Annotated in this window: 55 protein-coding genes (1 of these 55 running past the window's edge); 18 read left to right on the forward strand and 37 right to left on the reverse strand. The window is 54.3% G+C overall.

Annotation, left to right across the window (positions count from 1 at the left end; genetic code table 11):
• Positions 1-418 precede the first annotated feature (418 nt).
• The 3 genes from NYR02_RS13905 to NYR02_RS13915 form a co-directional block, all read right to left on the reverse strand.
• Positions 419-1,084, reverse strand: a complete 666-nt coding sequence (locus tag NYR02_RS13905) for a carbonic anhydrase (RefSeq protein ID WP_260976954.1) — start codon at positions 1,082-1,084, stop codon at positions 419-421.
• A 109-nt stretch (positions 1,085-1,193) separates the two neighbouring features.
• Complete coding sequence (oadA, locus tag NYR02_RS13910; RefSeq protein ID WP_260977089.1) at positions 1,194-2,999, reverse strand: sodium-extruding oxaloacetate decarboxylase subunit alpha; 1,806 nt, start codon at positions 2,997-2,999, stop codon at positions 1,194-1,196.
• Between the two features lie 19 nt (positions 3,000-3,018).
• On the reverse strand, positions 3,019-4,434 hold the full coding sequence (locus tag NYR02_RS13915) for an acetyl-CoA carboxylase biotin carboxylase subunit (protein ID WP_260976955.1): 1,416 nt from the start codon (positions 4,432-4,434) through the stop codon (positions 3,019-3,021).
• A 136-nt stretch (positions 4,435-4,570) separates the two neighbouring features.
• On the opposite strand from NYR02_RS13915, the gene NYR02_RS13920 reads away from it, so the two are divergent.
• Positions 4,571-5,527: a LysR family transcriptional regulator gene (locus NYR02_RS13920; RefSeq protein WP_260976956.1), complete on the forward strand. Its 957-nt coding sequence runs from the start codon at positions 4,571-4,573 to the stop codon at positions 5,525-5,527.
• 62 nt (positions 5,528-5,589) lie between these two features.
• On the opposite strand, the gene NYR02_RS13925 is transcribed toward NYR02_RS13920, so the two are convergent.
• The 3 genes from NYR02_RS13925 to NYR02_RS13935 form a co-directional block, all read right to left on the reverse strand.
• Positions 5,590-5,715, reverse strand: a complete 126-nt coding sequence (locus NYR02_RS13925; RefSeq protein WP_260976957.1) for a hypothetical protein — start codon at positions 5,713-5,715, stop codon at positions 5,590-5,592.
• Between the two features lie 42 nt (positions 5,716-5,757).
• Positions 5,758-5,967 (reverse strand): hypothetical protein, encoded by a 210-nt coding sequence (locus NYR02_RS13930; RefSeq protein WP_260976958.1) that lies wholly within the window; start codon positions 5,965-5,967, stop codon positions 5,758-5,760.
• A 74-nt stretch (positions 5,968-6,041) separates the two neighbouring features.
• Positions 6,042-7,022, reverse strand: coding sequence for a GlxA family transcriptional regulator (locus tag NYR02_RS13935; protein ID WP_260976959.1), 981 nt, complete (start codon positions 7,020-7,022; stop codon positions 6,042-6,044).
• A 107-nt stretch (positions 7,023-7,129) separates the two neighbouring features.
• Here NYR02_RS13935 and NYR02_RS13940 point away from each other — a divergent pair, with 107 nt between their 5' ends.
• On the forward strand, positions 7,130-7,672 hold the full coding sequence (locus NYR02_RS13940; RefSeq protein ID WP_260976960.1) for a thioesterase family protein: 543 nt from the start codon (positions 7,130-7,132) through the stop codon (positions 7,670-7,672).
• 163 nt (positions 7,673-7,835) lie between these two features.
• Here the strand turns inward: NYR02_RS13940 and ahpF are convergent, their stop codons facing one another.
• The 6 genes from ahpF to NYR02_RS13970 all read right to left on the reverse strand — a co-directional run bounded on the left by ahpF (position 7,836) and on the right by NYR02_RS13970 (position 15,420).
• Positions 7,836-9,389, reverse strand: coding sequence for an alkyl hydroperoxide reductase subunit F (gene ahpF, locus NYR02_RS13945; protein ID WP_260976961.1), 1,554 nt, complete (start codon positions 9,387-9,389; stop codon positions 7,836-7,838).
• Between the two features lie 276 nt (positions 9,390-9,665).
• Entirely contained in the window at positions 9,666-10,223 is a 558-nt protein-coding gene (ahpC, locus tag NYR02_RS13950) for an alkyl hydroperoxide reductase subunit C (protein WP_260976962.1), read from the reverse strand.
• 215 nt (positions 10,224-10,438) lie between these two features.
• The gene (locus tag NYR02_RS13955) at positions 10,439-11,521 is read right to left on the reverse strand and encodes a mechanosensitive ion channel family protein (RefSeq protein ID WP_260976963.1); all 1,083 of its coding nucleotides are present in this window, start codon (positions 11,519-11,521) and stop codon (positions 10,439-10,441) included.
• An 89-nt stretch (positions 11,522-11,610) separates the two neighbouring features.
• Positions 11,611-12,354 (reverse strand): 23S rRNA (guanosine(2251)-2'-O)-methyltransferase RlmB, encoded by a 744-nt coding sequence (rlmB, locus tag NYR02_RS13960; RefSeq protein WP_260976964.1) that lies wholly within the window; start codon positions 12,352-12,354, stop codon positions 11,611-11,613.
• A gap of 7 nt (positions 12,355-12,361) precedes the next feature.
• Positions 12,362-14,998 carry a ribonuclease R gene (rnr, locus tag NYR02_RS13965; RefSeq protein ID WP_260976965.1) on the reverse strand — a complete coding sequence of 879 codons (2,637 nt, stop codon included), beginning with the start codon at positions 14,996-14,998 and terminating at the stop codon, positions 12,362-12,364.
• Positions 14,999-15,048: 50 nt separating this feature from the next.
• Positions 15,049-15,420 carry a gamma-butyrobetaine hydroxylase family protein gene (locus NYR02_RS13970; RefSeq protein WP_260976966.1) on the reverse strand — a complete coding sequence of 124 codons (372 nt, stop codon included), beginning with the start codon at positions 15,418-15,420 and terminating at the stop codon, positions 15,049-15,051.
• A gap of 142 nt (positions 15,421-15,562) precedes the next feature.
• Between NYR02_RS13970 and NYR02_RS13975 the strand changes: the two genes are divergently transcribed.
• Positions 15,563-17,197 (forward strand): methyl-accepting chemotaxis protein, encoded by a 1,635-nt coding sequence (locus NYR02_RS13975; protein WP_260976967.1) that lies wholly within the window; start codon positions 15,563-15,565, stop codon positions 17,195-17,197.
• A gap of 145 nt (positions 17,198-17,342) precedes the next feature.
• On the opposite strand, the gene hslU is transcribed toward NYR02_RS13975, so the two are convergent.
• On the reverse strand, positions 17,343-18,692 hold the full coding sequence (hslU, locus tag NYR02_RS13980; protein WP_260976968.1) for an ATP-dependent protease ATPase subunit HslU: 1,350 nt from the start codon (positions 18,690-18,692) through the stop codon (positions 17,343-17,345).
• The gene (gene hslV / locus NYR02_RS13985) at positions 18,689-19,225 is read right to left on the reverse strand and encodes an ATP-dependent protease subunit HslV (RefSeq protein WP_260976969.1); all 537 of its coding nucleotides are present in this window, start codon (positions 19,223-19,225) and stop codon (positions 18,689-18,691) included. Before hslV ends, hslU begins: the two co-directional genes overlap by 4 nt.
• A 157-nt stretch (positions 19,226-19,382) precedes the next feature.
• Between hslV and NYR02_RS13990 the strand changes: the two genes are divergently transcribed.
• Positions 19,383-19,874, forward strand: coding sequence for an FKBP-type peptidyl-prolyl cis-trans isomerase (locus NYR02_RS13990; RefSeq protein WP_260976970.1), 492 nt, complete (start codon positions 19,383-19,385; stop codon positions 19,872-19,874).
• Between the two features lie 91 nt (positions 19,875-19,965).
• Here the strand turns inward: NYR02_RS13990 and NYR02_RS13995 are convergent, their stop codons facing one another.
• On the reverse strand, positions 19,966-20,364 hold the full coding sequence (locus NYR02_RS13995; RefSeq protein WP_260976971.1) for a hypothetical protein: 399 nt from the start codon (positions 20,362-20,364) through the stop codon (positions 19,966-19,968).
• Between the two features lie 116 nt (positions 20,365-20,480).
• On the opposite strand from NYR02_RS13995, the gene NYR02_RS14000 reads away from it, so the two are divergent.
• The 3 genes from NYR02_RS14000 (at position 20,481) to NYR02_RS14010 (ending at position 23,433) form a co-directional block, all read left to right on the forward strand.
• A complete protein-coding gene (locus NYR02_RS14000; RefSeq protein ID WP_260976972.1) occupies positions 20,481-21,059 on the forward strand; it encodes an LPP20 family lipoprotein in 579 nt (192 codons plus the stop codon).
• A gap of 70 nt (positions 21,060-21,129) precedes the next feature.
• Positions 21,130-22,686, forward strand: a complete 1,557-nt coding sequence (locus tag NYR02_RS14005) for a hypothetical protein (RefSeq protein ID WP_260976973.1) — start codon at positions 21,130-21,132, stop codon at positions 22,684-22,686.
• 99 nt (positions 22,687-22,785) lie between these two features.
• Entirely contained in the window at positions 22,786-23,433 is a 648-nt protein-coding gene (locus NYR02_RS14010; protein WP_260976974.1) for an MBL fold metallo-hydrolase, read from the forward strand.
• Positions 23,434-23,532: 99 nt separating this feature from the next.
• Here the strand turns inward: NYR02_RS14010 and NYR02_RS14015 are convergent, their stop codons facing one another.
• A complete protein-coding gene (locus tag NYR02_RS14015; protein WP_260976975.1) occupies positions 23,533-24,093 on the reverse strand; it encodes a hypothetical protein in 561 nt (186 codons plus the stop codon).
• Positions 24,094-24,356: 263 nt separating this feature from the next.
• Here NYR02_RS14015 and NYR02_RS14020 point away from each other — a divergent pair, with 263 nt between their 5' ends.
• Complete coding sequence (locus tag NYR02_RS14020) at positions 24,357-25,193, forward strand: hypothetical protein (protein WP_260976976.1); 837 nt, start codon at positions 24,357-24,359, stop codon at positions 25,191-25,193.
• A gap of 235 nt (positions 25,194-25,428) precedes the next feature.
• Here NYR02_RS14020 and rpmE read toward each other — a convergent pair whose 3' ends face one another.
• Complete coding sequence (gene rpmE, locus NYR02_RS14025; RefSeq protein WP_260976977.1) at positions 25,429-25,638, reverse strand: 50S ribosomal protein L31; 210 nt, start codon at positions 25,636-25,638, stop codon at positions 25,429-25,431.
• A 142-nt stretch (positions 25,639-25,780) separates the two neighbouring features.
• Between rpmE and NYR02_RS14030 the strand changes: the two genes are divergently transcribed.
• From NYR02_RS14030 to NYR02_RS14045, 4 genes are all read left to right on the forward strand, one after another.
• Positions 25,781-27,991 (forward strand): primosomal protein N', encoded by a 2,211-nt coding sequence (locus NYR02_RS14030; protein WP_260976978.1) that lies wholly within the window; start codon positions 25,781-25,783, stop codon positions 27,989-27,991.
• A 117-nt stretch (positions 27,992-28,108) separates the two neighbouring features.
• Positions 28,109-28,924 (forward strand): CZB domain-containing protein, encoded by an 816-nt coding sequence (locus NYR02_RS14035; protein WP_260976979.1) that lies wholly within the window; start codon positions 28,109-28,111, stop codon positions 28,922-28,924.
• Between the two features lie 22 nt (positions 28,925-28,946).
• Positions 28,947-29,459 carry a phosphatidylglycerophosphatase A family protein gene (locus NYR02_RS14040; RefSeq protein WP_260976980.1) on the forward strand — a complete coding sequence of 171 codons (513 nt, stop codon included), beginning with the start codon at positions 28,947-28,949 and terminating at the stop codon, positions 29,457-29,459.
• Positions 29,460-29,632: 173 nt separating this feature from the next.
• Complete coding sequence (locus NYR02_RS14045) at positions 29,633-30,007, forward strand: VOC family protein (RefSeq protein WP_260976981.1); 375 nt, start codon at positions 29,633-29,635, stop codon at positions 30,005-30,007.
• Between the two features lie 115 nt (positions 30,008-30,122).
• Here NYR02_RS14045 and NYR02_RS14050 read toward each other — a convergent pair whose 3' ends face one another.
• The 8 genes from NYR02_RS14050 to NYR02_RS14085 form a co-directional block, all read right to left on the reverse strand.
• The gene (locus NYR02_RS14050; RefSeq protein WP_260976982.1) at positions 30,123-31,286 is read right to left on the reverse strand and encodes a VWA domain-containing protein; all 1,164 of its coding nucleotides are present in this window, start codon (positions 31,284-31,286) and stop codon (positions 30,123-30,125) included.
• A complete protein-coding gene (locus NYR02_RS14055) occupies positions 31,274-33,595 on the reverse strand; it encodes a DUF5682 family protein (protein ID WP_260976983.1) in 2,322 nt (773 codons plus the stop codon). Before NYR02_RS14055 ends, NYR02_RS14050 begins: the two co-directional genes overlap by 13 nt.
• A gap of 21 nt (positions 33,596-33,616) precedes the next feature.
• On the reverse strand, positions 33,617-34,696 hold the full coding sequence (locus NYR02_RS14060) for an ATP-binding protein (protein ID WP_260976984.1): 1,080 nt from the start codon (positions 34,694-34,696) through the stop codon (positions 33,617-33,619).
• Positions 34,689-36,161 (reverse strand): DUF5691 domain-containing protein, encoded by a 1,473-nt coding sequence (locus NYR02_RS14065; protein ID WP_260976985.1) that lies wholly within the window; start codon positions 36,159-36,161, stop codon positions 34,689-34,691. The genes NYR02_RS14060 and NYR02_RS14065 overlap by 8 nt, the downstream gene beginning before the upstream one ends.
• Positions 36,155-37,540: an SWIM zinc finger family protein gene (locus NYR02_RS14070; protein WP_260976986.1), complete on the reverse strand. Its 1,386-nt coding sequence runs from the start codon at positions 37,538-37,540 to the stop codon at positions 36,155-36,157. Before NYR02_RS14070 ends, NYR02_RS14065 begins: the two co-directional genes overlap by 7 nt.
• A 194-nt stretch (positions 37,541-37,734) precedes the next feature.
• Positions 37,735-38,559, reverse strand: coding sequence for an NAD(+) diphosphatase (gene nudC, locus NYR02_RS14075; RefSeq protein WP_260976987.1), 825 nt, complete (start codon positions 38,557-38,559; stop codon positions 37,735-37,737).
• Positions 38,560-38,587: 28 nt separating this feature from the next.
• Positions 38,588-39,355: a hypothetical protein gene (locus NYR02_RS14080; RefSeq protein WP_260976988.1), complete on the reverse strand. Its 768-nt coding sequence runs from the start codon at positions 39,353-39,355 to the stop codon at positions 38,588-38,590.
• Between the two features lie 177 nt (positions 39,356-39,532).
• Positions 39,533-40,210 carry a zinc metallopeptidase gene (locus NYR02_RS14085; protein ID WP_260976989.1) on the reverse strand — a complete coding sequence of 226 codons (678 nt, stop codon included), beginning with the start codon at positions 40,208-40,210 and terminating at the stop codon, positions 39,533-39,535.
• 300 nt (positions 40,211-40,510) lie between these two features.
• Between NYR02_RS14085 and ribA the strand changes: the two genes are divergently transcribed.
• On the forward strand, positions 40,511-41,164 hold the full coding sequence (gene ribA / locus NYR02_RS14090) for a GTP cyclohydrolase II (RefSeq protein ID WP_260976990.1): 654 nt from the start codon (positions 40,511-40,513) through the stop codon (positions 41,162-41,164).
• 7 nt (positions 41,165-41,171) lie between these two features.
• Here ribA and nosR read toward each other — a convergent pair whose 3' ends face one another.
• The 5 genes from nosR to NYR02_RS14115 form a co-directional block, all read right to left on the reverse strand.
• Positions 41,172-42,512: a response regulator c-di-GMP phosphodiesterase, NosR family gene (gene nosR, locus NYR02_RS14095; protein ID WP_260976991.1), complete on the reverse strand. Its 1,341-nt coding sequence runs from the start codon at positions 42,510-42,512 to the stop codon at positions 41,172-41,174.
• A complete protein-coding gene (locus NYR02_RS14100; protein ID WP_260976992.1) occupies positions 42,502-44,178 on the reverse strand; it encodes a sensor histidine kinase in 1,677 nt (558 codons plus the stop codon). The genes nosR and NYR02_RS14100 overlap by 11 nt, the downstream gene beginning before the upstream one ends.
• A gap of 79 nt (positions 44,179-44,257) precedes the next feature.
• On the reverse strand, positions 44,258-46,138 hold the full coding sequence (gene dxs / locus NYR02_RS14105) for a 1-deoxy-D-xylulose-5-phosphate synthase (RefSeq protein ID WP_260976993.1): 1,881 nt from the start codon (positions 46,136-46,138) through the stop codon (positions 44,258-44,260).
• Between the two features lie 206 nt (positions 46,139-46,344).
• A complete protein-coding gene (ispA, locus tag NYR02_RS14110; RefSeq protein WP_260976994.1) occupies positions 46,345-47,238 on the reverse strand; it encodes a (2E,6E)-farnesyl diphosphate synthase in 894 nt (297 codons plus the stop codon).
• 2 nt (positions 47,239-47,240) lie between these two features.
• Positions 47,241-47,480, reverse strand: coding sequence for an exodeoxyribonuclease VII small subunit (locus NYR02_RS14115; RefSeq protein ID WP_260976995.1), 240 nt, complete (start codon positions 47,478-47,480; stop codon positions 47,241-47,243).
• A 195-nt stretch (positions 47,481-47,675) separates the two neighbouring features.
• On the opposite strand from NYR02_RS14115, the gene pomA reads away from it, so the two are divergent.
• From pomA to NYR02_RS14135, 4 genes are all read left to right on the forward strand, one after another.
• Positions 47,676-48,434: a flagellar motor protein PomA gene (pomA, locus tag NYR02_RS14120; protein WP_260976996.1), complete on the forward strand. Its 759-nt coding sequence runs from the start codon at positions 47,676-47,678 to the stop codon at positions 48,432-48,434.
• 5 nt (positions 48,435-48,439) lie between these two features.
• Complete coding sequence (locus NYR02_RS14125; RefSeq protein ID WP_260976997.1) at positions 48,440-49,420, forward strand: flagellar motor protein MotB; 981 nt, start codon at positions 48,440-48,442, stop codon at positions 49,418-49,420.
• A gap of 17 nt (positions 49,421-49,437) precedes the next feature.
• On the forward strand, positions 49,438-49,992 hold the full coding sequence (locus NYR02_RS14130; protein WP_260976998.1) for a PilZ domain-containing protein: 555 nt from the start codon (positions 49,438-49,440) through the stop codon (positions 49,990-49,992).
• A gap of 126 nt (positions 49,993-50,118) precedes the next feature.
• Positions 50,119-50,847: a 16S rRNA (uracil(1498)-N(3))-methyltransferase gene (locus tag NYR02_RS14135; protein ID WP_260976999.1), complete on the forward strand. Its 729-nt coding sequence runs from the start codon at positions 50,119-50,121 to the stop codon at positions 50,845-50,847.
• Between the two features lie 27 nt (positions 50,848-50,874).
• On the opposite strand, the gene NYR02_RS14140 is transcribed toward NYR02_RS14135, so the two are convergent.
• From NYR02_RS14140 to NYR02_RS14160, 5 genes are all read right to left on the reverse strand, one after another.
• Positions 50,875-51,108, reverse strand: a complete 234-nt coding sequence (locus NYR02_RS14140) for a TIGR02647 family protein (RefSeq protein ID WP_260977000.1) — start codon at positions 51,106-51,108, stop codon at positions 50,875-50,877.
• Positions 51,109-51,210: 102 nt separating this feature from the next.
• Positions 51,211-51,879, reverse strand: a complete 669-nt coding sequence (locus NYR02_RS14145) for a Frag1/DRAM/Sfk1 family protein (RefSeq protein ID WP_260977001.1) — start codon at positions 51,877-51,879, stop codon at positions 51,211-51,213.
• A complete protein-coding gene (locus tag NYR02_RS14150; protein WP_260977002.1) occupies positions 51,876-52,610 on the reverse strand; it encodes a hypothetical protein in 735 nt (244 codons plus the stop codon). Before NYR02_RS14150 ends, NYR02_RS14145 begins: the two co-directional genes overlap by 4 nt.
• A gap of 31 nt (positions 52,611-52,641) precedes the next feature.
• Positions 52,642-53,295 carry a Frag1/DRAM/Sfk1 family protein gene (locus NYR02_RS14155; RefSeq protein WP_260977003.1) on the reverse strand — a complete coding sequence of 218 codons (654 nt, stop codon included), beginning with the start codon at positions 53,293-53,295 and terminating at the stop codon, positions 52,642-52,644.
• Between the two features lie 62 nt (positions 53,296-53,357).
• Positions 53,358-54,629 (reverse strand): bifunctional O-acetylhomoserine aminocarboxypropyltransferase/cysteine synthase, encoded by a 1,272-nt coding sequence (locus NYR02_RS14160; protein WP_260977004.1) that lies wholly within the window; start codon positions 54,627-54,629, stop codon positions 53,358-53,360.
• Between the two features lie 179 nt (positions 54,630-54,808).
• Between NYR02_RS14160 and radA the strand changes: the two genes are divergently transcribed.
• A complete protein-coding gene (gene radA / locus NYR02_RS14165) occupies positions 54,809-56,179 on the forward strand; it encodes a DNA repair protein RadA (RefSeq protein WP_260977005.1) in 1,371 nt (456 codons plus the stop codon).
• A gap of 39 nt (positions 56,180-56,218) precedes the next feature.
• Here radA and NYR02_RS14170 read toward each other — a convergent pair whose 3' ends face one another.
• Together NYR02_RS14170 and NYR02_RS14175 are read right to left on the reverse strand one after the other, a co-directional pair.
• Positions 56,219-57,154, reverse strand: a complete 936-nt coding sequence (locus NYR02_RS14170; RefSeq protein WP_260977006.1) for a chemotaxis protein — start codon at positions 57,152-57,154, stop codon at positions 56,219-56,221.
• A 180-nt stretch (positions 57,155-57,334) separates the two neighbouring features.
• Positions 57,335-57,671: the 3' portion of a Na+/H+ antiporter subunit G gene (locus NYR02_RS14175; protein ID WP_260977007.1), read on the reverse strand. It continues 23 nt past the right edge of the window; 337 of the gene's 360 nt are visible here — the last part of the coding sequence; its start codon lies beyond the right edge, outside the window — the gene reads right to left on this strand; its stop codon occupies positions 57,335-57,337.

Consider the following 57,671-nt stretch of genomic DNA (forward strand, 5'->3'; position numbering starts at 1 on the left):
AACGAGACCGACGAGACCAAAGTCGAAGTATGAACTGTGTTTAAATAAAAACCGGTCACCCTGAGCGCGCAGCAGTCGAAGGGTTTAACAAACAGATTTGGCGTAGCCCTTCTACATATTATCTTGAGCCTGCCCTTCGACACGCTCGTCCCTCGCTGCTCAGGGCGAACGGAGTGATAAGTTTCCTTCGTGGCTTCCTTCGACAAGCTCAGTACCGACGAGACCGACGAGATCAAAGTCGAAGTATGAACTGTGTTTAAATAAAAACCGGTCACCCTATCCGTTCACCCTGAGCGCGCCATTCGACAGGCTCAGGACGAACGGGATCAAGTCGAAGGGTCGACAAGCTCAGCACCGACGAGACGAACGGAAAAATGCGAAGTATGAACGGTGTTTAAATAAAATCCGTTCGTGCTGATCAGTCAGAAACCTGTTCAATAATGTCCGCATAGTGCGCAGAGAAGTCATTAAAGGTATCGCTGTTATGACTGCAGCAGCGGATTCCGCCGCTTTTAATATCGTATACCCAACCATGAATGCTGACTTTTTTCGTTGCTAGCTTGGCGGCAACGACCGGATGTGTACGCAGATGCTGTACCTGCTGTAATACGTTTTCTTCGATGGCTTCGTTCAGGTGTTCGCTTTCAAGGCACTGATCGGATGGAATGCCGTTACGTTCACGCACAATTTCCATTGCTGAACGGCAATGACCCAACCACTCTTTAACGTGCGGCAGACCTTTAAGCTTGGTCATATCCAATGCGCCCTTGATCGCGCCGCAGTCGGTATGGCCGCAAACGATAATATGGCGCACACCCAGTACGGCAACGGCGTATTCAATAGAGGCCGTCATACCACCGGTTTCGTTGGAATGCGGAGGAATAATATTACCGGCATTGCGACAGATAAACAGATCACCGGGGGCTGAGCCGGTAACCATATTCGGGTCTATACGGGAGTCCGAGCAGGTAATAAACAGTACATCCGGATTCTGGCCATCGTCGGCCAGCGCACCAAACAGGTCTTTCTGTTGCGGATACACATTCTGCTTAAAATTCAGTACGCCACGTATCAATTTTTCCACTGCAATTCCCCTTATCAACGGCGCTAAGAATACGGTATTCCCTCCGCAAGAAACATGATTTTCTCAGCGGACTGTTGTGCCGCTTACGACACAACAATCCGCTTTGGTATCAGCCGATTTCAATCAGCACTTCTCCCGGTGTTACCCGGTCGCCTTTGCTGACATGCACCGCCTGCACTGTACCGGCGATATTGGCATGAACCTCGGTTTCCATTTTCATTGCTTCGGCAATTAATACCGACTGCCCGGCTTCCACGCTGTCACCTTCTTTCACCAGCACTTCGACGATATTGCCCGGCATGGCGGCACTGACGTGGCCCGGCTGCGTCGCACGCTTACGGCCGCTGCTACCTTCGGCGACGTATTCGTTGAGTGATTCAAAAATCACTTCTTCCGGCATACCATCCAGCGACAGATACAGCTTGCGCTTACCGGCACCGGAATCACCGACCCCGGTAATAGCCACTTCGTAGCTTTCGCCGTGTACATCAATGCGGAATTCGGTCGCCATCGATTCAGCCATGCGACCTTTGCCCTTCTGATCAAGCGGCAGCAGCTCTTCCGGCTTCAGGGTGCCATCGGCACGTTGCTGCAGGAATTCACGACCCAGATCCGGGAACATGGCAAAGGTCAGTACATCTTCTTCGCTTTGCGCCAGAGTGCCGATATCGTCACGCAGTTTGTTCATTTCCGGGCTTAATAAATCCGCCGGACGGCCATCGTTAACGCTTTCGTTGCCAATGGCTTTTTTCTGCAGCTCGGCATTAACTGCAGCCGGTGCGGCACCGTAACCACCCTGCAGGTAACGCTTAACTTCGTTGGTGATGGTTTTATAGCGCTGACCTGCCAGCACGTTGTACACCGCCTGGGTGCCAACAATTTGTGAGGTGGGCGTTACCAGCGGCGGAAAACCCAGGTCTTCCCGTACGCGTGGAATTTCGGCAAATACCTCACGGATTTTATCCAGCGCGTTCTGCTCTTTCAGCTGATTGGCCAGGTTGGACATCATGCCGCCCGGCACCTGATTGATCTGCACGGAGACATCTTCGCGGGTAAATTCACTTTCAAACTGGTGATATTTTTTACGCACTTCACGGAAGTAATCGGCAATTTCACCCAGTAATTCCAGATCCAGACCGGTGTCGTATTCGGTGCCTTTTAATGCCGCGACCTGCGACTCAGTCGCCGGATGACTGGTGCCTGAAGCAAACGAAGAAATCGCGGTGTCGATACGGTCGGCACCGGCCTCAATCGCTTTTAACTGACACAGCGGCGCCAGACCGGCGGTGGAGTGGCTGTGAATAACCAGTGGCACATCAATGGCGGCTTTAATGGCTTTGACCAATTCATAGGTGCCGTACGGGGTGAGCAGGCCGGCCATATCTTTAATGACAATCGAATCGGCGCCCATGGCCTGCATGGCTTTGGCCTGCTCTACAAATAAGGCCGGCGTGTGTACCGGACTGGTGGTATAGCAGATGGTGCCCTGCGCATGTTTGCCGGCTTTTTTGACGGCTTTCATCGCGGTTTCAATGTTACGCAGATCGTTCAGTGCATCGAATACACGGAATACATCAATGCCGTTATCCGCCGCTTTTTGCACAAAGGCTTCCACCACGTCATCGGCGTAATGGCGATAACCGAGCAAGTTCTGTCCGCGCAGTAACATTTGCAGGCGGGTATTGGGCAGTGCTTTTTTCAGCTGGCGCAGACGCTCCCACGGATCTTCTTTAAGAAAACGAACACAGGCATCAAAGGTGGCACCACCCCAGACTTCCAGTGACCAGTAGCCGACTTTATCCAGCTTGTCGCAGATCGGCAGCATGTCTTCGGTACGCATACGGGTAGCGATCAGCGACTGGTGCGCATCGCGCAGAACCACATCGGTGACTTCAATTTTTTTCACGTTACTCATCATTCATTCCTCCTGCGGATTACCAGCCGGCGTGTGCGGCAATGGCTGCGGCAATGGCCAGCGCAACTTCGCTGGGGTGACGTTTTTCTGAATAATTCAATAATTCCGGATGGGTCGGCACAAAGCTGGTGTCGAATTCCGCCCGTTTAAAATCGGCGTTACTGAGAATTTGCTGGTAATAATTGGCGGTGGTTTTAATGCCATGCAGGCGCATGTCATCCAATGCACGCTGACCACGGGCAATCACCTCTTCCCAGGTCAGTGCCCAAACCACCAGTTTTAAACACATGGAGTCGTAATAGGGCGGAATTTCATAGCCGGTATAAATGGCGGTATCGACCCGGACTCCCGGCCCACCCGGCGCGTAGTAGTGAGAAATACGGCCAAAACTTGGCAGAAAATCGTTTTTCGGATCTTCGGCGTTAATACGGAACTGCAGGGCAAAACCGCGATAGGCAATATCTTCCTGGCGATAACTGAGCGGCAGGCCTGCGGCAATGCGCAGCTGCTCACGCACGATATCCACCCCGGTAATCTGCTCGGTAATGGTGTGCTCGACCTGCACGCGGGTATTCATTTCCATGAAATACACTTCGTTGCCGGTCAGCAGGAATTCAACCGTTCCGGCATTTTCGTAGCCGACGGCGGCGGCGGCTTTTACTGCCAGACCACCAATATACTGGCGCTGCTCCGGCGTTAACTGTGGGCTTGGCGCTATCTCGATCAGCTTCTGGTTACGGCGCTGAATAGAGCAGTCACGTTCGTACAGATGCACCACGTTGCCGTGGCTGTCAGCCAGAATCTGTACCTCAATATGACGCGGGTTAACGATGCACTTTTCCATAAACACATCGGCGGAACCGAAGGCTTTGGTGGCTTCGGAAATAACCCGCGGGTATTGGGCTTTTAAATCATCGGCAGAATCACAGCGGCGGATACCACGACCGCCGCCACCGGAAGTGGCTTTCAGCATCACCGGATAACCGATTTCAGCGGCCAGTTTAAGAGCTTCGTCGAGATCGGCCAGGTTGCCATCGGACCCCGGAGTAATCGGCACGCCAGCGGTACGCATGGAATCACGCGCCTGGGTCTTATCACCCATTTTGTGGATAACGTCCGATTTGGGGCCAATAAAGGTGACGCCTTTCTGCTCACACAAGCGGGCGAACTCAGCATTCTCTGACAGGAAGCCGTAGCCCGGATGAATGGCATCGCAGCCGGTTTCCAATGCCAGATTCACAATGCGCAGCGGATCGAGATAACCCGCCAATGGATCTTCACCCAGCATATAAGCTTCGTCCGCGCGCTTAACATGCAGAGCGTAGCGATCCGGTTCGGTATAGATAGCCACCGAGCGGATGCCCATTTCGGCGCAGGCGCGCACGATACGGACGGCAATCTCGCCGCGGTTAGCAATAAGAACTTTCTTCAGCATGGGGAACTCCTCGTTCGTAGTCCCGGAGTGAAAGGGTGAATCCAGCTTAGACAACTCAAGATCAAAGCAAAAATTGATATTTCTTTCCCAACCTATAAGGTATTACTTATAGATAACAACCCAAGAGCAAACTAACATGCCGCTCAGCGTGCAAAAATTAGCCAGCCGACTGACTTTTCGCCAATTGCAGGTGTTCGACGCAGTATACGAGCTGAAAAGTTACAGTAAGGCGGGCGAGATGCTGGGCCTGACTCAACCGGCCGTCAGCAGCCAGATGCGGCAACTGGAGCAGGCGCTCGGTATGCCACTGTTTGAATACGTGGGCCGCCGTTTGTTTACCACTGCGGCAGCGGAAAAGCTGGCTCAGAGCGTGAACGGCATTTTCGGCGAATTGCGCAAGCTTCAGACCGAACTGGCCGAACTGGACGGTAAAGTGGCTGGTGAGCTGAAACTGGTGGCGGTGAATACCGCGCAATATGTGGTGCCGTATCTGCTGCGGGCGTTTCTCAATCTGTATCCGCAGATCAACGTCAGCGTACGCGTGGTCAACCGTGCCGCCGCCATCCAGCGCCTGAACGATAACAGCGATGATCTGGTGATTATGGGGATGGTGCCGACCGAAAAGCCGCTGGCCTCGCTGCCGTTTCTGAATAACGAGCTGGTGCCGGTTGTACCGGCAGAGCATCCGCTGTTGCAGCAGCACAACGTAACAGCACAGGAGTTTCTCGACAGTCATCTGCTGATGCGGGAAGCCGGTTCCGGCAGCCGTCTGGCGCTGGAAGTGCATTGTCAGCAGCAGCGCCTGCGGCTGAAGCCCAGCATGGAAATCGGCTCCAACGATGCCGTTAAACATGCAGTGATTGCCGGCCTTGGTGTGGCCGTACTGCCCAAACTCAGCATTCTGCCGGAACTGGAACTCGGCACGTTAAAGGTGCTGGATGTTGCCGGTTTTCCACTGCGCCGCAGCTGGTGCGTGGTATATCCTCAGGCCAAGCATCCAACCCCCGCCATGAAAGCGTTTATTGATTATATTCAGCAGAACATTAAACAATTTGAGCAGGTTTTTCTGCGCAACTCGCAGCTAAGATCCTGACTCGTGGCGCATAAAAAAAGCGACATCAATGATGCCGCTTTTTTGTTTAAAGCCGGGAGATATTAAGCGGCTTTTTTCAGTTTTTTCTTCAGAGACTTCAGCTTGCCTTCTTGCTTAGAGATTTTGGCCTTACGCGCTTTGATCTCTTTTTTCAGGCTAACGACTTTTTTGGATACTTTCTTAGACATAATAAATTCCTTCTTTATCTTGAGATGTGCAATTACGCACTGTTAGTCATCAATCTGCTGATTTTTCCGGATAAAGCTGCGGATAAATCGTCGGACTTCACGGGCGGCACTGGTATCCAGCTCTTCGCACAGAGCAAGAAACTGCTCCCGCTCTTCGCCATTAATTCGGATAAGCAGCTGCGCATCATTCTTAACAGCTTTGGCCTTTTTACTGCGACTGCCTTTTACGGCATCGACTTTTGCCTTATCCACGACGTCTGAAACCCACTAAGACTGAAGAGATACTTATGATATACAATGTATATCATAATGCAATACGTTAGTTGTTAATCAGACGGCTGCGCTCTGACCTTTGGCTGAAACTGTTTACGATAGGCCGCTGGCGACAACCCTACCCGCTGGCGAAACAGACGACGGAATGAGTTGCTGTCTTCATACCCAACCGCCAGCGTGATGCTGTCAATCGTCATGCGGGTCGATTCAATCAGTTGCTTGGCTTTTTCTATGCGCAGTGCCTGCAGGTAAGCCAGCGGAGCCTGCCCCGTCGCCTCTTTGAAACGACGTTTAAAGTTACGCACACCAAAGCCGAAACGACTGGCCAGCTCATCGATGACCAGTGCTCCGGCAAAGTGTTCGTCCAGCCAGTTCTGTACTTTCAGAATATCCTGATCGCTGTGATTTTTCGGCGCCGCCCATAAGGCATACGGGCTTTGCACACTGCGGACATTGTCGATTAATAAATAACGGCTGCAGGTTTGTGCCAGCTCTAACGATGCAAAACGGCGTATAAGATGCAGCAGCAGATCCATAACGGCTGTCGCTCCGCCGCTGCTGATCAGCTGACCGTCTTCGCACAGCATTTGCTGCTCATCCAGCCTGACCTGCGGAAAGCTGCGCCGGAACAGCCCGGCAAAAGCCCAGTGAGTCGTCACCCGCATGCCATCGGCAAGACCGCTTTCGGCCAATAAAAATGTTGCATTACACATGGTGGCAATCGTCGCGCCCTGGCGGTAACGCTCTCTCAGCCAGGCCCGGTAACGATCAAACTCCGGCATTGCCTGCTGCAGACTGAAGAGAAACCCCGGAATTACAATCAGATCGGTCTGGTGGATATCAGTTATCCCACCGTCCACGCTCAGCAGCTGACCGGCTGACGTTGCTACCGGCAAACCATCCAGCGACACCGTACGCAGCTCAAACAGCGGCTTCTCCTGACCGGCAAACAGATTGGCGGCGTAAAAAATTTCCTGCGCCATGGTCGCACTGGCCGCAGAACACTGGTCAGCCAGCAACAAAGTAACGTGCATAATGCCCTCACTTGCAGGTATCGCATGAAACAAGTCATTTATGCACATACAACGCCGAAACCGCAAGCCTTAGACTGCCCGCCTGTTTAATCAGTAGGAAAGTGAAGATGAATCTCTGGTTCCGTTTGTTATTGATGTTGCTGCGCCGCCCGTGGCGCAAGCCGGTCGGCGGCCTCGACACCACCGTGGTGAAAATGCGCGTATGGCCACTGGACCTGGATTTTAACCGCCATGTAACCAATGGCCGTTACTTCACCATGGCCGATGTCGGGCGTATGGATTACGTATTACACAGCGGCGCCTACAAAGTTGCCCTGCGCCATAAAGCGTTTCCGATTGTCGGTGATGTCTGGGGAAAATTCCGCCGTGAGCTGCGGTTATTTGAGGCCTTTGAAATTCACAGCCGAATGCTCGGCTGGGATGATAAATGGGTCTTTGTTGAACACCGTTTTATACGCAAAGAACGCGTGATTGGCGTGGTGATGATGCGTGGCCTGTTCCGTTCGGCAAAAGGGCTGATTGACCCGCAGGAGTTTATCGCTGAGATGAACCTTGATCCGCAATCACCACCGCTGCCAGAGTGGCTCAGCGCATGGTCAGAAAGTTGCGACGGCATGAGCGCCCAGCTGCGCGACGAAGAGCTCTGCTGAACAATCTGGCCGGGATTACCGGCCAGTCAGCGTTTTCGGCAGTCCACTTTGATGCAATTAAAAACAAAAACGGCCCGGCAGCAATCATTGCTACCGGGCCGTGGGCTGCTTGTCTGTTCCCAACAAGCATTCAGGGTGCTGAATTTTTAAATTATGCGGTCGTTCAGTTACGGATTAAGTAATCGAAGGAACCCAGTGCAGCCGTTGCACCTGCGCCCATCGAAATAATAATCTGCTTGTACGCCACATTGGTGCAGTCACCGGCGGCGAATACGCCCGGTACATTGGTCTGGCCATGGCCGTCGATAATAATCTCGCCACGCTCAGTCAGCTCGACCGTTCCTTTCAGGAATTCGGTATTCGGCACCAGACCAATCTGTACGAAGATACCCGCCAGTTCGATCACATGGCTTTCGCCGGTATTACGGTCCTGGTATTTAATCGCCGTTACCCGCTCACCGTCGCCAATCACTTCAGTGGTCATCGCCATTTTAATAATGTCGATATTGGCGGTGGCTTCGGCTTTTTTCACCAGCACGGCATCGGCACGCAACACATCGGAAAATTCCAGCACGGTGACGTGCTCGACAAGTCCGGCGAGGTCAATGGCGGCTTCGATACCGGAGTTACCACCACCGATCACTGCAACGCGTTTGCCTTTAAATAACGGGCCATCGCAGTGTGGGCAGAAGCATACGCCTTTGGCTTTGTATTCCTGCTCGCCGGGTACGTTCATTTCTCTCCAGCGTGCACCGGTGGCGAGAATAACGGATTTACCCGCCAGTACCGCACCGTTTTCCAGTTCAACTTCGGTTAAACCGGAATCGGTTTTGCGCACCGCCACGGCTTTCTGGGTTTTCATTACATCCACGTCGTATTCTTTAACGTGTTCTTCCAGATGAGCGACCAGCTTTGGCCCTTCGGTGTATGGCACGGAAATAAAGTTTTCGATGCCGACCGTGTCAGCTACCTGGCCACCAAAACGCTCAGCCAGCAGACCGGTACGGATGCCTTTACGCGCCGCGTAAATTGCAGCTGAAGCACCTGCCGGGCCACCGCCCACCACAAGCACATCAAACGGATCTTTATCGGCCAGCGCCGCCGCGGCTTTGGCATCGGCGTCGTCATCTACTTTATTGAGGATTTCCGCCAGCGTCATTTTACCGTTGGCCAGCACTTCACCATTCAGGTACAGCGATGGTACGGCCATAATGTTGCGCTCTTTCACTTCATCCGGAAATACGCCGCCGTCGATCATAGTGGCAGTCACGTTCGGATTCAGCGCGGCCATTAAATTAACCGCCTGCACAACATCAGGACAGTTGTGGCACGACAGCGATACATAAACTTCAAAATTCAGGGGGCGGCTCAGGGATTTTGCCTGATCCTGCAACGCCTGATCTTCTTTCGACGGGTGACTGCCCGCCTGTAATAAAGCCAGCACCAGCGAGGTAAACTCGTGGCCCATTGGCACACCGGCAAAAGCCACACGGGCTTCGCTGCCCGCTTTGGCAATGGTCATTACCGGAGAACGGCCATCGATTTTTTCGTTGGTGGTGGTCAGAGAAATCTGGTTATTCAGTTCTGCGATTTCACGCGCCAGAGTTTCCAGTTCTTTGGATTTTGGCGAATCATTAACAGACACCTGCAGTTCAATCGGATTACGCAGATTGTTCAGGTAGGTGCCTAATTGTTGTTTCATATTTGCATCAAGCATGGAAATACCGTCCGATTGAATATTTTTAAAACGGCTCCGGAAAACCGGAGCCGGGTGTTGCATTTACAGTGCCGGCCCGAAGCCGGCTGCATTTGGCAAAGCCTGCGCAATTGACTGCAGGCTGCCCGAAGCATTTGGTACAGCGGACTCGCGCACCGAAGCGTTGGCGAGGCCGACAGCGCTAGGCAAAAGCCGATGAAGAAGCGGAGCTTAGTGGGCTAAGTGAGCATTCTGAATCGGCTTTTAACAACGCGATGTCAACGCAGCCAGCTTCGATCAGATTTTGCCAACCAGATCGAGGGACGGAGCTAACGTCGCTTCGCCTTCTTTCCACTTAGCCGGGCACACTTCACCTGGGTGGGCAGCCACGTACTGAGCCGCTTTCACTTTGCGCAGCAGGTCGTCTGCATCACGGCCGATGCCTTCTGCAGTGATTTCCATGGCCTGGATTACACCCTGTGGGTCAACCAGGAACGTGGCGCGGTCTGCCAGGCCCTGACCTTCACGCATTACACCGAAGTTGTTGGTGATGGTGCCGGTCTGGTCGCCAACCATGTAGTAGTTGATCTTGCCGATGGTTTCAGAGCTGTCGTGCCATGCTTTGTGGCAGAAGTGAGTGTCGGTAGACACTGAGAATACTTCGACGCCCAGCTTCTGCAGTTCTTCGTATTTGTCAGCCACGTCGCCCAGTTCAGTTGGACATACGAAAGTAAAATCGGCTGGGTAGAAGAAGAATACAGCCCACTTGCCTTTAACATCGGCTTCGGTGATTTCTACGAACTCGCCTTGTTTAAAAGCGGTTGCTGCAAAGGGTTTGATTTCAGTGTTGATCATGTCCTGCTCCATCAATAATGTTGTGTGTTGGGAACAGGAACTATAGTAGGGATATGCTTCTGATTAGTTAAATTGATCTTTTCAAAGAGGGCTATTGGTTATAGCTATTGAACTGCCAGAAGAGCCATTCTGGAAGACGGGGCCTGACCTGCAGAATGCAGTTCAGGCCCTCTTATTAGCCGGGCAGGCCTTGTCAGCCCTGGGCTAAAGCCTGATCAGCGCTGTGCCGGAACCGTACCAGCCAGTTGCGGCGGCACTGAGTCCAGATGCAGCGTGCGGGTCGGGAAGGCACAGTCGCCACCCTTCTCGTGGATGATATTCAGTACTTTCAGCAGTACATCCTGCTTGATCTCGTGGAATTTCACCCAATCAGTGGTTTTGGTAAAGGTGTAGATAAAGAAATCCAGACTGGATTCAGCAAAGCTGTTGAAGTTAACAATCAGCGTCTGGTTGGTATCAATTTCCGGATGCTCAAGAAGCATGGCACGCACCCCTTCCATAATCGCCGGCAAATGGCGTGAATCCTGATAACGGATACCAATGGTTTCGTAGATACGACGATTGGTCATGCGCGATGGGTTTTCCACTGAGATACTGGTAAACACCGAGTTCGGCACATACAGCGGACGCTTATCAAAGGTACGGATACGGGTAACGCGAAAGCCGATATTTTCCACCGTGCCTTCAATACTGCGATCCGGCGAACGCACCCAGTCGCCGACTTTAAAAGGCCGGTCGAGGTAAACGATTAATGAGCCAAAAAAGTTGGCTAATAAATCTTTGGCAGCCATACCAACAATCAGACCACCGACACCACCGAAGGCGAGTATGCCGGAGATGGAAATACCCAGTAGCTGGAAAATCGGCAGAATAATCAGAATAGTAACGCTGAGTTTGGCCACCTTGCCCACCAGCTGCACCGTAGTAGGATCAATGCCGCTGACAATCTGGCGCTCTTCCACACGGTTAATAAGGCGCCACAGCGCCCAGGCGGTGAGGATAATCAGCGACAGTTGACGCACCACCGGAATGCTGGAAATAATTTCAGAAGAAAAATGGCCCGCAGTAATATCCGCGACCCAGGTTGCGCCGATGGTAAAAATAATCCAGCTGATCGGTACGCCAATCGCTTCCAGCACAATATCGTCCCAGCGATTTTGCGTCGCCTGCGCTAACCGAACCAGACGTTTACGGGTAAAGCGCCATACAGCTCCGGCGATCAGCGTCATGCCCAATGCAATGCTGACATCCCAGAACCAGTCATAATTTTGCGAAATTAAATCGTTCCACCATTCCACGAAGAAGGCTCCATACTTTCAGACAGGGAATTTTTTAAAAAGCAGATAAAGCCGATGATAACGCCTTATCTGCCATTGGGCGCTAACGCTCAGCCTAACTGACGCTGACGTACGGCCTCAAATAAACAAATGCCGGTCGCAACCGACACGTTCACCGAACTGACTTCGCCGGCCATGGGGATATTGACCAGATAATCGCAATGCTCACGGGTCAGACGACGCATCCCTGCGCCTTCAGCTCCCATCACCAGCGCGGTTGGTCCGGTAAAATCCTGCTGATAAATGCTGTGCGTGGCTTCACCGGCGGTGCCGACAATCCAGATACCGCGTTCCTGCAGTTCTTTCATGGTGCGCGCCAGATTCGTAACCTGAATATATGGTACGGCTTCTGCCGCACCGCAGGCCACTTTCGCAACGGTTGCATTCAGTGGTGCCGATTTATCTTTCGGTGCAATAACCACCTGCACGCCAGCAGCATCGGCGGTACGCAGACAAGCGCCCAGATTATGCGGATCGGTAATACCATCCAGAATCAGAATCAGCGCATTACCGCTGATGCCATCGAGAATATCCGGCAGATGTTTCTCGTTTTTATTCTGTATCGGTTTACGCCAGGCAATGATGCCCTGGTGATTACCTTCGTCTGCTTTCTGATTCATCAGGCCTTTATCAGCCTCACGGATATCCAGCCCTTGCTCTGCGGCCAGATCCAGCACACGCTGCATGCGCTGGTCCTGACGGCCTTTCATTACCCACAGCTCCACTACCTGATCCGGACTGCGCTGTAACAGGGTGGTGACGGCGTGCAAGCCGTAAACGGCGTCTAACTTCATTGAGTACTTAACCTATCTTCTTAGCCGGTTTCTTACCGGGTTTTTTCGCCGACTTTTTTGCCGATTTTTTATTGACGGCTTTTTTGCCATCGACGTTCTTTTTCGCATTCAGCTTCTGTCGTTTACTTGGCTTTTTCTTTTTGCCTTTTTCACCGTCAGTTTTTTCAGTGGCTGAAGTATGTTTAACGCCGCTTTTCGCAGCGCGTTTAACGCCACTTTTATTACCGCCATTTTTGGCACCATCTCCAGATTCTGTCGAGGGTGCCCGTGCTTTTTTTTGGCGGCTTGGCTCCAGCGTTTCTTCAGTTACTTTGCCATCAGCCTGTTTGTTACGACGACGCGGTAAGCGTGCAGGCTTAGGTAAATCACTGGCTTTACTGCGCTTGGCATTAACCGGCGCGGTGGTCAGTTCAAAGTCGACTTTGCGTTCGTCGAGATTAACATTCATCACCCGCACCCACAGCTTATCGCCGAGACGGAAGTTGCGGCGCGTACGCTCACCCACCAGACGATGCTTCACCGAATCGAAGTGGTAGTAGTCATTGGCCAGACCGCTGATATGCACCAGACCTTCGACGTAAACATCTTTTAATTCGACGAATAAACCAAAGCCGGTAACGGCGGTGATAACACCTTCAAACTCTTCACCAATACGATCGCTGATAAATTCGCACTTGAGGAAATCCACCACATCGCGGGTTGCATCATCGGCCCGGCGTTCGGTCATGGAGCAGTGTTCGCCCATCACGATCATGGCGGCGGTGTCGTACGGATAGATGGTTTTCTGGGCCAGCGGTTTTGCACCATCGGCACGTTTGACGTGTTTGCATTCACGTTCACTGCGGATCACGCTACGCAGGCCACGATGAACCAGTAAATCGGGATAACGACGAATCGGCGAGGTGAAGTGGGTATAGGCTTTATACGCTAAGCCAAAGTGGCCTTCGTTATCCGGCTTATACACCGCCTGACTGAGTGAGCGCAGCAGAACGGTCTGGATCAAATGTGAATCCGGACGGTCGCCGATCTGGCTCAGCAGTGCCTGGTAATCTTTCGGTGACGGGTCCTGACCATGCGGCATGGATAAACCCACTTCGGCGAGGAAGGACTTAAGGTTCTCAAGTTTCTCCGCGCTCGGGCCATTGTGCACACGGTACAACGCCGGTACGTCATAACGCTGGAAGAAATCGGCGGCACACACGTTAGCGGCCAGCATGCATTCTTCAATCAGCATGTGTGCGGCGTTGCGTTCGGTTGGCACAATTTCCTGAATTTTACGCTCAGCGTCGAATACGATGCGGGTTTCCACCGAATCGAAATCCATCGCGCCGCGCTCTTCGCGCTTGCCACGCAAGATTTTATACAGCCCGTACAGGTTTTCCAGATGGGGGACGACATCTTTATAGTGTTCGCGCCAGGTATCGCCGTCATCACCACGTTCGGGCTGCAGCATTTTCCAGACCTTGTTATAGGTCAGACGCGCATGCGAATGGATGATGCCTTCCATAAACTGATAGCTGGAAATATTACCGGCTTTGGAGATGGTCATTTCGCAGACCATCACCAGACGGTCAACCTGCGGATTAAGCGAACATAAGCCGTTAGACAGTTTTTCCGGCAGCATGGGGACAACAAACTCAGGGAAATACACTGAGTTGCCACGACCATGAGCTTCGACATCGAGCGCCGAACCGGCGTGTACATAATGCGACACATCGGCAATCGCTACGTACAAGCGCCAGCCACCGGTTTTGCGGTTAGGTTCGCAATAGACGGCATCGTCAAAGTCTTTGGCGTCTTCACCATCGATGGTGACAAACGGCAGCTGACGCAGGTCGATACGATGTTTTTTATCGCTGTCTTTAACCTGTTCCGGCAGTTTTTTGGTTTCGACTTTTACCGCATCCGGCCATTCGTGCGGGATATTATGGCTGCGGATGGCCACATCAATTTCCATTCCCGGTGCCAGATGGTCACCCAGCACTTCAACCACTTCACCCAGCGGCAGACCGCCGGGCTTAGGCTGTTCAACAATCTGAACCACGACAAACTGACCATGCTCGGCACCTTTACGGCCTGCCGGCGGGATCAGAATTTCCTGAGCTACGCGCTTGTTATCCGGCTGAACAACACCAACACCGGCCTGATCAAAGTAGCGGCCAACGATTTGCAGGGTATTGCGCTCCAGCACTTCAACAATTTTGCCTTCCGGGCGACCACGGCGATCAAGGCCGAGAATCTGCACGGCAACGCGATCACCATGAAACACTTTGCTCATCTGGCGATTGGAAAGGTAAACGTCATCGGCACCGTCACGCAGTACAAAGCCGTAACCATCACGGTGACCCATTACCATGCCGGTCACCAGATCCACTTTTCGCAGCGGCGCAAACTGGCTGCGACGGTTGCTGATCAGCTGACCATCACGCGACATGGCAATCAAACGGCGGCGCAGAGCTTCTACGCGGTCTTCATCGGTTTCACCCAGCGCCTCGCAGACTTGCGCGTGCGTGGCCGGGTGGCCCAGTTGCTCCAGCAATGCCAGCAGGGCATCACGGCTGGCAACCGGGTTTTCATATTTTTGCGCTTCGGCCTCGGCATTAGGATCATGGAACGGGGCTTTTGGTGCTTTGGAATCCGTCAAGGTGCGGCTCCTGTCATTAGTTTCGTCCAGTATAACGGCAACAGACTCGTTTACAGGGCTTTAAAGTTGATTTGCGCACTTTCGCGGCTTTTTCCGGCCTGTTGCAGGCGCTGCAGGTAATCTGTCCACAGTTCATCACGATGTGTACATAAATGATAGAGATAACTCCAGTCGTACAGACCTGAGTCATGGCCGTCGTCAAATACCAGTTTCAATGCGTAATTGCCGGCGGGTTCAATACGCAGCAATACCACGTCTTTCTTACCACTCTGTAACACGCCATTACCGACACCGTGACCACGAACTTCCGCCGAGGGCGAATACACCCGTAAAAATTCATACGGCAGTTCATAGCACTGTTCGCCATAGGTCAGCTGCAAGCAATGGCTGACTTTTTTAACTTTTATCGCATTTGGAATCACTGTTGTGCCACTCCGGGAATAGGGGTAGCGGGCAGATCAGATAAAGCGCGCTACACTTTTATATCAGGCATACATGGTGTGTCGTAGTGTCAGGCTCTGGTTGTACCTGATGTAGTTTACTATCGGTGAGATTAAGCTGCCTATGAATTATTTACGCAACATCAGTATCCGTGCCCGTTTGTGGGTAATCCTCAGTGCCGCCATTATCTGTGTACTGCTGGTTCAGTTACAGTCAATGCAGCACATATATGAAACCATCAGAGATGCAAAACAACTGGCGGTAAAGCAACAGGTCGACAGTGCCTACAGTCTGATTGATCATTATTACCAGCGAAGCCAACAAGGCATGGCGGTCGAAGAAGCACAAACCCTGGCCAAAGACGCAATTCGCGAACTACGTTACAACGGCAATGAATACTTCTGGGTTAACGACTCGGTTCCGGTCGTGGTGGTGCATGGCGCAAAAGCCGAAATGGAAGGTAAAAACGTTAACGATATTAAAGACTCCAACGGTCTGTATTTGTTCCGTGAAATAGTTAAAGCCGCAAAAAGTAAAGCCGATGGCAACTACGTTCATTACTATTGGCCCAAAGCCGGCAGCTCCAAACCGGTTGCCAAAGTCAGTTATGTTAAACAATTCAAACCCTGGGACTGGATTGTCGGTACGGGTGTCTATACCGATGATGTGATGACCATATTCTGGGAAAGCGCCGTTCAGCAAATCGTAACCAGCGCCGCTTTTATTATTCTGCTGATTGTCGTCATCATGTTCGTATCCGGCAGTATCCGCACGCCGCTGCAGGCCATTACCAATGCAATGAACGATATTGCCCGCGGCGAAGGGGATCTGACCCAACGCCTGCCGGCGAAAGGACAGGATGAAATCACCATCATTGCTCAGGCCTTTAATACGTTTATTGGCCAGATCCATAAAGTCGTCAGTGAAAGTAAAACCGCGTCTGAATTACTGGCGCAACTGACCCGCGAAATTGCCACCGTAAGCAGTGCCACGCGCAGACTCACTGACGATCAACTGCAACAGACAGACCTGGCGGCAACCGGCTCTAACGAAATGAGTCAGACCATCCACGAGGTGGCGGGTAACGCCGAACGCGCAGCCGCCGCAGCGCGTGAAGTCGACGAAAGTGCACGCAGTGGTATGAAAACCATGCAAAGCACTCAAAACAGCATCGGTAATCTGGCGGACAATATTCAAAAGTCCTGTCAGGTCATTCAGGGACTGCAAAGTGAGACTGACGCCATTGGTTCGGTGCTGGATGTTATCCGTGGCATCGCCGAGCAAACCAACCTGCTGGCACTGAATGCAGCGATCGAAGCCGCCCGTGCTGGCGAGCAGGGCCGTGGTTTCGCGGTGGTTGCCGATGAGGTACGAACCCTTGCCTCGCGTACCCAGGAATCCACCGAAGAAATTAATAAAATGATTTCGCGTCTGCAGGAACAAGCCGCCAGCGCGGTGCATTCAATGGAAGAAAATGTCAAAAATTCAGAATCAACCTCCGCAACATCACAGCAGGCGCTGGATGCCATTTCGACCATCAGCAGTACCGTCAGCACGATTACCGAAATGAATCTGAGCATTGCCAGTGCCGTAGAAGAACAAAGTGCCGCCGCTAACGAAATCAGCGGTAACGTGGTACGTATTGCGGAGTCATCCGGGAATATTGCCGACAATATGGTAAAAACCGATCAGTACGGTCAGAAACTGTCCGACAGCAGTGATGCACTGGTCAAACTGATTGAGCGCTTTAGAATTTAGAGAGTTTTGACCGCAACCAATAAAAAAGGGAGGCCCGTAATGGTGCCTCCCTTTTTGCGTTAAGGTCCCTCTGAATCGTTCAGTGCCCGCTTCGGCAGAATGATTCAAAGGTGCCTAAGGCGCCTCTGAGTAATTCACGTTGGTCTCAGAGAATAAACTGGCTCAGATCCTGATCACGGGCCAGATCGCCCAATTGCTTCTCAACATACGCGGCATCGATATTAACCGCTTCGGTCATATCGGTAGCATCAAAAGAAACCTGCTCGAGCAGACGTTCCATAATGGTATGCAGACGACGGGCACCAATATTTTCGGTGCTCTCATTCACTTCAAACGCAATTTCTGCCAGACGCTTAATGGCATCGGCGGTGAAATCCACGTCCAGACCTTCGGTTTTAAGCAGCGCTTTATATTGTTCGGTCAGCGATGCTTTCGGCTCGGTCAGAATACGTTTGAAATCGTCCGGAGTCAGAGCTTCCAGCTCAACCCGGATTGGCAGACGCCCCTGCAGTTCCGGAATCAGATCCGACGGTTTAGCCAGGTGGAACGCACCGGAGGCAATAAACAGAATATGATCGGTTTTGACCATGCCGTATTTGGTGCTTACGGTGCAGCCTTCGATTAACGGCAGCAAATCACGCTGCACGCCTTCACGCGAGACATCGCCACCGGAACCACTTTCGTGACGCTTGGCGACTTTATCAATTTCGTCGATAAAGACGATGCCATTTTGCTCGACCAGCTCCAGCGCCCGCGCTTTCAGCTCGTCCATATTCAGCATTTTTGCCGCTTCTTCATCGCGCAGCTGCTTAAAGGCTTCTTTGATTTTTAGTTTACGCTTGTTTTTCTTTTCGCCGCCCATGCTGGAGAACATGTTCTGCAGCTGGCTGGTCATTTCTTCCATGCCCGGAGGAGCCATAATTTCCACGCCGACATTAACCTGCGCCAGATCGACTTCAATTTCTTTATCGTCTAACTGACCTTCGCGCAGCTTTTTACGGAAAACCTGACGGGTGGCACTGTCTTCCGCTTTCGGTTCTTCGGTGGTGTCCCAGCTTGTTGTCGCAGTACTGGAGCGCGCCGGTGGCAACAGCACATCGAGAATGCGCTCTTCCGCCGCCAGCTCAGCACGGCTGGAAACTTTCACCATTTCCTGCTCACGCAGCAATTTCAGACCGGTTTCGGTCAGATCGCGGATAATGGATTCCACGTCTTTACCGACATAACCCACTTCGGTGAATTTGGTCGCTTCCACTTTGATAAAAGGCGCATTGGCCAGCTTGGCCAGACGACGGGCAATTTCGGTTTTACCGACACCGGTCGGGCCAATCATCAGAATGTTTTTAGGCGTGACTTCATCGCGCAGCTCGGGTTGCAGCTGCATACGACGCCAGCGGTTACGCAGGGCAATCGCGACCGCGCGCTTGGCGTTGTGCTGGCCAATAATATGGCGATCTAACTCGTGAACAATTTCACGTGGGGTCATCTGGCTCATTGATTACTCTCCGCCTTCAGTTCTTCAATCGTCAGATTCGCGTTGGTGAAGACGCAGATATCCGCCGCGATGTTCAGACTTTTTTCCACAATTTCACGCGCACTGAGGTCGCTGTTTTCCAGCAAAGCACGGGCTGATGCCAGCGCATAATTACCACCGGAGCCTACGCCAATCAGATCGTTTTCCGGCTGCAGCACATCGCCGTTACCGGTAATAATCAGCGAGGCGGTATGGTCGGCCACCGCCAGAATAGCTTCAAGTTTGCGCAGCGCACGGTCGGAACGCCATTCTTTGGCCAGCTCCACCGCGGCGCGGGTCAGTTGACCGTGATGCTTTTGTAATTGCGCTTCAAACTTTTCAAACAGGGTGAAGGCATCCGCCGTTCCCCCGGCAAACCCGGCCAGCACCTGATCGTTGTACAAGCGCCGCACCTTACGGGCATTACCTTTCATTACGGTATTGCCCAGAGAAACCTGCCCGTCACCGCCTATTACCACGTCGTTACCACGGCGTACGGATACAATAGTTGTCATGAAAATTTCCTGCTTTCTGATGCACGAATAAGCGATATGGGGGCCACGGCGAACAAATCAAGTCGCGAGCCGGATAACCCTTGGTCACATGGTGGTGTTGCCAAAGACCGGGCCGGAACCGATACTCGCGCCTTTTAATATTGACGGGGAAGCCATCATGACCATCGCCAACGATACCGTGGTACAGCTGCACTACAGTCTGTTCGACGAACAGGACCAACTGATTGAAAGCACGAACAAAGATGCCGGCGGCGAAGCCATCGCTTATCTGCACGGCCACGGCAATATGATTGCTGGTTTCGAGCAGGCGGTTGCCGGTAAAGAAGCCGGTGAGCATGTCAGCATCACCCTGACGCCGGATCAGGCTTATGGTGAACGCCAGGCAGAGGCTGTGGCGCGTGTGCCGGTCAAGCATTTACAGGGCGCGAAAAACTGGAAGAAAGGCATGGTCGCCTGGGTAGAAACCGAACAGGGCACCCGGCAGGTGACCATTGTTAAAGTGGGTCGCTTTATGGCCGACGTCGACACCAACCATCCACTGGCTGGCAAGACGCTGAAATTCGAAGTGGATATCGTTGCCGTACGCGCCGCCACCGCCGAAGAAATTGCCCACAAGCACGCCCACGGTGCCGGCGGCCACCAGCACTGACCGGCGACTGAACCCGAGCTGAATAAGCGGTAGCGGAATTTATTGTTCCGTAATGGTTCCGCTAACGCTTATCCGGCCTGTTTTTTAACCATTAATGGCTTTCCAGCCAGACATAATATTCATCACGCTGAGCGTCATACCAGGTATCACGGATGCGCGCCTTTACCGTTACGCCGCTGACCTTTTCAAGGGTTTCTTTATTCAGGCTGACGCTGCTGGCATCGTTGCGCATGCGTTCGGATAAATAAGACACGCTGCTTATTTCTACGCCCTGCTGCGCGGCAAGCCGCTCACGCGCTCGCATCAGCGCACATTGCTCCTGCGCATAGCGACCTTTGATATTGAATCCACAGGACGCCACCACGCCACTTCCCGGATTCATAATCCAGTCTGGTGCTCCGCCGTTTCGCGGTTGTCCTGCACAGCCACCAAGCAGCAATGCCGCCATCAGCAACCACGCCGACAGCCCTGTTTTTTTCATCATTGACACGTCTCACATCCTCCATAATCCCGTGTGGCATTTTGCCATAGCATCCGCTATTCTCGGCACACCTTTTATAGCAGTTTACTTTTATTAAACCGCTCATTTCATTCAAGGAGAGGAAGATGAAACTTCGCGCTTTATTCGCTGTAGCGACGACCACCCTGCTGGTCGCCTGTGCTTCTAACCAACCAACTCAAGCCCCGGTAGCCAGCTGCGTATTCGCCGATGGTTCTGGCCAGGCCGCTCCTGAGTGGGTGTGTGGCGCTCCGGTTGATGGTCTGGATCTGTCTGCTGTTGGTTACGCTGACAAATCTGCTGCCGGCCCTAACTTCATGAAGCAAATGGCTGCTACCGCTGCCCGTGTTGAACTGGCACAAACCATGAAAGTGGAAGTGCAGAACATGATCAAACAGTACGCCGAAACCACCGGTACCGGTGATTCTGAAACCGTTGATCGTGTTAATACTTCTGTAACCAAACAGCTCACCAAAGAAACTCTGGTCGGTTCTAAAATCTTCCGTCAGATGCCAACCCCAAGCGGCGGTATCGTAGTTCTGGTTGGTCTGGATGCTGACACCGTTAATAAACTGGCGGAACAGGCAATCAAAACCTCTATGAACAATGAACGTGCCCTGTGGCAGAAATTCCAGGCCGAGAAGTCTTTTGACGAACTGGCTTCTGAAATTTCCAACATGCAGTAAGCGTTTAACGCTGTTGCACGATCATAATAAGAAGCCGGCATTCGCCGGCTTTTTTATGCGAGGAATCCCGATGAAATTTCCAGCAAGACTGCCCATTTACCTCTGCGTATTACCAGCACTGTGTCTGCCCCTGAACGCCAGCGCCGAGTCTGAATATGAACAATGGTTAAAAAAAACCCGTGGTGATTTTCAAACCTATCTGGATGAAAACGACAAAGCCTTTATTCAGTTTCTGCAGCAGAAATGGCAACCGGTTGATGTAAAGCCTGCCGAGCAGCGTGATCCTGAACCCAAGCCTGTCGATCTGCCGGAAATTCCGGATTCTGCCAAGCCGGATGCCAAACCTGCAGTAGATGACACCCCCAAAGTAACATTGCCCAAATTGCCGCCGGTCGCCGAAGTTCCTGCCCCCAAACCACCGGCTCCGGAGCTGATAAAACCACCACTGGCCAAGCCGCCGGTTAGCGAAAAGCCAGCCACTGAAAAACCGGCTATTGATAAACCGGTAGCAGAGAAGCCCGCGAAAAAACCTCCGCTCAGCGGTCCGGTAGTGCGTTTCGGGTTTTACGGTAACTCAGTCGAGATTCCGTACAACGCCAAATTCAAACGCAATTTCAGCGGTAAAATTAATAACGAAAAAATTGCCGCTTACTGGCAGCAACTGGCCAGTGCCGAGCACAAACCAACGGTGCAGGCATTGCAGGCCGAAGCACAGCGTCTGGGTCTGAATGACTGGGGCAGCGCGCAGCTGTTTGATCAGTTTGCCCGCTCCCTGCATAAAGACAGCACCAGCCGCAAACTGACCAGCTGGTTCCTGCTGGTAAAAGCCGGTTACGATGCCCGCGTCGCTTATAACGACAAAGTTCATCTGCTGCTGACGTCTGAACAGGAAATGTTTGGCGTGACCTTTTTCCGTCTCGGCAATAAAAAATATTACGCCATCAACCTGAATGAAAAAGCACTGAAGCCCGGCAAAGTATTTACCTACGAAGGCCAGCATGATGAAGGCTCGCGCGCCCTCGACTTCAGCCAGCCCAATCGCTTTGCCATTGGCGGCAGTGAAGAACAGCGCCAGCTTAAATTTAAATACCGCGATCAGTCGTACACCATCAACGTGGCCTACCCTGAACGCTTTGTCAGTTACTTCAGCAGCTTCCCGCAGCTGTCGTTGCCGAACTATTTCAAAGCCGGCTTACCGGCCGTCACCAGCGAATCGCTGCTCAATCAGTTGCGTCCGGTGGTCGCCGGGAAAAGCGAACAGGAAGCGGTGAATCACCTGCTGCGTTTCGTGCAGACCGCTTTTGCCTATCAGACGGACGATGAGCAGTTCCACGAGGAAAATTATCTGTTCCCGCTGGAAACCCTGCACTACCCCTACTCCGATTGCGAAGACCGCGCCGCGCTGTTTGCCTGGCTGACCGAATCGCTTTTGGGGCTGGATGTCGTGATCCTCGATTACCCGGGCCATGTTGCCACCGCCGTGGCCTTTAACGGCGGCGTACAGGGCGACAGCTGGAGCTGGCAGGGTAAGCGCTACACCATCGCCGATCCGACCTACGTCAATGCCGATGCCGGTGTGACCATGCCGCAGTTTGCCGGGGTAAAACCGAAAATCATGGCCTTCTGATCGACACTTTGCTGCACCAACGGGAGAAGCCTGCGGGCTTCTCCCATCCCTCCCGTTAGGCTACCCTTGCGCCTTTACTGCAAACCAGAGCGCCTGTTCATGTCTTTATCCGTCGCCATTGTTCCCGTTACCGCCTTTGCCCAAAACTGCTCCATCCTCATGTGCAACACCACCAAAGCCGCCGCCATCGTCGATCCGGGTGGCGATATTGAGCGCATTGTGCAGCAGGTAAATGCCATGGGAGCCAAAGCCGAAAAAATTCTGCTGACCCACGCCCATATCGATCATGCCGGTGGCACTGCCGAACTGGCGCGCCGCCTGAGCCTGCCGATTGAAGGCCCGCAGGAAGGCGATCTGTTCTGGATTCAGGGACTGCCGCAACAATCGGCGATGTTTGGTTTCCCGCAAGCCGAGATCTTTACCCCCGACCGCTGGCTTAACGATGGCGATAAAGTTCAGGTCGGAGAGGTTGAGCTGGATGTGATTCACTGCCCCGGACACACGCCGGGCCATGTGGTGTTTTACAGCGCCGCTGACCAGCTGGCGATTGTGGGTGATGTGATTTTTCAGGGCTCCATCGGCCGCACCGATTTCCCCAAGGGCAACCATGCCGAGCTGGTGTCTTCCATCCGCGACAAGCTGTTCCCGCTGGGTGACGACATTACGTTTATTCCCGGCCACGGCCCGGAATCAACCTTTGGCCACGAACGCCGAACCAATCCCTTTGTTTCCGACCATCGCGGCTGATCAGCGCTGCCGTATAAAATACAGCACATAAAAAAACGGCGTACAGTGCACGCCGTTTTTATCAGGGCCTGTTAAAGCCTGCGGGTAATCACTCCGCCTTCAGTTAAACACCGGCACCGGTTCACCCCGGTCGGGCAGCGGCGTAGCTTCTACTTTTGGCAGCTCAGAGGTCTGCAGCCGCGATAAGCGATTCATGCGCGCCCGGCTTTCCGCCAGCGCCTCATTCATCTGCTCATCGTAGATGTCCAGCCAGGTACGTGATCCCGGCACCATACGCGCCAGATCGCGCATGCCTTGCTTCAACGCGTTCAGATGCAGCTGATAGCTCTTTTCCTGCTCCAGCATCAACGCTTTAAACGCCGTGGCGTTGCTACTGTCGAGAATGTTTTTGGTATCTACCAGATTCTGCTCATGGGTAATGGCAGCCTCTTTCAGAATCTCGACATCACGCTCCAGCTTGGCAAAGCTTTTAATGTCGGCATACGCCACATCCGGCTGCATAACTTTAACCACTGCAATGGTTACCGCTACCGAAATTGCCACTACCGCCAGAATCGCGATCACCATCAGCACAACCCGATTGGTGGATACCGTGTCTTCCAGCATCGCCAGACGCTGAGCTTCGCTCAGTTCTTCTTCGCCTTCTTCATGTTTTGGCACAAAAATCTCTCTATATACAAATGGCAGGATAAGTTTAGTAACAGATCGGCCACTACGCCAATCAGCCAGCACCGATGAATGCCGTAAACAAGGTGGCCGTCATACAGCGGTCATCTGGCCGCTGCAATCTCATCGCAACCGCTCTGACAACATTGGCGCACTCATCGTTCATGACATGGAGATTCGCCGCTTCGCCTGATTGCCGCCATCAACCGGGAGGAAGAGGATGTCAGCAGTATTTCATCGCCTGAAGGAGCTAAACGATGACACCGAACACACACGCTTCCGCCATGGCAGATCCAGAACTCTCCAGCGCCAGACAGCTGCTCGGTACTTTGAGCAAACAGCCGCAGGATATCGAAGCCGCCTACCAACATCAGATACGCCATACCGCCAGCCTGCTGCTGCAACCGAACGGGGCCGACGAACACCAGCAACTCAGCCAGACGCTGATTCAACTGATGGAAGCCCGCCGCTGTCTGCTGAGCGAAACCAACCCTGCGGCCACTGCCACGGTACTGCCGACGCAAAGCCATACCAGCAAAAACCAGCAGCACACAATCAGCGCTCAGCGGACGAACAACAACACGATGACTACAGCCCAACCGTTAACGCTGGTTATCGGCTTTCTGTTGCTGTTCAGTGCCGTGGCTGCAGCCTTGTTCAGCCAGCAGCAGCATATTAATGGCCTGCAGCAACAGCTCCTGAGCCAGCAACAGAGTCTGCAATTCAGCCAGCAGCAACTGGCGCAGCAGTTAACCGTACAACAGCAGGAACGGGCTGAATGGCGGCATACGCAGCAGGAATACCAACACCAAATCACTGCCGCACAGCAGCAGTTACTGGCTCAGCAGCAACAAGCCAGTGCGCAACAACAGGAGTGGCAGCAACGTCTGGCCAATGTGGATAAAGCACTGGCGCTGGAACAACGCGAAGGCGATGCCCTGCAGCAGCGGATTAACCGCCTTAGCCGGGTATCGGAAGAATTGATTGCCAACCTGTGCACCGACAGTGCTGCCGTTGGCCCCGCGGTCGGCCTGACGATCTATGCGCAATATATGCAGCGCTGTCAGCAAAGCTGGGAACTGGCGGCGCAGTGAGAGCAGATGTCGGATGTCGGATGTCGGATGTCGGATGTCGGGCATCAAAGCGAAGTATGGAGCGAAGCTTAACGCGCTTCAGTGCGGCCCGCAGGGGGCCCGCCATGGACGGCGGGCATAGCATCAACGCCGGGAGCGTTGATCAACATTGCGCAGCAATGGCCCGCAGGGTGACCGCCACGGAGGGCGGGCATAAAAAAACCCGCACAAGGCGGGTTTTTTCGGTTCGGTCTTCTTACTTCTTGAAGGCACCGAAACGCTTGTTGAAACGGTCAATACGGCCGCCAGTATCAACAACTTTCTGCTTACCGGTGTAAAACGGGTGGCATGCAGAACACACGTCCAGGTACATAGAACCAGGCTTAGTGGATTTGGTTTTGATCACGTTACCACAGGAGCAAGTTGCTTCCAGAGCAGCGTACTCAGGATGAATACCTTCTTTCATGGGACACCTCTTGGGTCTTCACGCCGCCACTTGCGAATCTTCTCTTCACAAGTACCGCGCTACTGGATTACAAAAACTTGCCCTTGCATGGGCAATAAGGACGCGCATAATACCAGAGCCGACCTAAGCAGCAAGTCTTTTCATGTCCTTTTTTGTTGTCGAAATTGCTCTTCCCCTCCCGCTACGCCGCACTTTTGACTACTTGCCGCTGCCCGGAGAAACACCGGATCACTATCAGCCCGGCCAGCGTGTGCGTGTGGAGTTTGGCCGCCAGCTGCTGCTGGGCATCGTTCTCAGTAGCCGTAATCAGTCCGATGTCCCGACCAATAAGCTGAAACCGCTGTTGGCACGCCTTGACGATACCCCGCTTATTGATGAACACAGTCTGGCGCTGTGCCGCTGGCTCGCCGATTACTATCACCACAGCATGGGCGAAGTGCTGGAGCATATGCTTCCCACGATGCTGCGCCGTGGCTGTGAGCTGAGCGAGGCCGACGAACGGGTCTGGCTGAAGCAGGCCGACGAGCCGGCCAAACCGCTGCGCGGCAGCAAACAACAGGCGCTGTGGCAGTTATTTCAGCAGAGCCCGCAATGGCCACACAGCGAGCTGACGACTCAGGGCTTCAGCCTGGCGCAATTGCGCAGTCTGGCCGACGCCGGACTGATTGAAGAACGCCAGCAGCTGCCGCTGCCGCCGGCTATTCAGGAGAATCAGCGCTTTCACAGCCTGAATCCGCAGCAGCAGAGTGCTTTGAAGGCACTTGAGCCGGAACTGCATCACTTTCGCGCCTGCCTGCTCGAAGGCGTAACCGGCTCAGGTAAAACCGAGGTCTATCTGCGTCTGATCGAGCAGGTACTGGCGGCGGGCAAACAGGCTCTGGTGCTGGTACCGGAAATCGGTCTGACACCACAAACCGTACGCCGCTTTCAGGCGCGTTTTAATGTGCCCATCGCCATGCTGCATTCCGGCCTTAACGACCGCGAGCGTCTGCAGGGCTGGCGGCAGGCGAGTGAAGGCGGCGCACGCATTCTCATCGGCACCCGTTCGGCGGTATTCACGCCGATGCCCGACCTCGGCCTGATTATTCTCGACGAAGAACACGATGCCTCGTTCAAACAACAGGATGGCCTGCGCTATTCAGCACGCGATTTTGCTCTGGTGCGGGCCCACAAAGCGGGCGTGCCCATTGTGCTCGGTTCGGCTACACCCTCGCTGGAAACCCTGCACAACGCGCTCAGCGGTAAATACCTGCACCTGAAACTGAGCCAGCGCGCCGGGGATGCCAAAGCACCCAGCATGAAGCTGCACAGCATTCTGCATCAGCCGCTGACCGCCGGTTTCGCCCAACCCGTGCTGAACGCTATGCACAAACATATAAGTGACGGCAAACAGGTGCTGGTGTTTATTAACCGTCGCGGTTTTGCCCCACTGCTGGCCTGCCGCGATTGCGGCTGGATGGCCGAATGCCGCCGCTGTGATGCACGCCTGACGCTGCATCAATATCCGCCGCATCTGCATTGCCACCATTGCGATTTTCAGCAGGGAATTCCTGCAGTGTGTCCGCAATGTGGTGGGCAGCACGTTGAAGGTATTGGTCAGGGCACCGAGAAAATTCAGGATCAGCTCGCCGTGCTGTTCCCACAGGTGCCGGTGCGCCGGGTCGACCGTGACACCATCCGCAGTAAGCAGGCGTTCGATAATCTGTTCGACGATATTCACAGCGGCGGCCCCTGCATTCTGGTCGGCACCCAGATGCTGGCGAAAGGCCACCACTTTCCCGATGTCACTCTGGTGGTGGTGCTGGACGCCGACGCCGGCTTATTCAGCGCTGATTTCCGCGGTATGGAACACAGCGCGCAGTTAATCTGTCAGGTGGCCGGCCGTGCCGGACGCGAAGAAGCGCCGGGTGAAGTATGGATTCAGACCCTGTACGCCGACCATCCGCTGCTCAATCTGCTGCTCGACAGCGGCTACCACGCGCTGGCGCTGTCGTTATTACAGGAGCGCCAACAGCAGCAGCTGCCGCCGTACAGCCATATGGCGTTACTGCGCAGCGAATGCGAAGACCGCACACAGGCGCAGCAACTGCTGCAACAGGCGCGCGCCTTTGTGCAGCAATGGCTGCAAACCCACAGCGGCGCCAGCTGGCAGGCGCCGGTGACCCTGCTTGGCCCCTTCCCCGCCATTATGGAACGGCGCAATGGCCGCTTCCGTTTTCAGCTGCAGTTTTACGCTGCCGAACGCAGTGTGCTGCACCGTACCGCAGCGGCGCTGGTGCATTTTCTGGAGCAGCATAAGGGCTTATCAAAGGTGCGCTGGAATCTGGATATCGACCCCATCGATACCCTCTGAACAGACAGGCCGCAGACAGCCCGGCAAGACAGATATCGCGGTCTATACTTGGCATATTCTTATGAGCGTGAACAGGCCTTAAGCCCACCACCGCCCGATGCCACGCAAGGACTCCGCATGGACTATCTAAGCTTCCGCCACGCCCGCCAGCACTTTGCCGTACCCATTGAAAGCGTGCGTTTTATTGCCGCTGAAAGTGCCCTCACACCCACACAGGTGGCCACCGGCAAGGGCCAGCAATTCGACATGGTGGAGTTTGAAGGTCAGGCCTGCATTATTCTGTCGCTGGCCCGTCTGCTCAATCAGCCATCCGAGCGCAGCAAAAGCCTTGAATTACTGGAATTACTGCAGGCGCGCGAGCAGGACCATATCAACTGGCTTAACAGCTTAAAAAACTGCCTGCTGCATGGCGGCAGCTTTGATCTGGCGCGCGATCCGCATCAATGCAAATTCGGCCAGTGGCACGATAATTTCCGCACCGATGACACCCAGCTGCAACATGTGCTGCGCAGCTTTGATGAACCGCACAAACGCATTCACGCTCTGGCCGACGAATTATTAGCAATGCGTGATAACGACCAGAGCGAAGCCGCCCTCGCCATTTTGCAGGAACAAGAAACCAGCACCATGCAGCGCCTGCGCGACCTGTTTGCCGACGTGAACACCATGGTACGCAGCAGCATCCGCCCGACCGTGATCATGCTGCAAAGCAACGAACAACAAACCCTCGGTCTGCGCGTGGACGATGTGGGTGAAGTGTTCAGCTGCAGCGCCGCCCAACTGGAAAAAGAACAGAAAGACTATATGCCGCCCTTTGCCCGAGGCTGGCTGAAAGGCGTACGCATTGGCGGTAAAGACGTTACCATCATGGAAATTAATCCCGCCCGGCTGCTATCATCCACCGCTATTCAAGAGGGTCAGATGCTGGCCTGAAACAGGTCAGCCGGAGAACCCTGTGAGCAACTCAGTCAACCAGTCTGCTGTACGCCCCAATCTTAAAAATCCCATTCATTTACTGGCCTTTGGCTTAGGTTCCGGCCTGGCACCCAAAGCACCCGGTACCTTCGGCACACTGGCGGCATTACCCGTCTGGTTTTTTTTATTACAGGGTATGCCAACGCTGCCGTACCTGAGTATTCTGGTTGCCGGTTTTGCCTTAGGCGTCGTGCTGTGCGAAATCACCTCGCGCGACCTCGGCGTACATGACCACGGCGGCATTGTCTGGGACGAATGGATTGGCGTGTGGATAACCCTGCTGTGGCTGCCGCACAGCGGCGATGTGCTCACGGATATGGGCTGGCTGCTGTACGGCTTTGTGCTGTTCCGCTTTTTCGACATTCTCAAACCCTGGCCGATTAAATGGCTGGATGCCAAAGTGCACGGCGGCTTCGGCATAATGATTGATGATGTACTGGCGGGGGTTTTTGCTTTGCTGGTATTGCAGGGAACTGTGCTGGCGCTGGGGTAATTCGCCAGCCTGCTGGCACATTAATATGCTGCAAAACCGTTGAAGCAACACATGTCGCAGGAGCTGGCCATGCCTGCGATCCCTCGCATGCCAGCCAAGCCTTGCCACATAAACGCTACTGACACTTTCTGTCACCAGCCGCCGCTATCCTCGCTGCTTTCAGAAGGAGAACCATGATGAAGATGAATTACTTTGTGTTTGGCACCAACAATATGGAAGCGGCGGTTAAGTTCTATGATGCATTGTTCGAACATACGGAAATGCGTCAGACCTTCGCGACCGAGCGGATGACGTTCTGGCAGGGCGAGGATGAAGACGCGGCCTTCGCTGTGGCGATTCCTTTCGATCAGAACAGCGCAACCAATGGCAATGGCACCATGCTGGGTTTCAGCCTTGATTCTGAGGATGAAGTTACCCGGCTGTATAACAAAGCCATTGAATTAGGCGGAAGCTGTGAAGGCAAACCCGGCCAGAGAGGGCCGCGTTTCTCAGCTTATGTGCGTGATCTGGATAACAACAAAATAGCCTTTGGTGCAAAAAACGGGTAACTCGCTGCCAGCTTCACCAAACCAGGATAACGGCCGATCGAATTGGTTTGGAGTGACACAATGTCACTCCAAACGGTGAAGCAGCAGGCCGGAGCCTGCTTTTTAATACCGCGTTTTATTCCGCCGGCCGGACCGCGGCAATACCGCTGTCGGCGGCCCACTGCAGTACATCTTCCCGCTTCAGCGCCGTAGCCATCAGCTCCGGGAATTTATCCGGAGTACAGGCAAACACCGGGCTGCCGATGGCAGCAAAGTCAGCCGCCATCTGGCTGTCGTATGACGGCCGGCCATCATCGCTCAGCGCCAGCAGCGTGATGACATTAACGTCCTGGCGGATCAGCTCCGCCACCCGCGTTTTCAGCGCATCGGCATCGCCGCCCTCGTACAAATCGGTAATCAGAATCAGGTGCGTTTTGGCCGGCCGTTCGATTTTATCAGCGCAATAGGCCACAGCCTGATTGATGTCGGTACCGCCGCCCAGCTGCACGCCAAACAACACCTGTACCGGGTCGGCCAGTTCATCCGTTAAATCGACAACCGCCGTATCGAAGCACACCAGCCGGGTTTTCACCGCAGGAATCGAGGCCATAACCGCGGCAAAAATTGAGCTGTACACCACCGAGGTGGCCATAGATCCCGACTGATCGACACAGAGAATCACTTCATCCAGATCCACCAGTCGCCGCTGTTTGCGGCTGAAGCCCACCAGCTTTTCCGGAACGATGGTCGCCAGTCCGGGCTGATAGTGGCGCAGGTTGGCAGCAATGGTGCGGTGCCAGTCAATATCGCTGTGACGTGGCCTATGGGTACGCTTACCCCGGTCGACCGCACCGCGAATGGCTTCGGCGGTTTTTTGCTCCAGCCGCGCCATCAGTTCATCCACCACTTTGCGAATCACCTGACGCGCGGTTTCCATGGTTTTTTGCGGCATCATGTTACCCAGGCTGACCAGATCGGCGACCAGATGCACATCGGCCTCCATCGCCTGGAGAAACTCCGGTTCAAGCAGCATCTGCCGCAGCCCCAGCCGCTCAAAAGCATCGCGCTGCACCAGTTGCACCACCGATGCCGGAAAGTATTCGCGGATATCACCCAGCCAGCGCGCAACACGCGGAGCGGAGCCACCGAGACCACCACGGCTTTTTTCTGAATCTGAGCCATCGCCATACAACGCGGTCAGAGCATCGTTCAGACGTTTGTCACTGGCGTTCAGTGGTGTGCTTTCCTGCTCCGCTCCCAACGCCAATTGCCAGCGACGCTGTTGCATCAATTCATCCATTGCTTATCTCCCGCAAGCAATTTGCCCAGCCCCTGCAGATGCGCAGACCACTGGGACGCCAGGCTTTCGTTGACGGCAAACGCGGTACTGGTACGTACCTCACCGGCATGCAGCGCATCCAGCAGACGCCTGCGCTCCATGGCGTCCAGCTCAGAAAATACCCGCCGCAGCAGTGGCAGACTGTCGATAAAGGCCTCTTCTTCCAGCGACCCCAACCAGTCGTCGACCAATTGCCGCAAGCGGGGGTCGTAGAGCAGCCGCTCAGTCGCTCCGCTGAAAAAGCCTTCGAAAAATCCTTTGGCTTCATGGATAGGGTTCGCCGGTGACAGCATGCGCGCCATCAGTTGCTGCAAACGGTCTTCATTCAGGCGCTTAGCCTGATACAACAAACGACTGGCCAGACCACGCGCGCCCGCATCACACAGGTTGCTGTGCATCACTTCCTGCAGCGCTTGCCACCAGCCTTCCATCACGCTGTCGTTAACCTGCGCCAGCTCTAACTGAGCATGGGCATCAGCGATGGCATGCCGGTAGTGTGTACTTTCTTCTTCGTTAAGCTGTCGCACCGCAACCGGCAAAGACAGTGAGGCCTGCACCGCCAGCCGTTCAATCAGGCCGTTGACGTGGGCCAGCGACAAATTTCTGGACGTGCCGTAACGGCTGATATCCACCAGCGGCGGCAGGCCATCAAGCAGATCCAACCCTTCGGCGGTGTGGGCCGCGCGCTCTGCCAGCAGCGAGAATCCTTGCTCCACCGCCTGCGGCAGTTCGGCTTCCAGCGCCGCCAGCAGCAACTTAGCCAGTTCGCCCAGCTGGCGCTGGCTGCGCATCTTCTCAATGGTGCGCTCGGCGGCGGCCTGCGCCAGTGAGCTGCCATAGATCTGATTTTCCACCAGCTGCACCGCAAACTCCGGCTGCCAGGCAATCACCCAGCGCTCGCGGAACGTACCACGGCTGCTGCCGTTGCCGGTCTGTTCGCCCCAGGGGACATCGAGCAGCCGCAGGCGGTGCAGCAGCCAGGACTTCAGTTGCCCGGGTTCACTTCTCAGATCCAGTGACAATTCCCGTGGCAGCGCCTCGCTTTTAAGGCGGGTCTTCTTTTGCCACTGTTGCAGATCGTCCAGCAGAGGTGCCAAAGGCACATCGGCGGGGACTTCACCCACCAACGACCCCAGCAACAGTTGCTGGGAAATCTGCTGCCACCACAAAATATCGCCACCGCACAGGCTGGCAATGGTGGCATCACGGGCTTCTTCAAACCCCGGACTGGGACGATCACGGATAACCGCCAGGCTGTGACACAGACGCACGGTTTCTATCACCGCCGCGGTAGACACCAACAACCCGGCCTGGCGTAACTGCTCGGCAACCAGAGCCAGCCAGCGCGCCAATGACGCTTCGTTTTGGCCAAAGCGCCACAAATGGCGATACCACATGGGCGCCGATACCCCGGCGCTGTAGCCCGAACCGCTGGCCAGACGCGGGCTGGTCCAGGGAATCCAGGTTGAATTAACACGCTTGGCCGGAAGCTTGGCGGGCAAGGTTTTCAGCCGCGCTTTATCGTCTTTCTGACTGACTTTTGCCTTTAACCCCGGCAGGTGCCAGGCACCGCAAATGACGGCGACCGGGCCGTCGGTCTTTTTCACCGCGTCGGCAATCTGCAGGCGCATATAGGCTTCGCGCTGTACTTCCCTGGGGCTGTCATCGGGAATGGCGTCGCGCAGCTCAGCCATAGCCTGCTCCAGCGCAGTGAAGACCGCCGGATCATCATCGGCACCCTGCTCAACAATATGATTCCACCAGCTTTCACCGTCGTCGTAACCCGCCAGGCGCGCCAATACGGAGATGGGATCAAGGCGCAACGCCTGGCTGCCGGCACTGGCAGTGTTTTCAGTATCCGTGCCTTCAACATCACGATTTTCGTCACCGGCATCGTCTGTAGCATCATCGGCATTGTGGTCTTCGCCCGCTTCAGCAACGGCGGCCGCCAGCTGCACGGAGACCGGCAGATCAATAAAACGAACATCAGCACCCGCCTGCAGCGCCCAGCGACAGGCCTGATATTCGGGCGAGTACTCGTCAAACGGATAATAAATGCTGTGGCCGACTTCATCGGTCACGAACGACAACAGCGCGACCGGCGGCGTCATCCCTGTGCTGGCCAGAAACGGCAGCAGTTCGCTGCAGTCGGCCGGGCCTTCGATCAGCACAACCGCAGGTTGTACCCGCTCCAGCGCCGCCAGCAAACGCCTGGAGGAACCCGGGCCGTGATGACGAATGCCGAAATAGTGAATTTCCTTCATGGGCATCGGTTCTCTGCTGGTTCCGGCTTAAAGCAACTCGTTGATGCTGTGATAGTAATCGCTGTAGTCCTTGCGCTTTTTCAGCACGGTTTCGAGATACTCTTCAAGCACCAGCTTATCCTGCACCGGGTCTTTAACGATTGCGCCCAACAGATTGGCACCGATATCGGCCGCACCAAATGACGCATCACCAAACCACGCCGCCTGACTCAGGCCGCCAACCATGACGGCAATAGCCTCGGCCGTGGAGAGTGTGCCCGAAGGCACTTTGAGGGCCATTTTGCCATCCAGCGTGGTGCCACTTCTCAGTTCGCGGAAAATGGTCACGACTTTTTCAATTTCTTTGCCGGCGCTTTCCGGCACCGGCAACGACAGGCTTTGTCCCATTTCAGCCACCCGGCGACGGATAATTTCGATCTCTTGTTCCATATCATCCGGCAGCGGCAGCACCACCACATTGAAACGACGCTTCAGCGCCGATGACAGTTCATTAACGCCTTTATCGCGGTTATTGGCGGTGGCGATGATGTTAAAACCGCGTTTGGCGAACACCACCTCGTTCAGCTCCGGCACCGGCAGCATTTTTTCTGACAGCACGGTTATCAGGGTGTCCTGCACATCGGAGCCCATACGCGTCAGCTCTTCCAGTCGGCACAGACTGCCGGATTCCATGGCGCGGAACAGCGGCGTCGGTACCAGCGCTTCTTTACTCGGCCCTTTGGCCAGCAGCTGGGCATAGTTCCAGCCGTAACGGATCTGGTTTTCATCGGTCCCCGACGTGCACTGAATCACACGGGAGCTGTTGCCACAGATGGCGGCAGCCAGATGCTCAGACACCCAGGACTTGGCCGTGCCCGGCACGCCGAGCAGCAGCAGCGCTCTGTCGGTGGCCAGGGTGGCGACGGCGGTTTCTATCAGGCGTCGACTGCCAATGTACTTGGGGCTGATTTCCACACCCGAGGCGGTGGTGCCGCCGAGCAAGTACTTAACCACGCTCTTCGGGGTCATCTGCCAGTTTTCCGGTTTTTGCCCCTGATCTTCTGCCTTCAGAGCGTCCAGCTCAGCCTGATAAATGACTTCTGCCGGTTGCCTTAATACGTCACTCATCTTTTCGTCCTTCCTGTTTCAGACTCACGTTAAATTTCAAATGTTCAAGTAAGGGATGCAGGGGTGATAACCCCATGTTTGTTACCTGCGCCAACAGCCATTGCGCGCAGTCATAGTTAAGACACAAGCCAATTTGTTGCATCGCCAGTGTCAGCGAGTAATCGGAATCCTGCGACTCGCCTGCACTGGCCAGTTCTTTGAGACGTTGTATCAACAAAGCCGCTGACGGACTTTGGCTGAACACTTCAGGGCTGAGCCAGCGCCATTCTTCAGCAAACAAAATACCCAGGGTATTGGGCAGCAGATCGCTGCGCGCAAGCAGATGCCCGGCCAGCCCTATACAGGCTTCTTCGCTCAGTCTCGGAGCCAGAATACGCAGAGATAAAGAGGGATCGGTGCCGTCATCAGCGGCGGCCTGCAACAGCCTTTGGGCGGCCAGCATCACCTGCGCTTCCGGCAGGCTGGCGGCGATGTTGTGCAGCAGAGATTCATTCGGACTGTGATTGCCTTTGCCGTGGTTATCCGCAAACGACCATTGCTCCAGCAACGCATCCAGCGTCAGCTCCATACTGGCGGCCAGCGCTGGCAACGATACGCTGGCCAGTGCCTGACAGCGGTCCCGGTATTGCACGCTGCTTTTCAGTTCCGGTGCCAGCAACAGGGTTTCGCGGCGCAGCAAGCCTCGGGTTTTACGGGTCAGCCAACCCTGTAACTCAGTGATGGTTTCATCCTGTGCCTGCTGCCCCTGCTCGCCAAGACGCATTTTAAAGCGCGTGGCGAGTTCTTTTACCTTCTGTGAGCGGTCCTGCTGAAGTGTTTCAAGCAAGGGTAAATCGTCGTCACTCAACCCCAAACTGAGCAATTCATACAGGTCAAAGCGCTTATCCGCCGGTTCAGACGGAGCCATTAAGGCCAGTAACGAGCGGGCATCGTGCGGGGCATCACGGCGCAATTCGCGCAGGGCATTAAGCCGCGCTGCCGGGCTGAAATCGCCCCAGCTGGCTTCTGTCAGGGCAATATCCGCGCTGCCAACCCAGCGCAGCCAGGGGGCAAACGCCGCCGGTAAACGGTTTTCATTGGCGGTCGGTAACCAGTCCAGAGGGTGCGGTACCACACCACGGCTCACCAACAGGTTGAACAGCCGCCAATACAGGCCTTCGTGCTTACTCAACGCGGACAGTATCTGCCGGAAGGCCGGGCGGCACTCCGTCGCCAGCGTCGGCAAACCCAACATCGGCAAGGCCGATAGCGGCTGCAGCTGTTGCGGTGCGGCGACCTGCTCCAGCAAAGGGTACTGACTGCAATACGCCAGAGCCAGCAGCGCGCGGTCATCATCATTTGCGCCGTCAGGCTGCGGCCAATGTGGCGGCAGTGCGGCGGCTGTACCACCGTCGCCCATTAACCAGCTCTGCTTTAACGCATCGACCTGTGCAAGATCCTGCGTCAGGGTTTCAAGGGTCAGCATGCAATCATCCCCCACTGAGGAGACACAACCGACAGCAGCTCTGCCTTCGCGCCGTCCCAGGAAATAAAGGCCGCCAAATGCTCGCCGTGGGCCAGCAAGGGCAGATCGTTATTCGCCAGCGGCAGCAATTGCTCGCTGGCTTTGAGCCAGTAGCCCGCGTCTTTGTCCTGCATCAGGCAGCAACCACCAAGCAGCAGCGGAACTGCGCGCTGCCATGGCAATGTGCGACGCAGCGAGAACAGCGCCTGTTGCGGACTCTGTTCCACGGCGCTGGGCCATGACACGGCTTCAGTCTCAACAATCCTGTACTGAGCCAATATCGCGCGCTCAGGCATTCGCGATGGATAAAACACCAGCTCGCCTTCGATCTGGGTACCGACCCTGAGACTGGCCTCGCGCTTACCGGCAGAAGCCGGGCTGTAGTCCTGCAACATGGCAGCAGAAGCGCACTGGCCATCCAGCGGCCACAACCAGGTGGCATGGCTCACCAGTCCATCGCGACGGGTTTCAATTCGTTCTCCGACACACAGCCAACGTCCGTTAACGGGCATCTGCTGGCTGTGCAGAAGCTGCTCCCGGTTCTCTGCTCCAAGCAGAGCACGGCGTGCGTCCGGGTCCTGAGGGGCACTCTGCCATGCACGTGATAACAGTACCCACATGCCCAACTCTTCCACCAGACGTGCCAATTGGCGTTCCATTGGCAGTCCGGCCAGCAATGAAGGTAACTCGTCTACCCGTGCCGCCAGCGTGCTGGCTTTGGCATCGACCAGGCGCGCCGCAATACGCCGCACACGCGGGCGCAGATCTTTCAGCAGCCCGGCCAGGCCGGTGCGTTGCTGGTCGCGAATCCACAATTCAAGCTCCCCCAGACCCTCGCGGATACTCTGTTCGGTAGCCTGCATCGCGCTCTCGGCGCGCTTTTGTCGCTGCGCTTCTTTTTTTGCCAGTTCTTCCGCACTGAGCACCGGCTCATCATTACCGGCACTGGCAATATCTTTTACAACGACGGCTTTCGGCTCGTCTGTACTGGCTGCACCAGACGAACTGCGCCGACGGCGGGAGAGCCACTCGGCGACCCATTCCGGCGGCGTGGCTTCGACAAAACTGGTTTGGCTTTCGCTGAAGATCCACATGAGAGCGAGCACATGCTTACAGGGAAATTTTCTGGATGGGCAGGTACATTTGTAACCATGGTCGGCAACGTCAGCCATGGTGAGATAGGGGTTCGCTCCGGAGCCCTGGCATTGGCCCCAAATGGTATTCAACTCAGATGCCAGCCCCAACATGGGCCATTTAGCGGTGTTAAGCAGTTTTTTTGCAGCGCCCAGAGATGACTGATCCGGGGCCAGGTCCTGCACGACCTGTAACGGGAGCTCCATTTCCTGTCCTTGTTTTCTTGCCTGCGGTGCTTATCGGGCAGACTGAGAAGGTCGGTTATACCGGGTTCGCAAGTATTTACCCGGCATAAAATTTATTGGCCGAATGATGGCGGATTACGGCTTAAAAAGAAATCGATCAACGCACAATACTGACACGAATATCACCAGAAAATTCATTCACCCTGACTGCCGTCTTATTCGTTTCGCACTTGCTCCACTGCGGCTTCAATTAATTTTCGCGCCACGGTCTGTGGCGCCGGAAGCTGCGGCAGGTTGTCGATATCAAACCAGTCGGCGCTTTCCAGTTCGGTGGTGTCGATATTCAGCTCACCACTGTCGTAGTCGCACAAATATCCGAGCATTAACTGGTGCGGAAATGGCCAGGCCTGGGAGACGAGGTAGCGCGGGTTTTTAATCCGGATTCCGGCTTCTTCAAATATTTCCCGCGCCAGTGCTTCTTCGGCGGTTTCGCCGGCTTCAATAAAACCGGCCAAACAGGAGTACATGGCGGTGCGGTGGCGATTGGAATGGGCGAGCAATAATGTCCGCCCTTTACGCACGACGCCAATCACGCACGGGGATATTTTCGGATAAGAGCGATAGCTGCACGACGGACACATTAAAGCGCGATCGTTAATAATCGGTTTTAACAGCGTGCCGCAGCGGCTGCAGAAATTCTGCGTGCTGCGCCAGTAACGTAACTGTGCGGCAGCATTCACCACGCGGAAAATATCGTCACTGGCGGCCAGCAGGTAATCGCGCAATGCGACATCTTTAAAACCCGGCGGAATATCCGCCAGGCCAACCACGCGCAACGGCACACCATTAACACTGCCGAGTAATAATTCCAGCCGTGGGTCCTGATTAACGGAATCGGTTGTCCACGGCAGGATGTGCTCTGCATTGTCCATCACCTCGGGCTTCAGCAGCAGACGCTCGCCCAGAAAATACAGGCTGAGCGTTTGCGGGCTGTCTTCGCCGGGCACGATGGCCGGGTGGTAGATAAATTCAATAGTCATAGCCGTTTTTCCGTCAATCAATCCGGGCTTAAAACGCTTGCAGGCAATGCTGCAGGCGGTCTTTGTCGTTCATTATGTATTGGTCGTATTCCTGCAGAAAAGGAATATGAGGCAAATCATTCAGCAGTACGCCGACACGCTGCTGATGAAATATATTAGCAGCGCGATCGTAATCCAGCGGGTTACCGATTTTAATCGCCAGCAGTTGCAGCGCCATCAGATCCTGTCCCAGCCGATAGGTTTTATTGTCGCTGTCGCAGCGATAATACAGACTGTGCAGCGCACCATAGCCCAGCGATTCAATCAGATGTTTACTCATCGGCAGGTAAACATTATGCCGGTGCTCAAACGCAGCAATGCTGCGCAATACGCTGTTGACGGTATCACTGACGGCGAACGCATCCTGGCCGTCGATGGTAAATAATGACTGAATAATATCCTGCGCCTGTTGCTCCAGTTCTGCGGTCAGCTCTGCAGCGGGCGGTAACGGGTAATCAAAGCCACGGTTATCGTCCATCGCCACAAAGTCGTTCTGAATAATCGCAATGCCCTGTTCGGTAAACGGATAAGCACGCGCATCATAGGTTTTGGCAACCGGCAGCAGCAGGGTTTCGGTCAAGATCAGCCGCTCAAACAAGACGTCGGTGGCGCCATTGGTTTGTTCGCTGTACTGGTCTTTGCGTTCGCCATACAGACTGATGGCGTCTTGCAGATGTTTTTCAAAACCATCAATGCAACCCGTCAGCAGAAGCACACTGGTAATAAGCGGTATTTTAATCAGAGTAAGAATGTTCAATTTATTATGTCCCTGGTGAGAATGTCCGGTAAGCGTTCCCGGCAAGAGTTCCTGGAAGCGGCATAATAACAGGGCAATCCCGGAATAACGCGGCATGGCCACGTCACTGTTTCTGTTTCTATTTCTGAGGCGCGAAAAATACCGTGGCAACACGACAACCACAGACTCCCGCAGCGGCTAACGGCGTAAATAGCGCAACCAGCGGCCAATATTAAGCAGGCTGACCAGCGACGCGGCGACGTAGGTTAATGCCGCCGCTGTAAGAATGCTGTGCGCGGCTTTCATATCGCGCTCGTCCAGATACTCCCCTTCGCGCAGCATCGGCAGTGCTTTACCAAAGCTGGCATCCCACTCTACCGGCAGGGTCACGATATGCACCAGCGTGCCGATCAGCATCGCGCCAACGGCAATAATAAGCGCAAAGCGCGAAGCTCCGGGCGCAACCGCCGCCAATAAAGGCGCCAGCAGCAGCGCCAACGGGGCCACACGTTGCATCCAGTAAGCCAGCACGGCAAAGCCGATGCGACTCTGAAACAGGGTTTCTTTACGCGCGTGCTGCAGCGCATGACCGACCTCATGAGCGGCCACGACCACGGCGGTCAGGCTTTTGCCATTAAATTTATCGGCGCTCAGACGCACGGTTTTGCTGCCTGGGTCATAGTGGTCACCCTGATCGGTGGCTTCTACCTGCACATCGTCCAATTGCAGTTTGGCCAGCAGATGGCGCGCCATATCGCCGCCATTACCCGGATAGTCATCACGCCGGCCGCTGTGTTTTTTCAACACGCGCTGCACCCAGACGCCGGGCAAAATAAGAATAGCGAGCACTAATGCCGCCAACAGCAGCCAGATCATTGGGTCGGTTTCCTGTATTCATTGTTCGGTGAGCGGTAAATAACGCCTGCACAGACGCTGCATCTGCCGATTCTACTGTACTTTTCAAACGCAGCTCAGCGACATTTCCTGCGTGTTTACGCCTGTTTGCTGCATTTTATTGTATCTGTCGGGGTTTCGCTGCGGACGATGTGCGGGCAATGGAGGTGCCGAACCGGTTCCGTGCCGGTTTATATCGACCGGTCTTTGGCGACATCGCATTAGGCAGGGCTGTATCGGACTGTTAGAATACGCGCCCTGTTTTACCCAGGAGTGCTCCCATTGAGTATCACATTCATTGCTTCGTCCAAATTACCGACTCCGTTCGGCGTTTTTACAATGTCTGGCTTTGAAGACAGCGCCAACGGCAAAGAGCACGTTGCTCTGTCGATGGGCGATGTTGCCGATGGCGAGCCGGTACTTGCCCGGGCACATTCCGAATGTCTGACCGGCGATGCGCTGTTCAGCATGCGTTGTGACTGTGGCTATCAGCTGGAAGAGGCATTACGCGCAGTGGCCGAAGCGGGCCGTGGCGTGGTGTTGTATCTGCGTCAGGAAGGCCGCGGCATTGGCTTGTTGAATAAGATCCGCGCGTACCACCTGCAGGATCAGGGAGCCGATACCGTGGAAGCTAACGAACAGCTGGGATTTGGCGCCGATATGCGCGATTACAGTATGTGCCGGCCGATGCTCGATCACCTGGGCATTCACGCCATCCGTCTGATGACCAATAACCCGCGCAAGGTAAAAGCACTGAGCGAAGCCGGTGTTGAGGTGGTAGAGCGGGTATCGTTACAGGTGGGGCGCAACCCGCACAACGATGGTTATCTGAACACCAAAGCCAGCAAACTGGGACATTACCTGCCGCAGTCTGCCAACGGTATTGTCACCCATCAGGATGATGATATTGCGGATAGCACCGGCGAACAGTCGTAAGCTTCTGCTATTTTTTTGCGGCGGATTCCCGCCGCACGTGCAGTTTTATTTCATGCCCTTCAAATTGCCGCTCCATGGCCTGCAGCTTGTCTACATGACGCGCGGTCAGCTCCGTACCTTCTGACAGCAGCACAACACCCGCCGGACTGACCAGATTACCCGCCAGCACCATGCCGATACGGGCTTCTTTGATGTCGACACGCTCCAGATTCGGTACCACACCTTCTTCAAAATCATCCAGCACGACAGTGAATATATCTATCAGCTCACGGTCATAGCGCTGCCCGGCCATTTTCAGCAGATAAGATCTGGTAGTGGCTTCATCCAGTGTTTCGCCTAGAAAGTTATGCTCGCGTTGCAGCTCCACGTAATCGCTGACAATCCGCAAAATACGCGCTTCCTTGGGAATGGCATTACCGCTCAGTTTGTCAGGGAAACCTTTGCCGTTATACAGCTCCATATGCGAGCGGATAATGTTGGCTACATTCTGCAGCGGCTCGAGCAGCATCAGGCTGGTCTGACCGTTAATAGTGAATCGTGCGTAAGCGGTTTTCTCGGCGGTACTCATTTGCGTCAGCGCTTTACTCAGCACACTATCGGACAGCGATACTTTACCGATGTTTTTCAGTAACGCTGCGTAGTACACGTCCTGAATGGTTTGCCCTTCCAGACCGGAAAACTCGGCGAATAATTTTGCCAGTCGCGCCAGGCGCTCACTGCTGCCTTTTTCTTCACCGTTACGCGCTTCCATGATGCCCACCAGAATGTGCACCATGCTGTTAAATTCCTGCCGCAAGGTACGATAGGCATCACTCAGCTTGGCTTCCGCCTCCCCTACCTGCTCGGATTTTTGCTGATATTTATCCTGCAATTCACGGTTCAGGCGCGCCAGCTCTTCGTTTTGTTCGCTGATGTGGGCGTTAAGTTTAAGGTTGGCGGCTTTCAGATCGCGGGTATCCAGCGCCTCGGCGACCACATTACGCAGCTGATCGTTGTCCCACGGCTTAGAGATATAACGGTAAATATTACCTTCGTTCACCGCTTTGATCGCCGATTCAAGATCGGAGTAACCGGTAAGCAGAATACGGATCATCTCCGGATACTTTTTAAAACAATTTTTTAACAGCTCCGCGCCGCTCATACCCGGCATACGCATATCGGAAATAATCAGGTCAAAGCTTTCCTGCTGCAATAATTCCAGCGCTGCCGTACCGCTGGTCAGCACGACCACATCATACTGACGGCGAAATAACCGGTTCAGCGCCTGCAGCACGGCTTCTTCATCATCAACGATCAGCAGGCGGCCGTGTTTTTCCTGGGCAAGCGTCTGGACGTCATCACTCAGCATTGTTCTTTTCTCCGATGGGCAGAATCAGGGTAAAACAAGCGCCTTTGCCAGGTGCCGTCTGCAATTCGATGCCACCCTGATGTTCCTGCATCAGTTTGTAGCACAAGGCCAATCCAAGACCCGTGCCATCACCTTCCAGCTTAGTCGTAAAAAAGGGTTCGAACACCCGGGAAGCAACGGCGCTATCCATGCCAGGGCCATCATCACGAATACTGATACTCAGCACGCTCCCTGTCTGCTCCTCACCGATATGGATATTACCGCCCCGTTTCTCCAGCGCCTGAATGGCATTGATCAGTACATTGAGCACCACCTGACCAATCTGCGACGGATTACAGTACACATCTGGCAGCTCAATCAGTTCCACCGTTAGCGTGACGTTATCGGGCAAACGGGAGCGGGCAATATTAATAATACTGCTGATGTCGTCATTCAGCTGGCACCATTGCATATGCGACTGGGTGCGGCTCAGTTTGCGCATATCGGCGATAATCTGTGTGACACGCTCGGTACCACGAATACAGTCCTGCAGGCGCGCAGGCGCAACACTGATCACGTGAGGAATATCCACACGCTGATAGGCGAGCAATAATTCCTGATAAAAGTCCGATTTAATATCCAGCAGGTCAGAGGCTTCGTCGATGGCCTGCACAAACTCGAGCAACGCCTGCACATCATTGCCAAGCTCTTTCAGGTTGCTGCTGATATAAGCAACCGGGTTATTAATTTCGTGGGCAATACCGGCCGACAATTCTCCCAGCCCGGCCAAACGCTCGGATAGTTTTAACCGCGTCTGGGCGTTTTCCAGATCCCGGTTAAGACCGCGAAGCTGATAATTGCTCTTCAGTAATTCTTTTTGACTGCGCGCATTCAGCGCCATCTGGGTGCGCAGAATATGGCTGGTTTCTGCCAATTCAACCGAGTGGCCTTCCAGTTCACGGCTGATCTGCATGCGGCGGCCATACTGGTAAAACAGAATAAGCAGCAACAACAGGCATATAACAGCGCTGCTGACAGCCGCAGACACAGGCAGGTAGGTCTGAAAAAAGTGGCCTTCAATCTGTCTGCGATCCAGATAAAGACTGAACTCCGGCAACAGAAAATCATTAAACACCATCATCTGCTGACGCAGCTCAGGGGCCGGATCTGATAACGGCTGAGCGTGGTACATCACCAGCAGAGGAATGTCGCCGTACCCCATATCGGATGTCGTCTGTTGTAACCAGTCGTAGAGTTCGAGACGAACCATCAGGCTGCGATCTTTGGCCGCGGAATAGAGAATCAGCACCAGACCGGGGCTTTCGACCAAACGGCCGGGAATCGTAATATCAGCGTTCAGATCCTGCAGTGACATATGCAGCAGCCAATCGCCGGTAACGGCCAGCTTTTCGGTGCTTTCTTCATTGATCAGCATAAACGGACCCAGCGGCGAATTCCGACGGTATTGCTGCAGTTCAACATAACCCGGAGGGTGATCGTTCAGCAGTTGCTCGGCATCCGCCAACAGCTGGTAATACTCGCGCAGTGAACGGATATAAACATGCTGCAGCAGATCGTGGGAAATAGCGGCGGTTCGTTGCTGCTCTACACGGATGCTGAGCTCATAGACACCCAGCCCAATCACTGCAGAAATCAGCAGGCTGAGCAAAACATGACGTTTGGCCATGCGCTCCCCTCCCTGGACATTACTTAAGCTATCAGTAAAGCACTGCCCGGGAGAAAAACGAGGGGGAATGACAGGAAAATCAACTCTGGCTCAGACGGACACGGATACTGTTAAGAAGATTATCAGCGTCCATGGCAATATCGCGCTGTTGCTGTGCCGGAGAGGCGTGTTCGATATAACGGTCAGGAATGCCCAGCGTCAGCACCGGAACCTGCACATTGGCCGCCGCCAGCGATTCCAGCACGGCGCTGCCAGCACCGCCCATCACGGCGTTTTCTTCCAGCGTCACCAGCAGATCGTGCTCAGCCGCCAGCTGTAATACCAGTTCGGTATCCAGTGGTTTAACAAAACGCATATCGGCCACGCTGGCATCCAGAGTGGTTGCCACCAGCAGAGCCTCACGCAGAGGCGCACCGAAGGCGAGAATGGCAACGCGCTTACCGTCGGCGGCTTTGCCCTGACGACGCATAATGCCTTTGCCCAACGCCAGTGCCTGCATTTCTGCGGCTGGCTCAACCCCGGTGCCACTGCCACGTGGATAACGCACCGCCGCCGGGCCTTCGTGCTGATAACCGGTGTAGAGCATCTGGCGGCATTCGTTTTCGTCCGATGGTGTCATGACCACCATATTCGGAATGCAGCGCAGGTAGCTTAAATCGTAGGCACCGTGATGGGTCGGGCCGTCTTCACCCACCAGACCGGCACGGTCAATGGCAAACAAGACGTCCAGATTTTGCAGCGCCACATCATGAATCAGCTGGTCGTAAGCACGTTGCAGAAAAGTGGAATAAATCGCCACCACCGGCTTGGCACCTTCACAGGCCAGGCCGGCGGCCAGCGTGACGGCATGCTGTTCAGCAATGGCGACATCGAAGTAACGCTCAGGGAATTCCTGCGAGAAGCGGATCAGGTCAGAGCCTTCACGCATCGCCGGGGTAATGCCCATAAGCCGCTCATCCACGGCGGCCATATCGCACAGCCAGTTGCCGAATACATTGGAATAGCTTGGCATTTTTACACCAGCGCCGACATTGCTGCCTTTCAGCGCGTGGTATTTGATCGGGTCATCTTCAGCCGGCTGAAAGCCTTTGCCTTTGCGCGTCACGACGTGCAGAAAACGCGGACCTTTAAGTTTTTTCAGGTTCTGCAGGGTGAGCAACAGCTCATCCAGATCGTGACCGTCGATCGGGCCGTAGTAATTAAAACCCAGCTCTTCAAACAAGGTACCGGGCGCGACCATACCCTTCATGTGTTCTTCAGTGCGGCGGGCGAATTCCCACGCGGCCGGAATTTTTTCCAGCACCCGTTTGCTGCCTTCGCGCAGAGCGGAATAGGTACGGCTCGACCAGATGCGGGTGAAGTATTTGTTCAGAGCGCCCACGTTGTTGGAAATCGACATGTCGTTGTCGTTGAGGATCACCAGCATATCGGCTTTCACGTGACCGGCGTGATTGAGCGCTTCAAAGGCCATGCCGGCGCTCATCGCGCCATCACCAATAATGGCGACCGTCTGCTGGTCTTTCTGTTGAGCGCGTAACGCCAGCGCCATGCCGAGGGCCGCACCGATAGAGGTGCTGGAATGACCAACACCAAAGGTGTCGTATTCACTTTCTTCCCGTAATGGAAACGCCGCCGGGCCTTCGGCGCTGCGGATGATCGGCATCTGTTCACGGCGACCCGTCAGAACTTTATGCGGATAGGCCTGATGGCCCACATCCCAGACCAGACGATCGTCCGGCGTATTAAAGGCATGATGCAGGGCAACGGTCAGCTCGACCACACCAAGACCAGCGGCAAAGTGACCGCCGGATTGCCCTACGCTGTAGAGCAGAAACTCACGCAGCTCAGCACAAACCTGGGGTAACAGATCGGCATCCAGCGCACGCAGATCGGCCGGAGAGTCAATGCTGTCCAGCAGCGGTGTACTGGGGCGGGAGCCCGGAATTTCAGTCAATGTCATCAGCTTATATCAGCGCGGTCGCGGTATCCGTCGGATGGGGGCATGTTCAGGCAGCCATAATAACCGTAAGGCAGCCCCGCAAAAGGGCTGCCATTCTAACGGCTGTTGGCGTTAATGAGTAGCGCTGTGACGCATCCGGCCCTGACTGACAGCTACAAGGCGCTGCGTTCAGGAAGGGTTGAAACGCATAGCAACGACCAACCGCCCTAGTGGTCGCGGCTGATAATGTAATCGGCCAGCTGTGCCAATACCGAGGTATCACCAGTCATGCCGGCCAGTGCCGCGTGGGCATCAGCAACCAATTCACGCGCCTTGGCGCGCGCGCCATCGAGCCCGAGCAAGGCCGGATAGGTTGGCTTATTCAGTGCCAGGTCGGCACCTTTATTTTTGCCCAGCGTGGCGGTGTCGCCTTCGATGTCGAGGATGTCGTCCTGTACCTGGAAGGCCAGACCAACCGCATCGGCATAGCGCACCAGCGCCTGCTCGGTTGCCGCATCAACGTCCTCGCTGGCCGCATGCGCGCCCATTAATACCGCACTGCGGATCAGGGCACCGGTTTTATGGCGATGCATCCGCTCCAGTTGTGGCAACGTCATGGGCTTGCCGACGTGACCCAGATCGATGCTCTGCCCGGCCACCATACCGGCACCGCCGGAACCCTGTGCCAGCAAGCGGATCAGGGTCAGGCGTTGCTGCGCACTTTGCTGAGGCGCATTGGCCAGCACTTCAAAAGCGGCGGTGAGCAGGCCATCGCCCGCCAGAATCGCGGTGGCTTCATCAAAAGCAATGTGACAGGTCGGCTTGCCGCGGCGCAGATCGTCGTCGTCCATGGCTGGCAGGTCATCATGCACCAGACTGTAACTGTGCACCATTTCCAGCGCAGTGGCTGCTGCATCGGCCTGCGCCCAGTCACCACCCAGCGCCTGCGTGGCGGCGTAGCAAAGAAATGGCCGCAGACGTTTGCCGCCATTTAACACACCGTAGGTCATGGCTTCGGCCAGACGCGGATCAGCCAGCTGCAGGGCATCCAGATGCTGATGCAGCTGCTGCTCCAGCCGCTGCTGCACGCTCTGTAGCGGCTGCTGTAAATCCTGCGCCATGATTATTCCTCGCCTGTCGCAAAGGGCTGCGCCACACTCTGGCCGTTTTGTTCCAGCAGCAGCTGCACGCGCTGTTCAGCGGCACTGAGTGCCTGCTGACATTGACGGGTCAGGCCGATGCCCTGCTCAAAAGCACGCAGTGAATCTTCCAGCGATAAATCGCCGTTTTCCATACGCACCACCAATTGTTCAAGCTCGGTCAGTGCCGCTTCAAATTCAAAGGGGGGATTTTTATCAGTCATATATCGCGCTCTCCCGGAGAGCGGCCACACTAAACCCAAGGCTGCGGCTGGTCAACCGGTGCCTTAGCAGCGGGCCAGAGCTGACGTCTGACAATGAATGCGCAAGCTTGCCAACAATTTCGTCAATGCGAAGGAAGATCGCAAATGTTTGACTAAACTCAGGAGCAGTGAATGGTTTAGTGGCAAGGAGCATCAGTGGATCTCGCATCGTTAGTTGGGGTAGTCGGCGCCTTTGGTATCGTTGTTATGGCGATGGTCCTGGGCGGCGATATCAGTATGTTTGTGAACGTTCCCTCGATCCTGATTGTCATCGTCGGCAGTCTGTTCGCGGTCATGATGAAATTCGAACTCGGTCAATTCCTCGGCGCGATTAAAATTGCCGCCAAAGCTTTTTCCTTCAAACTCAGCAAGCCTGAAGCCATCATTGAAGAAGTGGTGGAAATGGCCGGACTGGCACGCAAAGGCGGCCTGCTATCTCTGGAAGGCAAAGAAGTGAGTGATGAATTCCTCAGCAAAGGCATTCAGCTGCTGGTCGATGGTCATGACCCGGACGTGGTACGCACGTTAATGAATAAAGAGATGAAACAAGCCAGCGAGCGCCATGATATTGGTATCACCATTTTTAAATCACTGGGCGATGTTGCCCCGGCGATGGGCATGATTGGTACGCTGATTGGTCTGGTGGCCATGCTGGCGAATATGGATGATCCAAAATCCATCGGCCCGGCCATGGCGGTCGCACTGTTAACCACGCTTTACGGGGCGATGGTGGCGACCATGCTCTCCCTGCCGATTGCCGACAAACTGACACTGCGTAAAGACGAAGAAGACCGGCTGAAATCAATGATCATTGATGCGCTGCTCGCCATTCAGAGCGGCCAGAACCCACGCGTGATTGAGACCATGTTGCAGGCCTATATTCAGGAAGGCAAACGAACGGTATCGGGTGATTAAACACTATGGCCGCTGAAGAAGAACAGGAATGTCCACCCTGTCCCGCCGGTATTCCCGGCTGGGTGATGACCTTTGCCGATCTGATGTCGCTGCTGATGTGCTTTTTCGTCCTGCTGCTGTCGTTTTCAGAAATGGATGCCATGAAATTCAAACGACTGGCCGGCGAGTTACGCAATGCCTTCGGCGTGCAGACCGTTGTTAATGTCAGTGATCCCCCAAAAGGCACCAGTATTATTGCCCGTCATTTCAGCCCGTCAATTCCGGAACCGACGCCAATCAATGAAGTGCGGCAAAAAACCAGCGACATCACCAAAAGTTCGCTGGAAGTGCTGTGTCAGGACGAAGTTACGCAACAGGAAGAGCGTCAGGGCGATCAGGGTCAGCAAACCCGCGAAATTGTCGTACCCAAAGAGGATATCGACAATAAAAAAACCGAAGCCGAAGCGATGGAGATGGCAGCCAAACTGGAAACGGAAATTGCACAGGGACAGCTCGAAATCGAAACCGTGGGCAAGAAAATCATTATCCGTATTGAGCAGCGTGGCGCTTTCCGCTCCGGCTCGGATTATATTGATGATAAGTTTTTACCGGTAATCGATAAAATCCGTGAAGTACTGGTAACCATTCCGGGGCAGATTTCTGTTGAAGGCCATACCGACGATATTCCGATTGCCGGAGGACGTTATCGCTCCAACTGGACATTGTCTTCAGCCCGCGCGGCCGCTTTTGCCGAAGAGTTATTTGTCGCGCCAGAACTGGATTCCAGCCGCTTTCAGATTGTCGGCCATGCCGACACCCGGCCGCTGGTGCCCAATGTGGATCCTGAATCCCGCGCGCGTAACCGCCGGGTAGAGATTGTCATTCTGCGCACGCATGAGAACGACGACGATGATATACCGGAAATCCAGCCCTCAGATCAGCGGGTAGAGGATGCGGTAAACGCCAGGCCCGAAGATTTCGAGCTGAGCCCTAACGAAATATTTTGATTGGGATAATAAAAACAATGGAAGAAAGACGCCGCTTTTTCCGCCTTGATGATGATGTGGTGATGGACTTTCAGGCTATCACCCAGGATGAATTCAGCCACTGGAAAGAAAACCACAGCCAACAAAAAAGTGAGCTTAAGCAATTAGAACAGGATATCGGCAACCTGATTCATCAGGTACGTTCGGTGCATCCGGCGATTGGTCAGACACTGGAATTATTAAACCGTAAACTGAATCTGCTGAACGGCAACAACGCCAATCATCCGGAACTGAATCTGTCGATGACCGAGGCGCGGGTACGCGTTAATCTGAGCGCCTGCGGTATGGCATTCAACACCGATGCAGACCTGAGGGGCAGCAGCCATTTGCTGTTTAATCTGCAGTTAAAACCGTCTAACGCCATTCTGTCGCTGGCCGGCAATATTGTGTCGATCGACGATACAGGCGAAGGCGATGCTCCGTATATGGTACGGGTAAATTTTGAAGGCCTGAAAGAAACCGAACAGGAATTATTGATTCAACATCTTTTTCAGCTGCAAAGCCGGACGTTACGTCAGCAACGCGATCACTGAACGACCAACCAATACGCCGGGACGCTGATTTCTTTGCCCGGCGACACTTCCCGTTAGCGGCTCTCTGCCCGGCGCGCTTTTTTGCTATCATGCGTTCTTTCTCTGTTCTGCAGGAATCGGTTCATTATGTCCGGCCCCCGTACTTATTCTTCTTCTCCACTCAGCAGCGGTCAGCGCATCGACCTTGATGACCAGGCAGTTGCTCATCTGATTCGTGTATTACGCATGGGCGAAGGCGATGCGATTCGTCTGTTCAATGGTGACGGCCATGAATACGCCGGACAGCTTTGCGATGTGCAAAAGAAAGGCGCGGCAGTCATGGTTGGCGAGATTCTGCGCAGCGATGCAGAAACCGCTCTGATACTGCAACTGGGACAGGTGGTTTCCAAGGGTGACCGTATGGACTTCACCATCCAAAAGGCCACTGAGCTGGGCATCAGCGACATTACTCCCTTATGGAGCGAGCGCTGTGAAGTCCGCCTGAAAGGCGAACGGCTGGATAAAAAAATGGAGCACTGGCAAAAAGTAGCGATCTCCGCCTGTGAGCAAAGTGGCCGCAACCGTATTCCAACCATTCATGCACCGCAGCATTTTGCTGACTGGGCAAAAGACAATAACGCCGATGTGCGCCTGCTGCTGCATCCACACCGACAAAAACCTCTGCGTGATTATGCACAGCCAACAAGCGTGGCCTTACTGGTCGGACCGGAAGGGGGTTTCAGCGAACAGGAAGTGGAGATGGCCATGAGCAGCGGTTTTGCCGGACTGACGTTAGGGCCGCGTATTCTGCGTACCGAAACCGCAGCATTGGCCGCGCTGAGCGTGTTTCAGTTTCAGTGGGGAGATTTCAGCTGAGCAGACACTCAGCTGAAGCAGGCAGGATCAGACTTTAAGAATTTGTAGCAGGTTCTGTACATGTTCGGCGGCATCAAGCCCCAGACTGGTCAGATAACCACCATCCGGCTGATCAATCAGACCTTTATCAAACAAGCGTTGTGCAGCCGCTACAACGTCAGCTGCCGCATCAGAATGTACTTTAATTCCCTGCTGCATGCTGTGCAAATCAAACTGCGCCAACAAATTCATTTCCTGCAGTAAATCCTGAGAAATCGGCATAGGGTCTGTCCTCTTGTTCTTGTCAGTGAGCGGTTTCAATACAGCCGCCAGGAAGCCACAGCATAAACCGCCACAGGGGTGACGGCTAATGATTCCGGTCAGTTATTCGGCTTCTGTCAGGCGAAAATCGGCCCAATCGCGATAGCTGGTCAGATAGTACAAACCAATCAGCAACGCCATCCACCATTCCACCACGTTTTTCCAGCGGTCATCGCTGTCGGCGACCTGCAGCACGATCATCAGTCCGAGGAAGAACCACTGGGCATACACCAGAATAAACTTCTGCTGCAGGCTGCGGCCGATATCCACACCGCGTTTAGCTAAATGTTTCAGCCAATAAGTAATACGTGTTTGCACCGCCAGTGAAATCAGGAAAAATAAAGCCGCACCGACGGTATGCAATATCCAGGGTAAGTTGCCTTTATCGGGTCTTAATACTGCAGTCGCTACAATTAAACAGACTGAACTGATAATTCCGGCCGTCACCATATAACGCACCGTCCAGATCGGCCGCTCAGGAGCGATTTCGATCAGCCAGGCCTGCATGCAGTACCACCAGACGATAAACAGTACGCAGGCCGCAATTAAACCACCGCGGAAAATAAACGCCTGCGGATCGGGAATGCCGGTGGCGGTAATGCTGGTGCAACCGGTCAGATAAGGAATGCAAACATCGGTTACACCCCAGGCCATGCTCAGCGCCAGCGTCAGCCAGAAAGTGAGGTGCGACAACCAGAAACTGCCTAAGGCTACCCGTTGCGGTAAAGTCATGCGCTTACTCCCTGTAAATCATCGTCCTGCCGCATGGCCTGACTTTTTTCCTGGCGGGTTAAACGAAAATCACGCCAGTCATGGAAAGTGGTGTAAAAATATAGGCAGCTGAAGGTCGCCAGCCACCATTCAAAAATCTCTTCCACGCCCTCGGTTTTTAAATCCAACAGCAGAATAAGTACAAAGGCCGCTAATAATAACAACTGCAAAACTGCCAGAATCTGCTTGCTGGCAATACGACTGAATTTAATATTCAGTTCACGCTGCAGCTGGCGCATACGCACTGTCATCATAATCTGGCACAGCGCCGTTACCAAAAAGAACAGCCCCGCTGTTGCGGTATGAAAACGCCATAAAAAGCGGTGATCCGATGGTGGCAGCATGTGTTCGCCCAATACCGCGATGGATGCAATTAACAGCATGCTGGCAATAATAGCGAACGTAACAATACGGTGGATCCACGGATGATGCTCAGGCCGGCCAACACTTTCCAGCCAGGCCCGAACGCAATACCACCAGAGAATAAACACCACGGCAGCGCTGATTAATCCGGCGCGAAAAACATAAGCCGCCGGATAATAAACACCGGTTGCAGTGATGGTTGTGCAGCCCTCGAAATAGGGAACACACCAGGGCTTATGCCCACCCTGCACAGTCAGAAAATAACTCAGAGCAATGGTGAGTATCGGCAGCAGACAAGCCACCAGCGCCGTTCGTTGCGGTAAGGTCATAACAACATCCTTGTCCCGTAGTTGTAACGGTTTAATAATGACTGAGACGAACCCGCTGCCAGTCCCAGTAAGAGGTTAAAAAGTACAGGCCAATAAAAAGCGTGGCCCACCACTCAATAATTCGTTTGCCATTGCTCATTTCCACGCCGACAGTCACACCGGCAAAGGCGACAAACATCAGCCAGAGAATAACCATTAATACGCTTTTTGCGATAAACGACGGTACTTCCAGCCCGGCCTTACGGGCACGAAAAATCAGCACGTAATTAATGGTCAGGGCAATCAGCATACCCTGAAAAAATAAATTCGCACCGCGTACATGTACGCCCCAGCGAGTGGCATCTTTTTCCGGCACCAGAACGGCCGTTCCGACCAGTAAACCAACGGCAGCGATTACGCCGAAAAACTGCATGGCATTTAAAGCCATACGGCCACTGTGTCCGGCCAGCCAGGTACGCATCACCTGCCACCAGACAATAAAAAATGCGCAGCCGGCAATCATGCCGCCACGAAAAATAAAGCCGGCATCGCCTTTCATACCGGTATGGGTGATATCGGTACAGCCATCAAAGAACGGATTGCAGGCAATGGCTGTGCCTTCATTCACACCCACCGCATAAGTGACGGCAATGGTACCGAGTGATAACAGTGTGCAGATCAGAGCGATAAACTGACCAAAAGACATAACCCAAAACTCCGGAAAATGTCCGGCGCACAGCGCCGGACGTTTCAGACAGTAGTACCTGCTCAGAGAGCGGCTTTCAGCGCCTGAGTAACATCGGCAATGATATCGTCAACGTGTTCGATACCAACCGACAGACGAACCAGATCGGTGCTGACACCGGCAGACGCCAGTTCTTTTTCATTCAGCTGGCGGTGCGTCGTGGTCGCAGGATGACAGGCCAGACTTTTTGCATCACCGATGTTGACCAGGCGTTTGACCATCTGCAAGGCATCAATAAACTTCGCTCCGGCTTCGGCACCGCCTTTGATACCAAAACTCAGGATCGCTGATGGCTTACCATTCAGCATGCGTTGCGCCAGTTCGTGGTATTTGCTGGTTTTCAGGCCGGCATAATTCACCCAGGAAACCTGCTCATGGGCGGCCAGATATTCAGCCACTTTCTGCGCGTTTTCTACATGACGATCCATACGCAGCGCCAGGGTTTCCAGCCCCTGCAGAATCATAAAGGCATTAAACGGCGACAGGGCTGCACCCATATTGCGCAGCGGTACTACGCGGGCACGGCCGATAAAGGCCGCTTCGCCAAAGGCTTCGGCGTACACCACACCGTGATACGACGGATCAGGTTGATTAAAATGCGGGAAGCGTGGGTTATCTTTCCATGGGAATTTACCGGAATCGACAATCGCGCCACCTACCGTCGTGCCATGACCACCGATGTATTTGGTCAGCGAGTGCACCACAATATCGGCACCGAATTCGAATGGACGGCACAGGTAAGGCGTTGCCACGGTGTTATCGACAATCACCGGCACTCCATGCTTATGCGCCATATCGGCCAGCGCCTGAATGTCCACCACGTTACCCGCCGGGTTGCCGATGGACTCGCAGAATAATGCGCGGGTGTTATCGTCAATTAACGCTTCCAGCGCAGCAACATCATCACCGGACGCCATGCGCACTTCGATGCCCTGCTGTGGAAAGGTGTGGGCAAAAAGGTTATAGCTGCCGCCGTATAACTGGCTGACGCTGACGATGTTGTCACCGGCACGGGCCAGCGTCTGAATGCTGGCGGTAATCGCCGCCATACCGGAAGCCATGCACAGCGCTGCGATACCACCTTCCATCGCCGCAACGCGCTGTTCCAGCACATCGTTGGTCGGGTTCATGATGCGGGTGTAAATATTACCCGGCTCTTTCAGGTCAAACAGGTCAGCACCGTGCTGAGTGTCGCGAAAACTGTAGGACGTGGTCTGATAAATAGGCACCGCAACGGCACGGGTTGTCGGATCATCCGCAAAGCCGGCGTGAATCGCCTGAGTTTCAATTTTCATGCTGATCTTATCCTTATTGTCAGGTTTGACGGAAAGCAGGGAGTTTAACAATTTGTACCGCGCCGCCATAGTGAGAATGCATCCTCTTTACTGAGCCTGACGATGAACACACCACGGCCCTGACGCTGAACGCGCAATGGCTTACAATCTCCCCTTCCGCTTATTGCACAGAAATCGCTATGGCCAAGAAAAAAACCGCTTACGTCTGTAACGACTGTGGCTCGGAACACAGCAAATGGCAGGGCCAGTGCACTGACTGCGGCGCCTGGAATACCCTGCAGGAATTTGTCGTTTCTGCCGCTAAAACGCCCGCCCGTGATCCCAGTTATGCAGGCTACGCCGGAGCTGCCGCCGGTCAGGGCGTACAGCGTCTGGCCGATGTTGACCTGGCCGAAGTACCGCGCATCAGCAGCGGTATGCAGGAATTCGATCGCGTCCTCGGCGGCGGTCTGGTACCGGGCTCGGCCATTTTAATCGGCGGTCATCCCGGTGCGGGTAAGTCCACACTTCTGCTGCAGACCATGTGTATGCTGGCCGGAAAAATGCCCGCGCTATACGTGACCGGTGAAGAAAGTTTGCAGCAGGTTGCCATGCGCGCCAAACGCCTGAATCTGCCTACCGACCAGCTGAACATGCTGAGCGAAACCAGCGTCGAGCGTTTAATTAATACCCTGCAGCAACACCAGCCCAAAGTGGTGGTCATCGACTCCATTCAGGTGATGCACGTTGACGGCGTGGAATCGGCGCCGGGCAGCGTGTCACAGGTGCGTGAAAGCGCTGCCGCCCTTACCCGTTACGCCAAGCAAACCAATACCGTGCTGTTTTTTGTCGGCCATGTGACCAAAGACGGAACGCTGGCCGGGCCTAAAGTGCTGGAGCATATGATTGACTGTTCGATCATGCTCGAAGGATCAGGCGACAGCCGTTTCCGCACATTACGCGGTATTAAAAACCGCTTTGGCGCGATTAATGAGCTGGGCGTATTCGCCATGCTCGACAGCGGCTTAAAAGAAGTCAAAAACCCCAGTTCGATTTTTTTAAGCCGCAGCGAAGAACCCGCCGCCGGCAGTGTGGTGATGGTGATCTGGGAAGGTACGCGGCCATTGCTGGTCGAAATTCAGGCGCTGGTCGACGACAGCCATTTTGGTCACCCCAAACGGGTCGCTGTCGGTCTTGATCAGAACCGTATGAATTTACTACTGGCCGCACTGCATCGCCATGGTGGCGTGCATCTGGGCGATCAGGATGTGTATATCAACGTGGTTGGCGGGGTAAAAGTCGGGGAAACCGCTGCCGATCTGGCCTTACTGCTGTCTGCACTCTCCAGCTTCCGCAATCAGCCATTACCGCAGGAACTGATCGTCTTTGGCGAGGTGGGTTTATCCGGTGAAATCCGGCCGGTACCGTCGGGTCAGGAACGGATTAAAGAAGCCGCGAAACACGGTTTTACCCGCGCCATTGTGCCTAAGGCCAATGTTCCGCGTCAGGCCGTTCCCGGCATGACCATCATTGGGGTGGATAAATTACAGGAAGCGATCGACGCGGTTTAAGCCGGGCACTCAGACGACAAGGCGCCGCCACAGTGATTGTCAGTGCTGGCGGCGACTTTCCACACCGGGAATCACATCCCCGCTTTCGACTTGCTTCGCCCCGCGTAACATAGCGACAATTAATTCGGCCGCATCAAATTTGGTCAGTGCTTCATTAGCCCCGACCTGATGCGCACGATCAACGCTGATCTCGCTGGAAAGCGAGGTATGCAGAATAATGTACATGCCTTTGGTCGCCTGATTATTGCGGATTTCAAACGCCAGTTCGTATCCATCCAGTCCCGGCATTTCAATATCGCTGACCAGAATATCAAACGGTGTACCGCGCTCTGCAGCGGCCATCAGCAGAGTTAATGCCTGCTGCCCGTCAGAGCAAACTTCAAAAGGAACATCAACGTGGCTCAGTGCCTCCGTCAGCTGCCTGCGCGCGACACTGGAATCGTCGACCAATAAAATAGCGTGCTGGCGCAGACGATCCTGATCTTCACGACGGATATCAGCATGCAGGGCTTCTTCATCGGGTGGAAATATCGTCGACAATACCATTTCAATATCCAGCAATTGAATCAGCTGCTTGTCATATTCAATAATTCCGGTGGAATAAATCTGCTTACCGGCAGCATTCGGAGGCGGGCTGATATTGCGCCAGCTGTAATCGATAATGCGATCGATCTTACGCACCAGAAAACCCACATTCTGACGCTGACAGTCAGTAATAATGATAAAGCAGTCTTTCATTTCCGCCGGGCTGATTGGCCGGTAACCAATAGCCGCCGATAAATCGATAACAGAAATCGTAACACCACGAATATAGGCCGCGCCGGCAACAACCGGGTGCGACTGAGGAATCGATGTTAATGGCTGCCAGGGCACAATTTCTTTTACCTTGAGAGTCCCAATACCGAAGATCTGCCGTTCATTGATTTTGAACAGCAGCAATCCCTGGGATTGCTTGTGCTGACTGCCATTACGCATGGTGATCTCGCTGGTGATTTAGCCCTGATGGCAAAAACGGAAAGAGCCTGTCAGCTGGCGACAGACAGACTCCTCTCAGACAATATGCTGATAAGTATAGCAACAATTTGGGTCACGCCTGAATAATTCAGCCGCTTCGGCTGACTGGTTCAGAGATGCCCCAGAGCCTGCTTTCCGGCCTCAGTCAGGATTTTTTTGCTCCGCCGCACGCGCCGCCAGCTCAGCACTCTTACTGTGATCAAGAAATTTCACCCGGCGATGTAACGCCGCTTTCGCCAACATATGCGCAGATACCGGCGCGGTGATGAACAGAAACAGGCTGATAACCAGCTCATGAATACTCAGGCTGCCATCACGCATGGTGGTAAGGACCATAGATGCCAGCAGAATGGCACCAATCCCCATTGTCGTCGCCTTGGTCGGAGCGTGCAGACGGGTAAAAAAATCGGGCAGTTTGAGCAGCCCGACAGAGCCGACAAACACGAAGAAACCGCCAATCAATAGCAGTACAGCGGCG

Source organism: Thalassolituus pacificus (assembly GCF_025318105.1).
GTDB lineage: Bacteria > Pseudomonadota > Gammaproteobacteria > Pseudomonadales > Oceanobacteraceae > Venatoribacter > Venatoribacter pacificus.

Coding starts and splice junctions, on each gene's coding strand:
- hslV (WP_260976969.1), bottom strand. CDS start 19,225: ATGACAACTATTGTATCCGTACGCCGTGGTAACGACGTGGTAATAGGC.
- NYR02_RS13990 (WP_260976970.1), top strand. CDS start 19,383: ATGACCATCGCCAACGATACCGTGGTACAGCTGCACTACAGTCTGTTC.
- NYR02_RS13940 (WP_260976960.1), top strand. CDS start 7,130: ATGAATCTCTGGTTCCGTTTGTTATTGATGTTGCTGCGCCGCCCGTGG.
- NYR02_RS14140 (WP_260977000.1), bottom strand. CDS start 51,108: ATGCCGATTTCTCAGGATTTACTGCAGGAAATGAATTTGTTGGCGCAG.
- NYR02_RS14070 (WP_260976986.1), bottom strand. CDS start 37,540: ATGGAGCTCCCGTTACAGGTCGTGCAGGACCTGGCCCCGGATCAGTCA.
- NYR02_RS14170 (WP_260977006.1), bottom strand. CDS start 57,154: ATGCGTAATGGCAGTCAGCACAAGCAATCCCAGGGATTGCTGCTGTTC.
- NYR02_RS14115 (WP_260976995.1), bottom strand. CDS start 47,480: ATGACTGATAAAAATCCCCCCTTTGAATTTGAAGCGGCACTGACCGAG.
- NYR02_RS14020 (WP_260976976.1), top strand. CDS start 24,357: ATGACACCGAACACACACGCTTCCGCCATGGCAGATCCAGAACTCTCC.
- ahpF (WP_260976961.1), bottom strand. CDS start 9,389: ATGCTTGATGCAAATATGAAACAACAATTAGGCACCTACCTGAACAAT.
- NYR02_RS14005 (WP_260976973.1), top strand. CDS start 21,130: ATGAAATTTCCAGCAAGACTGCCCATTTACCTCTGCGTATTACCAGCA.
- NYR02_RS14150 (WP_260977002.1), bottom strand. CDS start 52,610: ATGACCTTACCGCAACGAACGGCGCTGGTGGCTTGTCTGCTGCCGATA.
- NYR02_RS14055 (WP_260976983.1), bottom strand. CDS start 33,595: ATGCCCATGAAGGAAATTCACTATTTCGGCATTCGTCATCACGGCCCG.
- NYR02_RS14160 (WP_260977004.1), bottom strand. CDS start 54,629: ATGAAAATTGAAACTCAGGCGATTCACGCCGGCTTTGCGGATGATCCG.
- oadA (WP_260977089.1), bottom strand. CDS start 2,999: ATGAGTAACGTGAAAAAAATTGAAGTCACCGATGTGGTTCTGCGCGAT.
- NYR02_RS14145 (WP_260977001.1), bottom strand. CDS start 51,879: ATGACTTTACCGCAACGGGTAGCCTTAGGCAGTTTCTGGTTGTCGCAC.
- rpmE (WP_260976977.1), bottom strand. CDS start 25,638: ATGAAAGAAGGTATTCATCCTGAGTACGCTGCTCTGGAAGCAACTTGC.
- nudC (WP_260976987.1), bottom strand. CDS start 38,559: ATGACTATTGAATTTATCTACCACCCGGCCATCGTGCCCGGCGAAGAC.
- NYR02_RS14135 (WP_260976999.1), top strand. CDS start 50,119: ATGTCCGGCCCCCGTACTTATTCTTCTTCTCCACTCAGCAGCGGTCAG.
- NYR02_RS14100 (WP_260976992.1), bottom strand. CDS start 44,178: ATGGCCAAACGTCATGTTTTGCTCAGCCTGCTGATTTCTGCAGTGATT.
- dxs (WP_260976993.1), bottom strand. CDS start 46,138: ATGACATTGACTGAAATTCCGGGCTCCCGCCCCAGTACACCGCTGCTG.
- NYR02_RS13925 (WP_260976957.1), bottom strand. CDS start 5,715: ATGTCTAAGAAAGTATCCAAAAAAGTCGTTAGCCTGAAAAAAGAGATC.
- NYR02_RS13920 (WP_260976956.1), top strand. CDS start 4,571: ATGCCGCTCAGCGTGCAAAAATTAGCCAGCCGACTGACTTTTCGCCAA.
- hslU (WP_260976968.1), bottom strand. CDS start 18,692: ATGAGCCAGATGACCCCACGTGAAATTGTTCACGAGTTAGATCGCCAT.
- NYR02_RS14045 (WP_260976981.1), top strand. CDS start 29,633: ATGATGAAGATGAATTACTTTGTGTTTGGCACCAACAATATGGAAGCG.
- NYR02_RS14130 (WP_260976998.1), top strand. CDS start 49,438: ATGGAAGAAAGACGCCGCTTTTTCCGCCTTGATGATGATGTGGTGATG.
- NYR02_RS14030 (WP_260976978.1), top strand. CDS start 25,781: ATGTCCTTTTTTGTTGTCGAAATTGCTCTTCCCCTCCCGCTACGCCGC.
- NYR02_RS13915 (WP_260976955.1), bottom strand. CDS start 4,434: ATGCTGAAGAAAGTTCTTATTGCTAACCGCGGCGAGATTGCCGTCCGT.
- NYR02_RS14065 (WP_260976985.1), bottom strand. CDS start 36,161: ATGCTGACCCTTGAAACCCTGACGCAGGATCTTGCACAGGTCGATGCG.
- NYR02_RS14085 (WP_260976989.1), bottom strand. CDS start 40,210: ATGATCTGGCTGCTGTTGGCGGCATTAGTGCTCGCTATTCTTATTTTG.
- NYR02_RS14155 (WP_260977003.1), bottom strand. CDS start 53,295: ATGTCTTTTGGTCAGTTTATCGCTCTGATCTGCACACTGTTATCACTC.
- NYR02_RS14035 (WP_260976979.1), top strand. CDS start 28,109: ATGGACTATCTAAGCTTCCGCCACGCCCGCCAGCACTTTGCCGTACCC.
- nosR (WP_260976991.1), bottom strand. CDS start 42,512: ATGCTGAGTGATGACGTCCAGACGCTTGCCCAGGAAAAACACGGCCGC.
- NYR02_RS14125 (WP_260976997.1), top strand. CDS start 48,440: ATGGCCGCTGAAGAAGAACAGGAATGTCCACCCTGTCCCGCCGGTATT.
- NYR02_RS14060 (WP_260976984.1), bottom strand. CDS start 34,696: ATGAGTGACGTATTAAGGCAACCGGCAGAAGTCATTTATCAGGCTGAG.
- radA (WP_260977005.1), top strand. CDS start 54,809: ATGGCCAAGAAAAAAACCGCTTACGTCTGTAACGACTGTGGCTCGGAA.
- ahpC (WP_260976962.1), bottom strand. CDS start 10,223: ATGATCAACACTGAAATCAAACCCTTTGCAGCAACCGCTTTTAAACAA.
- NYR02_RS13935 (WP_260976959.1), bottom strand. CDS start 7,022: ATGCACGTTACTTTGTTGCTGGCTGACCAGTGTTCTGCGGCCAGTGCG.
- NYR02_RS13975 (WP_260976967.1), top strand. CDS start 15,563: ATGAATTATTTACGCAACATCAGTATCCGTGCCCGTTTGTGGGTAATC.
- NYR02_RS14000 (WP_260976972.1), top strand. CDS start 20,481: ATGAAACTTCGCGCTTTATTCGCTGTAGCGACGACCACCCTGCTGGTC.
- ispA (WP_260976994.1), bottom strand. CDS start 47,238: ATGGCGCAGGATTTACAGCAGCCGCTACAGAGCGTGCAGCAGCGGCTG.
- rlmB (WP_260976964.1), bottom strand. CDS start 12,354: ATGAAGTTAGACGCCGTTTACGGCTTGCACGCCGTCACCACCCTGTTA.
- NYR02_RS14010 (WP_260976974.1), top strand. CDS start 22,786: ATGTCTTTATCCGTCGCCATTGTTCCCGTTACCGCCTTTGCCCAAAAC.
- NYR02_RS14050 (WP_260976982.1), bottom strand. CDS start 31,286: ATGGATGAATTGATGCAACAGCGTCGCTGGCAATTGGCGTTGGGAGCG.